The following is a 44,507-nucleotide window of genomic DNA, read 5'->3' on the forward strand; positions in this document are numbered from 1 at the left end:
CTGGTACAACTACCACCGACCCCACACCGGAATCAGCGGCCACACCCCAGCCAGCCGCGTCACCAACCTGTCCGAACAGCACAACTAGGGCCTGTCCGGCGACAGCGGTCGGCTCCGCACGCGCCGACCACGAGGGTGAGGCACGCGCAGAACGGCTTTCCGGTACTGTCGATGGCTTCCGTAGCGGCCGGAACCGTTCGCTCACCAAGGTCGCTACAGTCACCGGACTGCCCCCTTCGCCGGATCCGGCACGGAGGGCATCACCGCGGTGTAAGAAAGCGGCCGCCGCGGCGCCGGCGCCCCGGTCCTCTCCGGGGCGCCGCGCGCGACTCGCCAGTGGCGGGTTTCCTTCGTTTCCTGTGGGAGTTCGACCGGTGTTTTGTTCACTTCGTTGACACGAGTCACCGCCGGATCTAGTTTTCCGCTGCGTACCCGTGACACCTGACGGCACATCAATTCGCTTGGCGCAACGACACGTTCAAGGGTCGAACGCCAACTTGCCGGTGACACGTGTACATGCGCTCCCCAACGACGTGTCCGCGCACCCAAGGAGTGACGGCTCATGCCCGACACCGTGTCCCGGCGATCGGCCCTGCGTCTGCTGCTGAGCGCACTGGCCGCCGCCCTCCTCCTCACTGCCGCACCCACATCCGCCGCGGCGTCCCCTGCCTCGGCCGCTCAGGACCCACCCCTCGTCCGGACCGAGCAGGGCTGGGTTCGCGGTGAGACCACCGCCGAAGGGCGGCAGTTCCTCGGCATCCCCTACGCACAACAGCCCGTCGGCGACCTCCGCTGGCGCGAACCACGGTCCGTCGAGAGATGGCAGGGCGTGCGCGCCGCGCGGGACTTCGGCAACCGTTGTGTCCAGACGAAGAGTTGGGACCCGGGCTATGAAGAGCCCAGCCACACCGAGGACTGCCTCGACCTCAACGTGTACGTCCCCGAAGGCGCCGGACGGCGTCCGGTCATGGTCTGGCTGCACGGTGGCGGGCTGACCGCGGGCGCGGGCGAGGACATTGTTCCCGACACCTTCGCGCGGCAGACCGGCACGGTCGTGGTGACCGTCAACTACCGCCTCGGCGCGATGGGTTTCCTCGCCGCGGCCGGACTCGACCGGGAGACGCGCGACGGTGTGTCGGGCAACTTCGGAATGCTCGACCAGCGGGCAGCTCTCCGCTGGGTGCGTGCCAACATCGGCCGCTTCGGCGGCGATCCGGGCCGCGTCACCATCGCGGGCGAGTCCGCGGGCGGCCGTTCGGTCTGCACCCAGATGGCTTCGCCGATGTCACGGGGCCTCTACCGCGCGGGGATCGTCCAAAGCGGAGCGTATGAGGACTGTGCGGCCCGCACGCACAAGGAGGCGGTGACTCAGGGCGCGGCCTTCATGAAGAAGCTGGGATGCACGAGCGTGGCCTGTCTACGCGGCAAGTCCGCCAAGGAAGTCCTCGCCGCCCAGGCCGGCTTCCCCTGGGAACCCGTGGTCGGCGGCGACTTCCTGCCCGTGCAGCCCTTCGAGGCGTATGCGAACGGTGCGGCCGCCCGCGTCCCCGTACTCGGCGGAGCCAATCAGGACGAGGGGCGGATGTTCGCCTTCGCCCAGTTCGACGCGAACGGGACGCCGCTCACGGCCGAGCGGTATCCCGATGTGGTGCGATCCGCATTCGGCGCGGAGCAGGCCGACCGGGTACTCCAGCGGTACCCGCTGACGGACTACGCCTCGCCGACCCTCGCGTACGCCACCGCCTTCGGGGACCAGCTGATGGCCTGCCCGGCGCTCCGGCTCGACCACGTGCTCAAGGGCCGCGGCCCGGTCTACGCGTACGAGTTCGCCGACCGCACGGGGCCGCCCTTCGCCTCTTTGCGGAACCTCGGCACGGACTTCGACTTCGGAGCGACCCATGTGAACGAGGTGCAGTACCTCTTCAAGCACTTCGGTCTGGAGTCTCCGCTGAACGCCGAGCAGCGGGTGCTCTCGCGGCAGATGATCCAGTACTGGGGGTCGTTCATCCGGGACGGTGTGCCGCGTGCCGACGGGCAGCCGGCGATGCCGGACGGGCAGAAGAAGGTGCTGTCCCTGCGAACCGCCTCACAGGGCGGGAACAGCCAGAGCGCGACGGTCCGCAGTGAGCACCAGTGCGACCTCTGGGACGCTTCGTCGCCCCGGTGACCAGGGGGCCGGTCCGGCGGAGGACGACTGTTCACTGTGAGCACCAGTGCAACCTGTGGGACTGCGCTGCCGTCTCAGTGAACAGGTAGTCTGCCCCGGCGTGCGTTCTTCGAAAGAGCGCGCGCCGGGAACGCGGGTTCGTTGGATGGGGAGGAAACGGCGTTGCACGTCCAGGAATGGCTCGAGACCGTGCCTGCGGTCAGCATCTACGCGCTGGTGGGCGTGGTCATCGGTCTGGAGAGCCTGGGCATTCCGCTGCCCGGCGAGATCATCCTGGTCTCGTCTGCGCTGCTCGCCTCCCAGCACGGCGAGATCGACCCCTTCATCCTCGGCGCGTGCGCCACCGCCGGCGCGATCATCGGGGACTCCATCGGGTACGCCATCGGCCGCAAGGGCGGACGTCCGCTGCTGGCCTGGCTCGGCGGCAAATTCCCCAAGCACTTCAGCGAGGGCCATGTCGCCACCGCGGAACGGTCCTTCGAGAAGTGGGGCATGTGGGCCGTGTTCTTCGGCCGCTTCGTCGCCCTGCTGCGGATCTTCGCGGGCCCGCTCGCCGGTGTCCTGCGCATGCCGTACTGGAAGTTCCTGATCGCCAACGTCTTCGGCGGGATCCTCTGGGCGGGCGGCACCACGGCCGTCATCTACTACGTCGGCGTCGTCGCCGAGTCCTGGCTCAAGCGCTTCTCCTGGCTCGGCCTGGTGGCGGCCGTGCTCATCGGGCTGGTCTCCATGCTGGTCCTCAAGCGCAAGGCCAAGAAGGCGACGGCCCAGACGGCGACCGCCGGGACCGTGACGGAGAAGGCAGCGGCCGGGGCCGAGCCGGAGACCGTCCCGGCCGCCGACTGAGTCACCGCTCCTCGTGGGCGGCCTGGTGCGCCCTGGCCATTTCCACGTACAGCGTGCCGTTCAGCGAGATGCCCTCGCGCTCCTCGGCGGTCAGCTCTCGCTTCACCTTGGCGGGTACGCCCGCGACGAGCGAGCCCGGGGGCACGCGCATGCCCTGCGGCACCAGCGCCTGCGCGGCGACCAGTGAACCGGCGCCGATCACTGCCCCGTTGAGCACCGTGGCACCCATTCCGATCAGGCAGTCGTCCTCGACCGTGGCGCCGTGCACGACGGCGTTGTGGCCGATCGAGACGCGCTCGCCGATGGTGATCGGGAAGCCCGGGTCGACATGGAGTGAGCAATTGTCCTGGACATTGCTGTCGGCGCCTATGACGATCGGTCCGCAGTCGGCCCGCAGCACCGCGCCGTACCAGACGCTCGCGCCCGCATGCAGCGTCACCTCGCCGAGCACCACGGACGTCGGGGCGGTGAACGCCTCCTGATCCACCTTCGGATCCTTGCCGCCCACGCCCGCGATCAGCGCCTTGTGCGTCATCGCCCACTCCTTGTCTCGTCGGTACCGGCACCGTAAGCCATCGGGGGAGGCCGGGGTGGGGCGAAGATCACAGCCGTACGACCTCATGGGCACACCTCACGCTGAGTACGGTGAGCGGGTGCCCAAGCGCAAGAACACGTTCTCATCATGGCGGCGCCGGCTGTCCCAGCGCGTCGTGCAAGCGGGCTGGGCCTGGGCGCAACGTACGGGCGCCGTGACCGCCGACCATCCCGGGCGGCTGCGCTTCGGCGCGATAGGAACGGGTACCAGGCTCGCCTTCCCGCAGGGCACGGTCTTCGGCGAGCCGTGGATCCACCTCGGCTCGCACTGCATCATCGCCGAACAGGTCACCCTGACCGCCGGGTTGATGCCCGACCTCGACCTCGGGCCGGACCCCATCCTGCGCCTCGGTGACGGTGTCGTGCTGGGCCGCGGCAGCCACGTCATCGCCGACACGACGGTCACGATCGGCAGCGACTGCTACTTCGGCCCGTATGCGTACGTGACGTCCACGAACCACTCGTACGACGACCCCCACCAGCCGATCGGCAAGCAGTGGCCGCGGATGGAGGCGGTGGAGATCGGCTCGGGCTGCTGGATCGGGACGGGCGCGGTGATCCTGCCGGGGGCGCGGATCGGGCGGAACGTCGTGGTGGCGGCCGGTGCGGTGGTCCGCGGTGTGGTGCCGGACCACGCGGTGGTGGCCGGAGCCCCGGCACGCGTCGTGCGGCGCTGGTCGCCCGACGACGGCTGGCAGCCGCCGCTGCGTACGCCGCCACCGGTGCCGATCCCCGACGGAGTCACCCCGGAGCAGCTGCTGGCGCTGGCCGAACTCGACGCCGAGACCGCCGCCCGCCTCACCGCGCCGGCGCAGGAGAGCACCCCCGAGGACGTACGCGCCGAGTCCTGACGCGGCGCCTGAGTCTCACTCGGAGCCGGTGTCTCAGCCCGTGGCGAGCAGCACCGTGCCGACGAGGGCGAGGCCCGCACCCGTCGCCTGGAGCCCCCGCAGCCGCTCGCTGAGGAAGCCGCGCGCCGCCAGCGCCGTGACCACCGGGTAGAGGGAGGCGAGTACGGCGGCCACCGTGACCGGGCCGTTCTGGGCGGCCAGCGCGTAGGTGCCGTTGGCCGCGACATCGGCGAGGCCGACGAAGGCGAGGGCCGGGAGCGAGCCCCAGGCGATCTTCGGTGGAGCCTCGGTGCCGCGCCGGACGGCGACATACAGGGCCGCGCCGCCCGCCGCCACATTCGTGACGCGCTGTACGAACAGGGCGAGGAAGAGACCGGTGAGGGTGGTCGACGCCTCGGCGATCAGGGCCATCACCGCGCCGAAGCCGAACGCCGCGAGCAGCGTGAGCAGGACGGCCTGCCGCTGCACGGGGGCGCCCTTGAACTGCGGGCCGCCCGCCAGCACGACTCCCACGACGGCGACCGCGATCCCCGCGAACTGCAGCAGCCCCGGGCGCTCGCCGAGGACGAGGCCCACCGCCACCGGGACGGCGACGCCGAGGGAGCCCAGCGGCGAGACGACGCCCATCGGGCCGAGGGCGAGTGCCTTGTAGAAGGCGAGCATCGCGACGGGTCCGACGAGCCCCGCCGCCACCGCGAACCACAACTGTGGGCCCGTCTCGCTCCAGGCCCCCGTCGCCACGACGATCGCACCGAGCACGACAGTGGCGATCGACTGCGAGACGACCACCACCGTCAGCGCCGGCGTACGTCGCGTCAGCAGCCCGCCGCCGAAGTCGGCCAGTCCCCACAGGAGGCTCGTGGCCAGGGCGAAGAGTGCTGTCATGGAGGCCTCGCAGTACAGTGCGGTGAACGATCAGGTGCACCACACCATAGTGCAATGAATTAGACTCTGTCATTCAGAATATTGGACGGAATGTGTCGGACCTCGACCTGCTGACCCAGTCCCTGGCGCGCAACGTCAAGCGCTGGCGCACCGAGCGCGGCTTCACCCTGGAGGCGCTGGCCGCCCGCGCGGGGGTCAGCCGCGGCATGCTCATCCAGATCGAGCAGGCCCGGACCAACCCCAGCCTGGGCACCGTCGTCAAGATCGGCGACGCACTCGGCGTCAGCATCACCACGCTGCTGGACTACGAGCAGGGCCCGAAGGTGCGGATCATCCCGGCCGGGCAGGCCGTCCGGCTCTGGCACACCGACGCCGGCAGCTACAACCGGCTCCTCGCGGGGGCCGAGGCCCCCGGGCCGCTGGAGATGTGGGACTGGCTGCTGATGCCGGGCGAGGGCAGTCCCTCGGACCCGCACCCGGCCGGCACCGTCGAACTCCTCCACGTCACCGCGGGCGAGCTGACGCTCACGGTCGACGGCACGGAGTACCGGGTTCCGGCGGGAGCGAGTGCCTCCTTCGAGGCCAACGTCCCCCATACGTACGCCAATTCGGGCGACGTACCGCTGGAGATGGTCATGGCGGTGTCGGTCCCGGCCGTGCACTGAGACACCCGTCGAGGGGTGCCCGCAGGGCTGTTAGCGTGCGGTCATGCGCGCTCCCATCGGACACTTCGACAACGCCGCGCCGGCTCCCGACTGCCTGGACGCACTGACCCGCCCCGTCGCCGACGCGGTACGCCAGTGGCGCGGCAGCGTCCCCGCCGAGCAGATCGTGTACGTCGACACCGAGCCGGACTGGGCCGACACCGCCACGTTCGTCCAGCACTACGGCGAGGAACTCCTCGAGCAGTCCGCCAACTGTGTCGTCGTCGCGGGCAAGCGCGGCGGGGAGACCACTCTGGTCGCGTGCGTCGTACTCTCCGGCACCCGGGTCGATGTGAACGGTGTGGTCCGGCGCCACCTCGGCGCGCGCAAGGCGTCGTTCGCGGCGATGGACACGGCCACCGGCGAGACCGGCATGGAGTACGGCGGGATCACGCCGATCGGGCTGCCCGCCACGTGGCCGGTGCTGGTGGACTCGGCGGTGGTCGATCTGCCGTACGTCCTGGTCGGCAGCGGCCGCCGGCGCGGAAAGCTGCTGGTCCCGGGAAAGGCGTTCGCGGAGTTGCCGAACGCCGTGGTGCTGGAGGGGCTCGGCGTCGCCTGACCTCGTCGGGGCGGGTCAGGCCGCCGCGTGATGGGCCAGAACGAGGTGGGGGTCCGTTTCCCCGGGAGCCGGTGACGGGTCGGCGTGGACCAGGGCCGCGGTGAGCCCGGGAACGGCGTGCAGCAGGGCGTGTTCGGCCTCGACCGCGATGCGGTGGGCGTGCCGCACGCTCGCTTCGCCGTCCACGACCAGCGCGACCTCGGCACGCAGCCGGTGGCCGATCCAGCGCAGCCTCAGCTCGCCGACATCCTGCACGCCCGGCACCTCGCGCAGCGCACGCTCGGCCGTGTCCACCAGCGCCGGGTCGATCGCGTCCATCACCCGGCGGAAGACCTCGCGCGCGGCGTCACGGAGCACCAGCAGCAGAGCCGCCGTGATCGCCAGCCCCACGATCGGGTCGGCGAGCTGCCAGCCGAGTGCGGCCCCGCCCGCGCCGAGCAGGACTGCGAGCGAGGTGAACCCGTCCGTGCGCGCGTGCAGGCCGTCCGCGACGAGGGCTGCCGAGCCGATCTCGCGGCCGACGCGGATGCGGTAGCGGGCCACCCACTCGTTGCCCGCGAAGCCGATGACGGCCGCCGCGGCGACGACCGGAATGTGGTCCACCGGGCGCGGATCGAGCAGGCGGTCGATCGCCGTCCAGCCCGTGAACACGGCGGACGCGGCGATCGTCAGCACGATCACGAGGCCCGCCAGATCCTCGGCCCGCCCATAGCCGTAGGTGAACCGCCGTGTCGCCGCGCGCCGGCCCAGGACGAAGGCGATGCCAAGAGGTACGGCGGTGAGCGCGTCCGCGGCGTTGTGCACGGTGTCGCCCAGCAGTGCGACCGAACCGGAGATCACGACCACCCCTGCCTGCGCCGCGGCGGTCACACCGAGCACGGCCAGCGAGATCCACAGGGCCCGGATGCCGCGGGCGGAGGACTCCAAGGCGGCGTCGACCTTGTCGGCGGCCTCGTGGGAGTGGGGTGTGAGGAGGTGCCGCAGCCGGTGACGCAGACGCGAGAGGCGCGAGCGGTGCGCGCGCTGGTCGTGGCTGTGGTGGTGCTCGCGTCTGTCGTGGCTGTGGCTCTGGCCGGGCTCGTGCTGGTGGTGGGCGTGCCCATGGTGCTCGGTGCTCACAAGCGTCACCTTTCCGTGCGCGGCAGTGGACTCGGTAGGGTCCACAGGGCCATTATGTGCGTATGAGCGCACGCATGCACCTATCATCTGCGCACGATGCGCATCCGCGCACCCCTGGCGAGGAGCAGTTCGCTCTCGCCGCCGAACTCCTCGCCCTCCTCGGCGACCGCACCCGCCTCGTCCTGCTGCACGCCCTGGCCGATGACGAGGCCGACGTCACCACCCTCACCGAGCGGTGCGGCGCGGCCCGCCCGGCCGTCAGCCAGCACCTGGCGCGGCTGCGTCTCGCGGGGCTCGTGAACACCCGCAAGGAGGGCCGCCGGGTGATCTACTCCCTGCGCGACGGTCATCTGCGCCGGGTCGTGGACGAGGCGCTCAACCTCGCCGACCACCGGCTGAGCGACCGGCCGGCACACGACTGAGTGCCCCATCCGCCCGCGCTCCGGGGCCGCCGCCCGTGCTCCGTTCAGTCCTCCAGCGGCTCGACCTCACGCAGCTCGCGCCGCTCCAGCGGTCGTGTCGCCGGGCCCTGCAGCACCTCGCCGTCGGTACCGAAACGGGAGCCGTGGCACGGGCACTCCCAGGCGTGTTCCGCCGAGTTGAAGGCGACCAGACATCCCATGTGCGTACACCGTGCGGACACGGCATGCGCCTGGCCGTCCTCGTCGCGGTAGACGGCGCAGCGCTGTCCGGCGTGGCGGACGACGGAGCCGGTGCCGGGCGCGATGTCGGCCAACGAGTCGGCGTACGGCGACGGCAGCCGGTCGCCCACGAAGTGCCGGGCCACCTTCGCCTGGTGCTTGAGGAAGGCCGGAGCCTCCCGGAGTACGGAACGCAGGCGCCGGGGATCGTACAGTTCGGCCCACGGCGGTCGGTCGCCCGTGATGAGCCCGGCCAGCAGTCGGCCGGCCATGATGCCGCCGCTCATTCCCCATCCGCCGAACCCCGTCGCCACGTACGCGTGGCGCGAGGCCGGAGGGAGATGACCGACGAGCGGCACCGTGTCGGTGGAGTCGTTGTCCTGGGTGGCCCACCGGTGGGTGAGCATGATGTCCGGGAAGTGCTCCTCGGCCCAGTCGGCGAGGCGCGCGAACCGTTTGTCGGTGTCGCCGGTGCCGGGCGTGAAGTGCTCGCCGGTGACGATCAGCAGCCGCTCGCCGTCCCGGTACGGGGCCGTACGCACCGAGCGAGTGTCCTCCTCCGGCGTGATGTACATGCCGGAGGGATCGCGGTCGGCCGGAAGGGGCGCCGCGACGACGAGTTCGCGGCGCGGCGAGAGCCGGGTGAACAGCAGGGCCCGGTCGAAGACCGGGTAGTGCGTGGCGATCACGACATCGCCGGCGGTCACCCGCGCCCCGGTCTCGGCCGTCAGACGGCACGCGTCGACCTGTTCGAGCTGTTCGAGGCCGACGATGCGTGTGCGCTCGTGAATGTGCGCGCCCTGGGCCGACAGTTCCCCGACAAGGGCCAGCAGGTACTTGCGGGGGTGGAACTGGGCCTGCTGGGCGACACGTACCGCGCCCGCAATGGAGTAAGGGAGGTCGGTCTCGGTCACGACCTCCGCGGGCAGCCCGGCCTCGCGGGCGGCCTCCGCCTCGGCGCGGATCTCGGGGAGCCGTACAGGGTCCCGGGTGTACGTGAAGGCGCTCGTCCACTCCCAGTCGCAGTCGATGCGCAGTTCGTCGACGAGGGCCGCGGCGTGCTCGATGGCATCGGACTGCGAGCGCGCGTACAGGTGTGCCGCCTCCGCGCCCCGAGTGCGGCGCAGCCGGTCGTAGATCAGCGTGTGCTGCGCGGAGAGCTTGGCGGTCGTGTGGCCGGTGACGCCCGCGGCGACGCGATCAGCCTCCAGGAGAGCGACGCTCCGCCCGGCGCGAGCCAGTTCCCAGGCCGTGCTGATCCCGGCGATGCCCGCCCCGACCACGGCCACGTCGACGGTCAGGTCCGTGTCGAGCGCCGGGTACGGCTCGCCCGGCGCCGTGTCCATCCAGTACGAGCCCCGAATGCCAGCGTTGTCGGTCATGAGCACCGAGTCCCCGGGAACCGGCGGACGAAGCATCCGCCCTGCTCGGGGGCCGTGGAACGCGGGGGCCGTTTCGGCGGCGGCCGTCGGGTAACTCGGTACGGCAATCTGGAAAGACGTAGGAGGTGCCCCCCATGGAACCCGGCACCAGCACAGACATCGAGCCGGTCGTCGTCGAGCCGGTCATCGAGGAGCGCGGGACCGGAGACGGGGTGCTCGATGTTCCCTTCGCGCGTGGTCCCCGACGGGACGACGGTGGCGAGCAGGAGTTCACGGACCCCGAGACCAACATCATCCGGGGTACGGACTGAGCCGTAACCGAGCACGAAGGTCCTGACAATCGTCAAAGCCGTGCCGAGGGTTCAAAGATCGGGTCGGGGGTACTCAGGCGTCGCACACCACCCCGACCACGGTTGGAAGCTCTTCATGAGCGAGAAAAACCCACTGAAGGCCGGTGACCGAGGGACGGTGAGCGACGCCTGCGGAGCGCGGGACGCCGAGGCGGGGGATGCTGTAACCGAAGGAACCCACGGATCCGCGCGTGCTCCTTACGAGGTCGGCGGCCCTCCGGTTAGGGACGGCCGTCGGTGGCTGGGCGAGTGCCGAAACCGCTCTGGGACAGCTCACCCGGCTGCTGCGAGAGCACCGCGTCTGGAAGCGATGCGGCACCGGCGGCTGAGCACGTCGGTCAGCGAGACCAGGACGGTACCGTCATGAACCGCGATACAACAGTCCAAGACGACGTCATCTCGAGCCACTCGGTTTTCGGAGCCCCGTGCTGGGTCAGTCTGACGGCACGCGACCAGGAGACCGCGGAGGACTTCTACCACGCGGTACTGGGATGGAAATTCCGGCCGGCCAAGATGGGGGACCGGTTCCGGATCGCTTACGCGAACGACGTGCCGGTCGCGGGTATCGCGGCCGTGGCCTCCATGTGGCAGATGGACGTCGCCTGGACCCCCTACTTCGCCGTGTCCAGCGCGGACGAGGCCGTGTCCCGGGTGCAGGAGCGCGGGGGCACGGCAGCGGTCGGCCCGATCGCGTTCCCGCCGGGACGGGCGGCCCTCCTGGCCGACCGCGACGGTGCCGTCTTCGGCATATGGGAGGGGCAGCTCGTCGCCGGCTGGGAGACATGGCGCCGCGCGGCGCCGGCCTTCTTGCGGCTGCTCACCCGCGACGCCTTCGACGCCGCGATGTTCTACGGCGAGGTCCTGGAGTGGGCCACCTCGCGTCCCGGCTGCTGCGAGGTCCACTACGACGGGGACGACGTGGTCCTGCGCAGCGCCGGAGACGTGGTGGCCCGGATCCACTCCGGCGCCTTGGAGGCGGCGCCCGACCCCACGATCCGACCGCACTGGCAGGTCCACTTCGCGGTCACGGACGTCGAGGCCTGCGTTCGCGCCGCGGAGGCCCACGGCGGCACCGTCGTCCGGGTCGGCACATCCCCCACGGAAAAGCCCCCGACGGAGGCGGTGCTCCGTGACTCCGACGGGGCCCAGTTCACCGTGACCTCGCGCAGGGACCGCTGACGCGGCCGCCCCGCGACGCCGCCGACTCAGCCGAGCCGTGGAATCTCTATCGCCGGGCAGCGGTCCATGACCATGTCGAGACCCGCGGCGCGAGTCCGGTCGTACGCGGCCTCGTCGATGACGCCGAGCTGGAACCAGACCGCTTTGGCGCCCTTGGCCACGGCTTCATCGGCGACCGGTCCGGAGAGGTCGCTGTTCACGAAGACGTCCACCACGTCGACGTCGAACGGAATCGCGTCGAGGGACGGATAGCCCTGTTCCCCATGGACCGTCTCGGCCTTCGGGTGTACGGGCACGATCCGCTTGCCGTAGCGCTGCAGGACCCGCGCGACTCCGTGTGCGGCCCGCCGCTCGTTCGAGGAGAGGCCGACGATCGCCCAGGTGTCACCGAGCTCGGTGAGGATCTTGCGGATGGTGTCCGTGTCGCCGTACACGCTGGGCCTCCTGTGGGAGTAGTACGTCGGGAAGTAGTACGTCGGGTAGTAGGACGTTCGGAAGTGGCGGGTTCGCCTCTGTCCGGCAACCAGTGTCGACTCCGGGGGATTCCCGCCGGGGACGGTCGGTCCGCTACTCCAGGGAGAGCTCGACCACCGCCACGACCGACGTCAGCATGAGTGTCGACGAGGCCGCCCACAAGGTCAGCATGGCCGCCGTCCTCGCGGTGCCGGTCCGTTCGCGGCCCGAACCCGCCCAGCGGGCTCCCGACAGGCAGGGCCATGCCGGCGCCAGCACCGCCAGGGCCAAGGTGACCAGGAGGAGGCGGTACGCCACGCCGCCGGAGCCGTCCGGCAACACCGCAGCCAGGAGAGCCACGCCGCCGCACAGCACGAGCAGCACGCCCAGCATGCCCAGGAACGTACGGGCGAGGATCCGCGCGGAGGCCCTGCGCTCCAGCAGGTCCGCCACACCCGACGGAGAGGGTCCGGGCCGTCGGCGCGGGCGGCTCCGGTGCATGACCGTCACCGCCTCCTCGTCCTCCTGACGGCGCCGTATCGGGTGCCGCTTCGGCAGATCGCGGTACTCGAGCAGCCCGGCACGTATCGCCACGGCGTCCCGCTCGGGCGGCGCGGCCTTGTCCTCGCCCCGTAGTCCCCGCCGTCCCCGGGCTCGCAGCAGTACGGGACTGCCGCCCCCGCTGGGTGACACCACACCGCCGAACCGCGGATCCCCGGCGAACCACACCTCCGTCCCGCCGCCCGCGCCCATCGCCGCAGTGATCACGCGGGTGTCGCGCAGTCCTCGGACCGGCCTGCGCCACCCCGGCCCCGGCACCCCGTGCAGCCGACCGCTCCCGGGTTCGGACCGGTCCACGAGGCGAACGAAGGTGCCCTCCCAGTTGCCCGAGCGCGTGGCGCGCCGGTCCCGGGCGGTGTCCGGCTCGGGCCGCTCCATCAGGCAGGTACGCCACGCGTAGTGCTCGAGGATCAGCCGCGCCCGGCGCCTGTCGGACGAGGCGTGACGGCAGCAGAACCACCACGCCCGGGGCAGGAAGTAGACCAGGGGCACCATCACCAGCACGCAGGCCTCCCACCAGCCAGTGACCAGGGAGAACGACAGGATCACCAGTACGGTCAGCAGGTGCGGGCCGAAGTGCCGTCCATAGTGCAGGAGCAGGGCGTACCGCAGAGCACGATGGGTGGACGTGTGCGAGAGCGCCGGGCGCGTGCCGGGCTGCGGTGGGGCACCGTCGCCACCGCTGTCGCCGTCGGCCAGGAGCATTCGACTCGCCTGCCTCTCAGGTTCGTACGGAGGGTGCCGCGGCCCGTAGCGGCAGATCGTGTCCCCCCGCCGTGCCGTGAACCTGTCGCCCGCAATGGTCCCCGGTGGGCAGCATTCCGGGTATACGACATTCACCGGATCCCGGAGGAGTCGGGGCCGGGTCCCCGCCACGCGGGACGCGTCCCGCCGCACTCACCGACCCCGCGAGCTCACCCTCCGCGGCCCGGCCTCGCCGACAGTCCTCGGCACAGGCACTCGGTGAGGCGAGCCGCGATCGTGCCGTCGGGGTCGAGGCGTGGATTGAAGATCGTGACGTCGAGGCCGACGGCCCTCTCGTCGGCGAGGGCCGTCCGCAGCACGTTCTCCAGTTCCGGCCAGGTCAGTCCGCCGGGGAGGCGGTAGTCGACGGCCGGCATGATCGCGTCGTCCAGTACATCGGCGTCGAGGTGGACCCAGTACCCGGCGCTCCCGCCCGCGGTGAGCCGCTCGACCGCCCGGCGCGCGGCGGTGCCGGCGCCGAGGGCGCGTACGTCGTCAAGACCGAACGCGTGCAGCGCCGGCGGCAGCGGCTGCATCCCGGCCTCGGCGGACTCCTCCTCGTCGCGGAAGCCGAGGGCCACGATGTCCCCGTCCCGGAGCAGCGGCCCGCGGCCCTCCAGATCGGTCAGCTGACGAGGGCCACGGCCCGTGGCCAGGGCGAGTTCCATGGAGGCGACCTCACCGGCCGGTTCCGCCGCCGGCTGGTAGAAGTCGGTGTGGCCGTCGAGGAACAGCAGGCCGTAACGCCCTCGGCGGCGCAGGGCGAGAAGGTTGCCGAGCAGGATGCTGCAGTCACCGCCGAGCACCACGGGAAAGCCGCCGCGGTCCAGGACGTCGGCCACGGCGTCGGCCAGCCTGACGGAGTACTCGGCGATGCCCACCGGGTTGAGGACCCCCGTGCCGGCGTCCCGCCTCGGGTCGTACGCCGCCGCCTCGACCCGTCCCGCGGCCACCGCCCCCAGGCCCTCGAGCAGCCCGGCACCGAGCAGGGCGGCGGGCAGATCCTGGACGCCGGACGGCCGCAGCCCGAGCACGGACGGCGCCTCGATGACCATCGACTCCCGCATGCTCGGACCCCTTTGTCCTGCGACTTCGTCCTGCGGTTCTGTCCTGCGGTTCCGTCCTGCGACAGCCTCTGTGGCGGCGCCTTCCTGAGCAGCGCCGCCACAGGCCCGAGGTGCCGCATATCGGATGCCTCTTTCCATCGTGACCATCGTGACCATCAGCGCGAGTCCGGCGGGAGACCGGCGTAAATCTCCGACTCCGGAGATCCCCGCGTGCCCGAAATGGCGCACGCCTCTCTGCGTCCGGCCTTCCGCACGCCTACGCTCACCCCGTGCTCCAAATCACCGACGCTCGAACCGGCGAACCCACCGATGCCGCCCCCGCCCGCCGGGGCCTGACCCGTGTCGAGGCACATGTGCCGCGCCCCGACACCACCGGCCTGCGGGTCCTCCTCGTCGCCGACGTCCTCGTCCGCGCCCTGGAGCTCAACGGCACGCCCGTCTGGACGGTGCTGACCGCGGCGGAGGGGCAGGCGGAACTCCGGGAGCGGGCCACGGCGCTCGGCGTCCGGCCGTTCGAGGAGCACCGTGAGAGCGGACCGGGGCTGGGCGAGGCACAGGTACTGCATGTCCTGGGCGCCCCCGGCCCGGAGGACAAGGCACTGGAGGGCGTCCATGTCGAGGTCGCCCCGGTCCATGACGAGAGCACCGACGGCCCCGCCGACGAGGAGAGCGCCGCAGGTTCCCGGGGGAGCGGCCAGGACGACCCCTCGGCGCTGCGTCTCGCCCTGCTCGCCCGGCCGCGCCGCGATCCCGTCAGGCTCGGCGCCGCCGCCCTCGCCGACGCCGAGAAGGTCATCACCCACTGGCGCGGAGCCGTCGCCGCCTGGGCGACGCGGCCCTCCAGCCCCATCCCCGATCCCGTGCGCGAACAGTTGCGCGCCGCCTGGGAGGACGACCTGGACGTGCCCGCCGTCCTCGACGTCCTGCGGCGCGTCGCGACATCGGACACGGTTCCGGACGGCGCGCGCTTCGAGACGTACGCCTTCGCGGACCGCCTCCTCGGGCTCGAACTCACCCGTGACATCGGCCGCGGCAGTCCGTCCGACGTCGGCGGCGGGAACGCGTCCGACCTCGGTCGCGGGACCCCGTCGTGATCGCGCGCGCGGCGGCGGGCCCGTTGCGCAGACTCGTCGTGCTGCGGCACGCCAAGTCCGCCTGGCCCGAAGGCATCCCCGACCACGAACGCCCGCTCGCGCCGCGCGGCAGACGCGACGCCCCGGCCGCCGGGCACGCGCTGGCCGAGGCCGGCTGCCTGCCCGACCTCGCGCTCTGCTCCACCGCCCGGCGCGCCCGGCAGACCTGGGAACTGGCCGCCGCGCAGTGGGCCACACCCCCTCCCGTACGTCACGATCCCCAGCTGTACGCGGCCGACGTCCCCGAACTGCTGGCAGCCGTACGCGAAGTGCCCACCGAGGTCAGGACACTGCTGCTGATCGGGCACAACCCCGGACTGGAGGAGCTGGTGCTCACCCTGGCCGGGGACTGCCTCGACGACGCGCTCGACGACGTACGGACGAAGTTCCCCACCTCGGCGATCGCGGTCCTGGCCTGGCACGGCGCCACCTGGCGGTCCCTCGGCCCGGGCACGGCGCTGCTCACCTCGATGACCGTACCGAGGGGCAAGACGAAGCCGGACAGGCCGGACAAGAAGCGCTGACCGCCGTGCCGGGCGGCCGTCGAGCATCCCGGCGGGGCCCACGCGCGCGTGCAGCACATACGCTGGCCCGATGCAGGACGAGTACCGCACGGTGGCCCGCGCAGGCGTGCACGAGACCGAGGTCAACCGTTCCCGCTTCCTGTGCGCCCTCGCGCCCGCGGGCAGCGAACAGGAGGCCCAGGACTTCATCGCCCGCGTCCGCAAGGAGCACGCGGACGCCTCGCACAACTGCTACGCGTACGTCATCGGTGCCCACGCCTCCGTGCAGAAGGCCAGTGACGACGGCGAACCGGGCGGCACGGCAGGCGTCCCGATGCTGCAGATGCTGCTGCGTCGCGACATGCGGTACGTCGTCGCCGTGGTCACCCGCTACTACGGCGGGGTCAAACTCGGCGCCGGCGGACTCATCCGCGCGTACGGCGGATCGGTGGGCGAGGCGCTGGACACCCTCGGCACGATCACGCGCAGACGCTTCCGTCTCGCCACCGTCACGGTCGACCACCAGCGTGCGGGCAAGTTGCAGAACGACCTGCGGTCGACCGGACGAGAGGTACGGGATGTGCGGTACGGGGAGGCGGTCACCATCGAGATCGGGCTGCCGGACGCGCACGTGGAGGCGTTCCGGGCGTGGCTGGCCGATACGACCTCGGGGACCGCGGAGTTCGAACTCGGGGGAGAGGCGTACGGGGACGCCTGACTCGGCCGGACCCCCGCCGCTCGGTCGGGCTCCACGCGGGCGCGCCATGATCGAGCCTTCGCGAAAGGCCTCGATCAGGCGCGTTCTCCGCGGCGATGGTGGGTGGCGTCAGCTCTGCTTGGGCCCGGCTTGCTGAACCACCTCGAAGGACCACAGCGTCGCATCGGTCGCGGCGGGCTTCGGCCGGTCGCCGCCCGCGGACCCGCCACTGTGCGCCGCCTGTCCACGGCCGGACATCCAGTTCTGGAAGTCCTCTTCGCTCCGCCAGCGCGTGTAGACGAGGTAGGTGTCGGTGCCCTCCACCGGGCGAAGAAGCTCGAACCACTCGAACCCGTCCGAGCTGTCCACCGTGCCCGCGCGAGCGGCGAACCGCTTCTCCAGGGTCTCGCGCTGGTCTTCGGGAACCGTTAGTACATTGATCTTGACGATGCTCATGCGCTCCATTGTTCCCCAGGGGCACGGGCGAGCCGTGCGGGCCCGCCCGGTTGGCCGCCTCTCGCCCGCATCGCTGTGCATGAGGAGGCGGCGCTGGACCTCCTCTTGGAGGACCTCAGGTGAGGGGCGGAGGGCCGGACTGTCAAGCCGGTGCACGCAGGGCCTCGCGGTAGCGGGCCAGGGCCTGCAGGGCATAACCGTTGGCCGTGTGGTCGTGGCGGTAGAGGAGTTCCAGGAAGTAGACGCCGACCAGGCTGGGGCTCCACAGCCCGTCGGGATTCCGGTGTTCGATCAGCCAGCCGGCGCCGCGGACCAGCAGGGGATCGGTCGGATCGGTGCCGGACGCGACGAGGCCGAGCATGGCCATGGCCGTCTCCTCGACTGTTGACGGTCCGTCAGGCGGGGCCGTCTGCCCCCAACCCCCGTCCGGGTTCTGGTGCAGGCGGAGCCAGGAGACGCAGCGCCGCGCGACCTCGGTGTGCCCCAGGCCGACATCGCCGAGGGCGCGCAGCACCGACCCGGTACCGGTGACCCGTCCGACGTACCACTTGTTGTCGATCCCGCCGTCGGCGCGCTGCACCCTCTTGAACCACTGATACGCCCTGACCAGGCGCGGGTCGCCAGGCGGGCAGGCGCCGGAGAGCCCGAGGGCGGAGACCGCCTCGGCGGACATCACCGCGCAGGGCCCGTAGAGCACCTTGGGCGAGCGGGCCTTGCCGACCATCGCGAACGAGGGGTCCAGGGTCGCGATCCGGCCGACCCGGGCGAAGCAGCTCCACGAGCCGTCGTGGTTCTGCTGTTCGAGGAGCCAGTCGGCGCCGCGGCGCACCTGCGGGTCGTGTACGTCGTGCCCGGCTCCCGCGAGCGCCAGCACCGCGTCGGCCGTGTTGCCGCTGTTGGGCCAGCCCGAGGGCAGTCCCCAGCCCCAGCCGCCGGAGGGCGCTCCCGTCCAGATGAACTCCTCGTCCCGCTGGGCGCCGCGGATCCAAGTGACGGCGTTGCCCACCCTGGGGTCGTCGGTCAGGCCGGCGTGTTGCATACCTACGGTGATGAAGTTGGTCGCGTCCACCTCCAGGTCCCGGGTGACCGACCACGCTCCCTCGGGCTTGACGGTCGCGCGGAAGTACTTCAGGCAATGCCGGACAATGTCCGGCCGCCGCTTGGCCAGGGCCAGCCCGATCACCACGTTGGCGGACATCATCGGCGACTCGACGAACCCGCCGTCCGGCCCTTCGAATCCGACCAGACCGTCCAGGTACGCGATGGCCTTGGGGGCCGCGGCACGGTTGACGGCCGTCCGCGCCCGGCCGCTCTCCGTCAGTGCGGCGCACATCAGGCCCCAGGCCATGGCGGTCGGCATCGCGAAGGTCAGCTTCCGACGCAGCGGCCCGGGCAGCAGGGAGAGCTCGATCGGTACCCTGAGCAGCCCCTCCTCACTCATCAGCCCGGCGAGCACCAGGTAGAAGTGGACGAGCACGGTCAGCGAGCACTTCTCTACGTCCCGTACGGCCTCCGCGCCACCGAACTCCTCCACCCGCCGCCAGCCGCGGCGGATGTTCCCGGCCGCCCGGTCCGGCGCCACCAGTGCCAGTGCGGCAACGGTGAGCGCGGTGCCGTTCAGGGTCGACTCGGTGTCGGCGTCGTCCCCCCAGCCGCCGTCCTCCTGCTGGGTCCGCGTCAGCCAGGAGACCCCGCGGTCGATGAGGTCGCGGCATCCCTCCGGGTCGGCGAGATGCATCGCGATCAGTACGTCGGCGGTGGCCGGCGCACTCGGTGACAGCCGGCCCTCCCAACTGCCGTCCGGGCGTTGCAGGTCGAACAGGGCGCCGGTGGTCCGGTCCAGGGCTCGGTCGAGATCGGCGAGGAGGGCGTCATCGGTGGTCGCAGTAGTCATCGTCGTTGTCACTTCCGGGTACGGCTGTGTCTCGGGCGGCGTGCGATCGACGCCCGCTGGGGCTACCACGTGACGGGGAGCCCGACCGGGCCCCGCTGGATGCTGCCGACGCGCCAGACCAGCTCCTCGGGATCGACAGCCAGTCGCAGGGTGGGCAGGCGAGAAAACAGGGTGCCGATCGCCACCCGCAGCTCCATCCGGGCCAGCGCGGCACCGAGGCAGTAGTGCGGGCCGTGGCTGAAGGCGATGTGCCGGTTGGGCGTCCGGCCGATGTCCAGGGTGCCGGCCGCGTCGAAGGCGCTCTCGTCCCGGTTCGCGGAGAGCTTCGAGACGAAGACCAGCTCGCCCTTGCTCATCTTCACGTCGCGGAACTCCAGGTCCTCACCGGCTGCGAACGGCAGGCCGGCGTGGCCGAGCGGCACGAAGCGCAGCAACTCCTCGACGCAGGTGTCGATGAGCCCTGGATGGTCGAGCAACCGCGTGCGCTGCTCGTCCGACTGCAGCAGCACCAGGCAGGAATTGACCATCTGCGTCATGGTCGTCTCGTGGCCGGTCACAAAGAGCAGCATCGCGAGCCCGACCAGTTCCGAGTCGCTCAGCGAGGTGCCATCGTCCGCACCGTCCAGGATGAGGTCGCTGAGCAGGTCGTCACCGGGCTTCTCGCGCAGCCGCCCCACGTACGTGCCGAGATATCCGTAGACATGGGTGAACGCGTCGCGGATCTCGTCGCCGGACGTGCCTTCGATGTGCATGAGCAGTTCGACGCTGTGCCGGATGGCGTCGCTGTCGGTCACCGGAATGCCGAGGAGTTCGCAGATGATCTGGATGGGCAGCGGGCGGGCGAGGCTCTCCAGCAGGTCGACCGGTCCGCCTGTGGCTTCCATCCGGTCGATCAGGCCGTCGACGATCTCCTGCGCTCGCGGTCGCAGCGACTCCACCCGCCGGGCGTTGAAGTAGCGGGAGACGAGCCCCCGGGACTCGGTGAGCAGCGGCGGGTCCGCATAGATGAGCGCCATCCGTCCCGCGGGCCCGGCCACGCCCATGGCCTGCACCGTCTGCGCGTCCAGGGTGCCGCCGCGGGTGAAGCGCGGATCGGTGAGTGCGGCCCTGGCGTCCTCGTACCGGGTGATCAGCCAGGCTCGCTTCCCGTTCTGCACGGTGACGGGACAGACCGGGCGACCGGCCCGCAACTCGGCGTAGCGGGGGTCGGGTTCGACGAACACGTCCCCTTCGAAGGGGAACTTCGGTGAATCGACCTGCTCGGTGGTCATCGATCCCTGCTCCCGGTGGTGTTGACGGCGGAATGACGGTGCGCCGGGGAATTCCCGGCCGACGCGGCGAAGCGGAGCACGGTCTGCGCAGCGTCCGAGGCGGGGTCCAACTCGCCGTCCTGCGCCGCCCTCTTGATCGCTGCCAGCGTCGTGCGGGCCTGCTCGGTGTCGAGTTCCAGACCGAGCGAGTCGGCCACCGCGCGGACGGCGGACAGCCCGGAGTGCTTGCCCAGCACGATCCGCCGCGTCCGGCCGACGAGTTCGGGCCGGTACGGTTCGTACGTCCGGGGATCCTGCCTGATCCCATCCAGGTGCAGCCCGCTCTCGTGGGTGAACGCATGGGCTCCGACGACCGGTTGGTACGGCGGAACGGGGACCTTGATGAGTTCGGAGACGTACTCGGCCAGCGGGTGGAGCGACTTGAGGTCGAGTCCGGTGTCGTGGCCGAGCGAGGCACCCAGGGCCATGACGACCTGCTCGAGTGGCGCGTTGCCCGCCCGCTCGCCGATGCCGAGCACGGAGCACTGCACGCCCGAGGCCCCGGCCGCCACGCCGGCCAGCGAGTTCGCGGTGGCGAGACCGAGGTCGTTGTGGCAGTGGACCGCGATGGGCAGCGGGCATCGGGCGGCAACCGCCCGGACCATCGCCGCCATCGACATCGGATGGGCGACGCCCACGGTGTCGGCGAGGCCGAGGGAGTCGGCTCCGGCATCGGCGGCGGCGAGGCAGACCCGGACGAGCACCTCGATGTCGGTCCGTGTGGCGTCCTCGGCCGCGAACACCACCTGACGTCCCGCCCGCTTCGCGCGCCGGACGGCCAGGTCCACGGCGATCAGCACCTCGTCCAGCGTCATCGCCAGCTTGCCCGACAGATGGCTTTCGGAAGTGCCGATGAACACCGCGATGCTGTGTGCCCCGGTCTCGATCGCGGCGTCCACGTCGCGGTCCACGGGCCGGGCGATCACCTGCACCAGCGCGTCCCCGCCATCGTCGACGACAGCACGGATCGCTGCCGCCTCCTCGGCGGAGACGACCGGGAACCCTGCCTCGATCAGCGGGATCCCGAGGCCGCCCAGGCGTCGTGCGATCTCGCGTTTCTGCGCGGGAGAGAAGACCACGCCCGGCATCTGCTCACCGTCGCGCAGGGTGGTGTCGCTGATCACCACGGTGTCCGGGAAGTTGGCCTCCGCGTCCGCGCCGGTGGGCTGTGGCGCGTCCTGCCGCGGTACGCCCTGCTGTGATGCGCCGTGCCGCGGTGCGCCTTGCTTCGGTGCGCCCGAGATCCCGCCGGACGGCGGGGAGAGCCGGCGGAAGCTGTTGAAGAGCTGGTTGAGGCGCATCATGTCGGCCGCGGACGCCTCCATCGTCAGCCGCCGGGTGAGGTAGGCGCGCCGCGGATTGCTTCTGCCCAGCAAGAAGATGTCGCGGAACACCTCGCCGGTGGTGGAGACGGACACGGCACGCGCAGCTGGGGGAGAGGCGTCCGGGTCGAGCAGCGTGACCCGGCCGTTCGCCGTCGCGAGCCGGACCCGCACCTCCGGCTCGCGCAGCCGGATGTCGATCACGCGCTCCCAGCCGGCCAGACCGGACAGCGCTCCCTCATGACTGTTGAGCACGGCCAGCTGTCGCCGTACGAAGTCCCGGACCGCCTCGGGCGAGAGCGGCGCCCCGGAGTCGGCGGCCGAGCCGCCTGTGGAGCCGGCTGTGGAGGGCTGCGCCGTCCTGAACTCGTAGCGCTCCCGGAGCTGTCGCTGACTTCCCCAGGTGGCGCCCGTCGCGGCGACGACCAGTAACGGGCCCACACCGTCATCCAGCGTCCAGACCACAAAGGCCCCGGCCAGCAGGATGCGGCTGAACACCAGTACCTCGTGGGCGTGGTAGGCGGGGCGGCGTGTCTCCCCGGCAAGACGGAACAGCGGGCCGACCGCCAGCGCCGCGCTCGCGGCGGCCAGAACCAGCATGACGGCGAAGCCGGTGCGCCAGGGGCGGCCGAGGATCGCGGGAGCGGCCAGGGCCAGTGCGTAGGCACCGGTCAGGAGGAGTGAGGCCACGCGGGTGGCGGCGGAGGAGCCGTGGTTGACGGCGAAGGTGAGGTAGCCGCCCTTGCGGTCGCCTTCGATGTCCCGCACGGCTCCGACCAGGTTGGACGCGGCGTCGTGCAGCCAGAAGACCAGAGCGAGCGGCAGCAGCCGGGCCGGAGGGTAGGCGCTGACCGTCATCGCGCCGTAGAGGAAGGCCAGCGCGGTCATGCCGCCGCGCACGATGTTGCCGCTCAGACCGCGTGCCTTGAAGACGGTGCTGTAGGAGACCCCGGCGGCCAGCGCGACGAGCACCAGGAGGACGGTGCGCCAGTTGAGGACGAGTGAGAACAGTCCGCCCGCCACGGTGCAGGAGATGAAGCAACACAGTGCGGTGTTCGCGGACATCCGCCCGGAGGGGATGGGGCGCTGGGGCTTGGCCTCCGCGTCGAGGTGGCGGTCGAAGTAGTCACCGCCGTAGAGGCCACCGAGCCATCCCAGAGTCGGCGTCGCCCAGGCCGCCAACAAGCGTCCGGGCGAGGCGTGTTGATCGGCCAGGACGGCGCCCGCAAGGCCGACCAGGCCGACGTAGAACGCGGTGTACGGGCGCCAGGTCTCGAGGTGGGCGAAGAGCGCGGTCCGGACCCTGATGCGGTCTATCGGCATCTGCTCACCGCCGCCTTCGCGAAGTACTCCAGGCTCTGCCTGCTCGGGCTCTGGGGCAGCGGTACGAGCGCATCGATGGCGTCGGCGGCGTATCTTCGTGCCTCCTCGGCCGCCCGCGTGACGGCTCCGTGCCGGGTCAGCAGCGCGGCCAGCCGCAGGTGCCGGTCCTCAAGGTCGCCCTCACTGTTGATCAGATCGTCCAGTTCCGCGGCGAGTTCGGGGCCGGCTGCGGCCCGGCACAGCAGGAACGGCAGGGTGAGCCGCCGGTTGGCGAGGTCGCTGCTGTGCGGTTTGCCGGTCTCCTCGGCGGTGGAGAGGTAGGGGAGGAGGTCGTCCTGGATCTGGAACGCGATGCCGAGCCCCGTTCCGTAACGGGCGAGCGCATCGGCCTCCTCGGCGGATCCGCCGCCCAGGGTGCCACCGATGGAGCAGGCGGCGCGGAACAGGGCCGCCGTCTTGTTCTCGATCATCCGCAGGTAGGACGTGACCCGGCTGTCGTAGTTCTGCCGGATCTCCTCCTCCATCATCTGTCCCTGGCAGAGTTCCGCTCCGGCCTTCGCCGCCTTGCCCATGGCCAGGACGATGCGCTGTGCCTCGACACCGTTGGCGGCGCAGGTGGCCAGCGCCGCGAACAGGTAGAAGATCAGCGCATCCCCGCCCACGATGGCGTCGGCCTGGCTGTACTTCGCGTGGACCGCGGGCATGCCCCGTCGCAGCTCGTCGCCGTCGATGATGTCGTCGTGCATCAGGCTGGCCAGGTGGGCACCCTCGGTCCCGGCCGCCGCCGGCATCACCTGATGCAGGTCGCCGCCCACGGCCGCCGCGCTCTCCAGCAGCAGGATGGGACGGAAGTACTTGCCAGGGGCGCCCAGCGCGTAGTTGCACACCTCGGTCAGGCGGTCGCCGGCGGCCCAGTCGCCTTTGAGTCGGTGCAGCACCAGGTCGACGAGGTACGCGGAACGGTCCCGGATCGACGCCTCCTCGGCTTCGCCGTACGACAGGATGCTGTTGTGGAGGTCAGCTCGTGCCGAGAGGACTGGCACGGATGGGTTGTGCATGCCTACCTCAATTCATCAGGACCTGGGCAGGGCAGGTCACGATGCAGGTCAGTGGAATGCGAATGCGGGCGCCAATGCGCGAAGGCACGGGAAAGGAATGCGCAAGAAAAAGGGATCCCGGCATTACGCAGGGAAGCAGCGGCCGCGGTTCAGAACGGGGCCGTGAGGTATAGATGAACGAGCAAGGTGAACTTCACTTTGTGCCCCCGTTGTTCAGATCCATCACGAAAGATCCATCACGTGATGATGGATCGTAGCGACTATAACTGGACGGTGTCAAACAGTCGTCCGAACGGATCATTGCCATACCGTCGAGAAAGCCAAGAACGCCCCATCGAATATTGAAGGGAAGCTCAAAAGTTCCCGAGATCACGGGGCCTCACAGCAGGTCAGCGCCATAACGGTTTCGGGATTCCCAAGAGTTTCCCATCAATGAGAAACGACTGCCGTGCAACGGGATCGGCAAGCTAATGTTCGCAACATGGCCAGGACCATGCACAGGTACGACGTCATTGTTTGCGGCGCCGGCGCAGGTGGGCTTGCAGCCGCGGTCATGTTTGGCCGCCAGGGGAAACAAGTCCTTCTGGTGGACAAGCTCGGAGACACCGTCGAAACATTCAAAGGTGAGTTGCTGCAGCCTGGTTCACTCGCCATCCTCGACGGCTTGGGTGCACTCGACACCCTCCGCAAGGCCGGGGCGCGAACCATCGACCGTCTGGCCTGCACGACAGCAGCCGGCAAGGAAATGTGCGCCATGGATTACCGGTGGCTCCCCGGCGACTACAACCACTGCCTCACGCACACGTACAAAGGGATACTCGACAACTTCATCGCCGCTCTGCCGGCCGCGGTCGAGTTCCGCCGTCACGTGTCGGTGGAATCAGTGGTGCGGGATTCCGACGGCCGGGTGAACGGCGTACGCCTGCGCCAGGGCCGAGACCGGGAACAGATCCACGCCCCTCTGGTGGTCGCGAGCGACGGCCACGGATCGAAGCTCCGTACGCAGCTGGGCATCGGCGTCGACGCCGTCGCCTACGGGCACCAGGTCGTCGCCGTCGACCTGGTCGACGCACCCCACCTGGCCACCCAGGCGACCACCTTCGTCACGCCCGAGGGCATGCGCGTCATGTATCCGATGCCGGAAGCGGGCGGACGCCTGTACCTCCAGGTGCCCAAGGGGTTCGTCAACCGGATCGGCAAGCAGGGGCTCACCGAGTGGATCGATTCCGCTCTGGCCTCGTGTCCGGCGCTGGAACCGGTGGCCGACTCGGTCCGCAGGGGCATGGCGACCTCGCGGGTGCTCTCCGCCCGCCGGTTCATCGCGCCCGAGTTCCACCGCGACGGTGCGCCACTGGTCGGGGATGCCGCACACGCGGTGCATCCGATGGCGGGACAGGGCATGAACGCCGCCATCGCCGATGCCGCGGCCCTCTCGCGACTGCTGGAAGACGTCGACCACGCTGACCTACGCCGGCTCGACCGGGCGTTGGCCACCTATGGCGACCGGCGCCGCGCGGAGGTCCGGACGATCGCCGAGTTCAGCCATCGCTTCGCGGCGCTGTTCACCGAAACCGTCACCAAGTTCCGCTTCGCGCGCTCCGCCTACATCCTGCGGTGCCACGGGCGGAACGAGCGGCTCTGCTACAAGATCATGCACAACATCTCGGGGCTCGGACACCAGCCGTTCAGCGTCCTCGACCGCCTGCAGCAACTCGGCCTGCCCGACCGCCACGCGCAACTGCCGCCGGAGGCCCGGCTGCTGGGCACCGTGTACTGAAGCAGCGCCCGAGCGCTGAAGCACCGTCCCGAACGCCGATCGACCCGCTCGATGGCCGAGCGGGTCGATCGGGGCGACGTGTGTTCGCGAAGCCAACCGCAGCCGACTCGGTCAGCCCGGCACGGCTGCCGGGGCTGCCGGGTCGACGTTCTTCTGCGGGCGCACCAGGTCTGCCAGGTGCGCTCGATCCAGCTTGCCGTGCGCGGTGAGCCGGAACGGCTCCATGGCGATCACCCGGTCGGGGACCATGTAAGCAGGCAGCATCCGTCCGAGTTTCCCGCGAAGTGCCGGCTCGTCCACCGACGGCGCCTCCAGGAACAGGACCAGCTCGACGTCCAAGGGGCCGCCGGAGATCCGTAGCGCCGCGGTCCGGACACCGCCCAGCAACCGGGAGGCGGTCTGCTCGATCTCGCCGAGTTCCACTCGGTATCCGCGGATCTTCACCTGACCGTCGATCCGGCCCCGGTGGCGCAGCAATCCGCTCTCGTCCCGGTCGACCAGGTCACCCGTGCGGTACCAGACCCGTCGATCCTCCTGGGCGAACTTCGCCGCGTCGAAGGCCGGGTCGAGGTAACCGCCGAACACCTGAGGCCCGGAGAGCAGCAGTTCACCCGTCGCGCCGACCCGTACGTGCATGCCGGGCGCGGGAGTTCCGATCGGCACGATGCGGTCGTCGTCCGGCAGGGGCCCGTCCGGCGCGATGCGGTAGGTGGTGGCCCACACCGTCGCCTCGGTCGGCCCGTACACGTTGTCGATGATCGCGTGCGGAGCGGCCGCCTGCGCGAGCAGGGCGGTGCTCACGTGCAACGGTTCACCGCCGATCACGATATGGCGCAGGCCGGGCATCGAGTCCGCGGCAAGGTGACCGGCGGCTGCGGCGGACTCGATCAGGCTGGGCGTGCAGGCCCACACCGTGACCCCGTGCCCGACAACCGTGTCCGCCGGGTTGAGCGCCTGGATCCGGGACACGGCCAGCAGCGCCGCGCCCGTGCTCCACGCACCCCACATCTCGAACACGGAGAAGTCGAAGGTCAGCCCGTGGCACTGGGAGAACACGTCCCCCGGCCCCACCTCGAAGTTCGGGAGCGCCTGGGTCAGGAACGCATCGACATTGCGATGGGTGATGCCGACGCCCTTGGGCCGACCCGTGGATCCCGAGGTGAAGATGTAGTAGGCCACGGCGTCGGGCGAGACGTCCTGACCCTCCTGACCCGCCGGGATGTCGGCGACAGTCGGTGGCAGCACCAGGCCGTCCACCACCGCCACGTCCCCCATCGCGGCGAGCTGCGCCGCCACGAGCGGGTCTTCGCGCCGGTCGGTGAGCACGACGCACCGCACACCGGCCTGCCGGACGATGTCCGCGTTGCGCTCCGGCGGGAAGTCCAGCGACAACGGGACCACGGTGGCACCCGCGTACAGCGCCGCCAGACAGGCGCGGTACGTGGCCGCCTCCCTCTCGCCGAGCACGGCGACCACGCCACCGGTACCGATCGCCGAGGCCAGCGCGGCTGCCTGGCCTGCCATCTCGGCGTACGTGAGGGTGCCGCCGCCGTCGATGAGGCAAACCGCGTCCGGGTGCAGGCGTGCCGACTCGAGGAACCGGTCGGCCAGGCCGCGCAGCGCTCCGTCGGCCGACTGCCGGGCGGTCTGTGGGTTCGCGTCGGCGGTGCGCCCGGGACCGTTGTCGCTGACGAAGGTCCACAGCGATCGCGGGGTACGAAAGGCCCGCTCGTTGAACGAACGCAGGGCGATTCCATAGTGCTGGGACAGTTGCCTGCCGAGGTGCAGACTCCCGAGTGAGGTGAGCCCGTAGCAGGTGAGGGGTGTGTCGGGGTCCAGCTCCTCCACACCGTCGCCCGGTTCCTTCAGCACGGACAGCAGGAGGTGCTCGAAGGTGGTGTCCCACGGTTCGCGCATGATCAGATGTCCTCCACGATCTCGAGCACCGCGGCGGTGACCGTGTAGCCGGTTCCGCCACCGAGCAGCAGTACCTGATCACCCCGCTGCACCTTGCCGGTGGTGACCACGTGGTGCAGGCCGATGATCTGGTCGCCGGTGCCTACGTGGCCGGTGGCGCGGCCGATGTCCCACGTGGAGCGTTCGATCGGCAGGCCGAGCATGCGGTCCAGCTGGATCTCCGTCCGCCATTTCGTGGTGACCACCGGGATCACATGGGCCAGCTGTTCGGCGGTGACCCCGGCCTCGGCGAGCACCTGGCCGATGCAGTCGTGGAGCAGGGCTTCCATCCGTCCGTAGTGCTCGAGCATGGGCACCTCGGTGTCGTGGAATCTCTTGCGCAACTCCTCGAAGTCGATCAGCGAGAGGTCGGCACCGGAGCCGAACGCACCTCCGCGAGCCTCCGCCTCGAGCGAGTTTTCGGCCAGGGTCACCAGCGACTTCACCTTCGCGAAACCGCGCGCTCCGCTGAGCACCAGCGCGCTGCCGCCGTCGGCGAGCACCGACTGGTCGCCGTACCACCGCTTCACCCATGGGTTGTCGAACCGGTCCCCGGTGGTGACCAGCACCGCGTCGTCGGGCCCGGTGATGAACCGCCGCCCGAGTTCGATCGACCCCATCGCCCCGTTGCACTCCTGCACGACATCGAACGACGGCACCGAAGCACCCACCGTGTGCAGGGCGACGTACGGCGCGGCCTGCCAGTACCGGGCGCCCTGGTAGTCGACGTAGGAGTGGAACACCGCGCGCCACGTACCGATGCCGTCGCCGGCCATGTCCAGGGCGGCACGGCCCGCGGTGGCGGCCATCTCGGCAGGGAACAGCGTCGGCTCCACGCAGGCCGAAAGTACCTCGTCGGCGCGGGCGGACTCGGTGTCGTAGTGGCCCGCCTCGATCGCCTCGGCCGCGGTTTCGCGGGCGGGCAGGTAGACGCCGACGCCGGCGACGTACAGGTCGTTCATGTCATCAACTGCCTCTCGCTCAGGAGGATTTGGCGAAGCGGCGTCCCGGCCCCGTGGGTTTGGTGGAGGGGCGTCCCGGCCCAGTGGGTTTGGTGAGACGTCCGCGCCTGCGTTCTGTCGGCCTCAGCTCACGGAGGTCTGCGGGTTCTTGGCATCAGTGGGCTGCCATGACTGCTTCTGTGCCGTGCGGTACTTCAGCAGCAACAGGACCGTGCGGGACAGCACCTCGCACAACGCCATGAGGATCAGGGCAGTGGGCCAGGTGTTCTCCGAGTGCAGGTTGAGCTTCTCGCTGAGCCGCCCGATCGCCTCGGCGCCGCCGTTGAGCGCGATGACGCCGAAGGCGAGCCTGCTGGACATGCCGGTGATCCACAGCGCCGCGGCCGGGACTGTCGCCCGCGCGACCACCTTCTCGCCGTCGTGGTAGACCTGCGTCCACGCGCCACAGCCGAGTCCGAGTGCGAGACCCACCGCGGCCAGGCAGAGCGCGAAGATCCAGTCGGAGGTGTACGCCGGGAAGTCGCCCAGGTACTCGAACCCGGCCCACGCCACCAGAGCCACCGGCCACAGCAGGCTGGCCACAGTCAGCTTCTTTCCGCGGATCTGCCGCAGGACCAGTGCGATCAGCCCGAGCGAGACGGCCCAGTCGGTCCAGGTCATGATCCTCCTCCCGTGAAAGCATCACATGTGATGCATCTTAGGTGATGCATTGCTGATGAGTGGTGAATCATGGGGTCAACGACTCGCAAAAGCAGCGTCGGCCGCGCGTGTAGGATCCGTGAGGTGGACGTTCTCCGACTGCACCGGCTGGCCAGGCAACTCCGGGAGATCGCGCTCAAGGCCAGTCAGGACGGAGCCGAGTTGCCGATCTCGGTCGGCGATCTTGCCGTGCTGGAGAGCATCGCCCGCAGTCCGAACAGTGCCATCAGCGAGATCAGCCGGAGTGTTGGCCTGGCGCAGAGCAGGGTTTCCAAGGTCGTTCACGAACTGACCAAGGCGGGCGTACTCGAGTCCAGCAAGGACCCGAACGACCGACGGCAGACCAGGGTGCGCCTCCATCCCGCTGCGCACCGGCAGACCTTCGAGGAATACGGCAGGCGGCCGGTCGACGCCGCACTGGCCGACGCCTTCCCTCACCTCGACGCGGCGAGCGCGGCCCGAGCCGTGGAACTGCTCGGTGAGCTGTCCGACCTGCTGGACAAGGGATCGCGCCCTCACGGTCGGTGACCAAATCACCCCCACCTCGCCCGCTCTCGTGACCCACCCTCGCAAACCCCACTGCGCCATCCCGTGCCTGACCTGCTCCGCCCTCACGACCGGTCGCAAAACAACGGTGGCCGGTCACACTGGCTTCTTGAAGCCGCGAGGGCTATCGCAGAAAAGATTCGCCCTGACTGGGCGATATCTATCTGGCTGATGGCAGGATGCGGCCTGCGGATCGGGGAGGTGCCAGCCGTTCGGCAATCGGACTTCGAATCCGGAGTGCTGCGGCTCCGCGACAGTTTGTAAGAGTGAAGCGGGCCGGCGGGTACAGGGCCGAATTGGCGCCGCTGAAGGCTCGCGAGGAGGGCGAGTGGCGTGACGTCCCTATGCCTCTTCTGTTTGGTCAGCAGTCGAGCGGCATGTTGAGCGGCAGGGCGTCGGCCGTGACGGATACCTCCTCCATGCCCATCATGGCGGTGAAGTACTCGACTCCAACTATCGGACCGAATTCAAGGCTTCTGTCAGAAGGCCGGGTATGGCGATGAGCCGTGGACTGCTCACACGCTGTGCCATTTCTTTGCGAGCAGTGCCATCGCGGGCGGCGTCTCCCTCCTGGAAGTATCGCGGTGGCTTGGTCATGCAACCATCCAGATCACTGCGGACATCCATGGTCGTCTGACGCCGGATGCGGGTGGCAGACTGAGGTCCGTGATGGATCAGGTACTGGCAGGCGTTAGCGTGGTCGGTGCTGACAGCGAGGACCGTGCTGGTTCGGTGCTGGGTCCCGGGGCGGAGTAGGGGGAAACATGCGGGTCGGAGCGGCGACTTGAGAATTCTGCACACTTCCGACTGGCATCTCGGGCGGGCGTTCCACCGGGTGAACATGCTCGGAGCGCAGGCCGAGTTCATCGGCCACCTCGTCACGACCGCGCGTGAGCGCGGCGTGGACGCGGTGGTCGTGTCGGGAGACGTGTACGACCGCGCGGTGCCCCCGCTGGCCGCGGTCGAGCTCTTCGACGACGCCCTGCACCGCTTGGCCGACCTCGGTGTCCCCACAGTGATGATCTCCGGGAACCACGACTCGGCGCGCCGACTGGGCGTGGGGGCCGGCCTGATCGACCGCGCGGGCATCCATCTGAGGACCGAGCCGTCGTCGTGCGCCACCCCTGTGGTCCTGGGCGACGCCCACGGCGACGTGGCCTTCTACGGTCTGCCGTATCTCGAACCGGCGCTGGTGAAGGACGAGTTCGGGGTCGAGAAGGCCGGTCATGAGGCGGTGCTCGCGGCCGCGATGGACCGGGTCCGCGCCGACCTCGCCACGCGCGCGCGAGGCACCCGTTCCGTCGTCCTCGCGCACGCCTTCGTCACCGGCGGCGAGGCCAGCGACAGCGAGCGGGACATCACGGTGGGCGGGGTCGCCGCCGTACCGGCCGGGGTCTTCGACGGAGTCGACTACGCCGCGCTCGGCCATCTGCACGGCAGCCAGACCATCACCGAACGCGTGCGCTACTCCGGCTCGCCCCTGCCGTACTCCTTTTCGGAGGCGGACCACCACAAGAGCATGTGGCTGATCGACCTGGACGCCGACGGCACGATCGACGCCGAGCGGATCGACTGCCCCGTACCGCGCGCCCTCGCTCGCGTCCGGGGACAGCTGGAGGACCTGCTCGCCGACCCGGAGCTGGCGCGGCACGAGGAGGCGTGGGTCGAGGCCACCCTCACCGACCCGGTGCGACCGGCCGAGCCGATGGCGCGCATCACCGAACGCTTCCCGCACACGCTCAGCCTCGTCTTCGCCCCCGAGCGGGCACCCGACGACCCCGACGTCTCGTACGCCCGGCGCCTCGCGGGGCGCAGCGACCAGCAGATCGCGGAGGACTTCGTGGCCCATGTGCGCGGCGCCGGGCCCGACGCGCGGGAACAGGCCGTGCTCCAGGACGCGTTCGACGCCGTGCGCGCCGACGAGACCGTCCGCGAGGTGGCCCGATGAGGCTGCACCGGCTGCGTATCACCGCGTTCGGGCCCTTCGGCGGCGCCCAGGAGGTCGATTTCGACGACCTGTCGGCCGCCGGCCTCTTCCTGCTGCACGGTCCGACCGGCGCGGGCAAGACCTCGGTCCTGGACGCCGTCTGCTACGCGCTGTACGGGTCGGTACCGGGCGCCCGCCAGAGCGGCCAGGGCCTGGCCCTGCGCAGCGACCACGCCGCGCCCGCCACTCGTACCGAGGTCTGCCTCGAACTCACCGTCGCCGGGCGACGGCTGGAACTCACCCGGCAGCCGCCGTGGGAGCGTCCCAAGAAGCGCGGCTCGGGCACCACGACCGACAAGGCCCAAAGCCGGCTGCGCGAGTACGACGCGTCCGCCGGGTCCTGGAAGGACCTCAGCCGCTCCCACCAGGAGATAGGCGAGGAGATCACCCAGCTGCTCGGCATGAGCCGCGAGCAGTTCTGCCAGGTCGTGCTGTTGCCCCAGGGCGACTTCGCGCGCTTCTTGCGGGCCGACGCCGAGGCCCGCGGCAGGCTCCTCGGCCGCCTCTTCGACACCCACCGCTTCGCGGCCGTCGAGCAGCGCCTGGCCGAGCGCCGGCGCGCCGCCGAGGCACAAGTACGCGACCGGGACGCGGAGTTACTGGCCGACGCCCACCGCATGCAGCAGGCTGCCGGGGACATCGTGGAGCTCCCGCTGCCGGACCTGGCCCCCGGAGACCCGGGGCTGGCCGAGTCCGTGCTGTCCTGGGCCGCGATCGCCCGCAGCACGGCACGGGAGCGGCTCACCGTCGCCCACTACGCCCAGAGCGCCGCCGAGTCGGCGCAGGCCGCCGCGGATCGTGTCCTCGACGACGTACGCGAAGTGGCGCGGCTGCAGAGCCGATTCGCCGAGGCACGGGAGCGGGCCGCACGCCTGGAGGAGCGCTCCGGGGCGCACCGGGAGGCCGAGGCGCGGATGGAGCGCGCCCGCAAGGCCGAGGCCGTGGCGCCGGCGCTGGGGCTGCGTGATGCCGCCGAGGCCGACCACCGGCGCGCGGACGCCGAAGAGGCACACGCGCGTGCCCAGCTCCCGGAGACCTTCGTGGACGCCGGCGCGGCGGGCCTCGCGTCCGCCGCGCGAAAGGCCGCGGAAGAGCTGGGCGGTTTGGAGTCGGCTCGCCGAGCCGAGCGTCGGCTGGCCGAACTCGGCTCCGAGCGCGACGCGTTGGGGCGCCAGGAGCGCGCCGATGACGACGTCCTCCAGGACGCCGAGAGCTGGCTCGCCTCCTGGGAGGAGACCCGAGCCGGTCTCCAGGGCCGGATCGAATCCGCTCAGGAGTGCGCTCACCGCGCCGAACAGCTCGCCGTCCAGCGCGAGCCCGCCCAGGCACGGCTGGCCGCCGCCCGGCTGCGCGACCAGCTGGCCGGAGACACGGACGAGGCCCACGCGCGCGTGCTCGCCGCGCGGGAGCGGGCCACGGACGCGCGCGCCCACTGGCTCGACCTCAAGGAACAGCGCCTGCAGCACATCGCGGCGGAGCTGGCCGCCCATCTCGTGGACGGCCGCCCCTGTGCCGTCTGCGGCGCCACCGAACACCCCACGCCCGCCCAGAAGATCGACGGACATGTCGACCAGCAGGCGGAGGAGACCGCGCTCGCCGCGTATCAACGCGCCGAGGAGCAGCGTGCCGAGGCCGAGCGGCAGCTCGGCGTCGCGCGCGAGGCGCTGGCCGCCGCGACGGCCGAGGCGGGCGACGCCCCTACCTCGCAACTCGCCGAGCAGGCTGAGGAGTTGACGCGACGACACGCCGAGGCGCGCGATGCCGCCTCCGGGCTCCACGCGGCGACTGAGGCACTGAGACAGGCCGAGCGCGAGCACGAGCGGCGGCTCGCCGCCCACCAGGAAGCCGCGGTCCGTGCCGCGTCACGCGCCACGCGCAGGGACACGCTCGACCGTGAAGGGGCCGCGCTGGAGGAGGAGTTGGCGCAGGCCCGGGGCACGGCGGGCAGCGTGTCCGCACGGGCGGCGGAGCTGGAGCGGCTGGTCGGCCGGCTCACCGAGGCAGCCGACGCCGCACGCGGCGCGGCGGACACCGCGCAGCGGCTCAAGGACGCCGACGCGCGACTCGCCGACGCGGCCTTCCGCGCCGGGTTCGACACGCCGCAGGCCGCGGCAGCCGCCCTCCTCGACGACGCGGCCCATCGTGAGCTTCAACGGCGGCTCGACGCCTGGCAGCACGAGGCGGCGGCGGTACGGGCCGTGCTCGCCGAGGCCGACACGGCAGCCGCCGCGCAGCGGCCGCCCGTCGATCTCGCCGCGGCGGAGCAGGCCGCCTCCGACGCCGCCCGGCGGGTGCGTGAGGCCGCTTCCGCGCGTGACGCGGCCGACCGGCGCTGTACGGAACTCGACCGGCTGACCCACCGCGCGACCGCGTCGGTGCGCCGACTCGGTCCGCTGCGCGAGGAGTACGACCGTGTGGCGCGCCTCGCCACCCTCGCGGCGGGCACCTCCGCGGACAACGAGCGAAAGATGCGCCTGGAGTCCTATGTGCTCGCCGCCCGCCTGGAGCAGGTCGCGGCCGCCGCCACCGCGCGGCTCCAGCGGATGTCGTCCGGCCGCTACACCCTCGTCCACTCCGACGACCGCTCGGGCCGCGGCCGCAGCGGACTCGGCCTGCATGTCGTCGACGCCTGGACCGGTCGCGAGCGGGACACGGCGACGCTCTCCGGTGGCGAGACGTTCTTCGCGTCGCTCGCCCTCGCCCTCGGCCTCGCCGACGTGGTCACCGATGAGGCGGGGGGCGTCCGTCTGGACACGCTCTTCATCGACGAGGGATTCGGCAGCCTCGACGACCAGACGCTCGACGAGGTGCTCGACGTCCTCGACTCGCTGCGGGAGCGGGATCGCAGCGTGGGCATCGTCAGCCACGTCGCCGACCTGCGGCGGCGGATCCACGCCCAGCTGGAGGTCGTGAAGGGGCGCTCGGGGTCGGCCGTACGGCAGCGGGGTCATTGACTGATCGGACGACGCGGCAGCGGTGATGAGTACACGACGTTCGTGGTCAACGAGCCCAGCGTGCTGATCTTGCCCGACACCTCCTCCAGGTGACGCATCGAGCGTGCCGTGACCTTGAGGACGAAGCAGTCGTCTCCCGTGACGTGGTGCGCCTCCAGGATCTCGGGGGTAGCGGCGACGAGATCGTGGAACGGCTTGTAGTTGGCGTTCGGATAACGCAGCCGCACGAACGCGAGGATCGGCAGACCCAGACTCTCCGGGGCGACGACGGCCGCGTACCCCTGGATGACGCCTGCCTCCTCCAGGCGGCGCACCCGTTCGGTGACCGCGCTCGCGGACATGGAGACGGCCCGGGCCAGCTCGGCGAAGCTCGCGCGGCCCTCGCGCTGGAGGACATCGAGGATGCGCCAGTCGGTGGCATCCGGGGAATACGCGGTCATGCCCGAGAAATAGCAGGGAAAGCCCCGGCCGATCAAGGTCAAGGCCGGGGATTCCCCCTTCATGACGGCGAGTCACCGGCCGTAGATTCTTGCTCATGACCACAACCACAACCACAACCACAACCACAACCACGAACGCGAAGGCGACGGCACCGGCCCCGTCGACCGAGGCCGCGACCGGCATCACCACCGTCGTCAACCCGGTGCTGCGCGTGGCCCCGGCATCGCCCGCCGCGGCCGCCGCCCATTTCGGCGCGAGCCTCGCCTTCCACACGGACGTCTCCGATGTCGCCGCCGCGCTGGCCACCGACGGCGACCCCGGTTTCGTCGTCCTGGACTGCCGCTCCACCGAGTCCTGGGACCAGGGCCATGTGCCCGGCGCGATCCACCTGCCCACCGACCTCATCCCCGAACAGGCCGAGGGTCTTCTCGACAAGGCCGTACCGGTCGTCACCTACTGCTGGAGCCCCGGCTGCAACGGCGCGATCCGCGCCGCCCTCGCCCTCGCCGAACTGGGCTTCCAGGTCAAGGAGATGCTCGGCGGCTTCGAGTACTGGGTGCGCGAGGGCTTCGAGTTCGAGACCTGGGAGGGGCGCGAGCGGCGTGCGCCCGACCCGTCGACGGTACCGGTCGGCGCGGCGGACTGCGGCTGCTGACCTCGTAGCGCACCAGCAGGCGCCCGTGCGCCGGGCGTGTAGTTTCTCCGCATGGCGAGTTACGCGGATCATGGTTCGGTCGAGTGGGTGGAGTCGGGCGGAGGGCCCCTGATAGCGATCCCGGAAGGGGTGTTGCCGTTCTGGACCGGGGCGGACGGCGACGAGCTGGCGACCGACTATGACAGGGCCTGCGACGTGGACGGGTTCATCGGTCTGCTCCCGGTCGGCAACGCCACGGCCCTCGTCCTCGGGGACGACCCCAGCGCGACCGCCTATCTGCCCGAGCACGACACCTTCGTACGCTGGTGCGCCGCGGAGTCCGAGGTTGAAGTGCTGGCCGGGGTTCCGGCAGCCCTCGACGCCGCGGCGTGGGAGGGGGAGGTGCACTGGGAGATACCCGGAACGGTGGTCCTGTTCGACGCCGCCTGGCCCGGGAACGAGGCCGGGAGGGCAGGGCATCTGCGGATCACGCTTGATCCGGGACGGTACGCGGTCCGCGCGGCGTACGCGGAGCCGGGCCCCGAGACATGGCTCGGGCTGGTACAACTGCGGCGGCTCGCGCACTGACGACTCGCTCGTTCGGGCGGCAAGCCACGGGTGGGCCGCGGAAAATCACATGCGACACACGCGCACGCTCCACCATCATGGCCGCCATGCCCCAACTCCCCCACCCCACCGCCGAAGCACTGCGCCGCGACCCCCTGCCCCTGCGCGGCCGTACCGCCCTCGTCACCGGGGTCAGCAGACGCGGAGGCATCGGGTACGCCGTGGCCCGTCGTCTCGCCGCGTACGGAGCAAGCCTGTACCTCCACCACCATGTGCCGCACGACGCGGCCATGCCCTGGGGCGCGGACCGTCCCGAGGACGTGGCCGCCGCGGTGCGCGAGGCGTGCGCCGATCCCGAGGCGCGGGTCGTCGACGGGCCCGGGGACCTCTCCGACGCGGCTGCTCCGGCCGAGTTGATCGCCTCGGCCGCGGACGCGCTCGGCGGGCGGATCGACATCCTCGTCGCCAATCACGCGCTGAGCGGCTCCGACGGCACCCTCGACACGATCGACGCCACGATGCTCGACGCACATTGGGCCGTCGACACGCGCTCGGTGCTTCTCCTCGTGCAGGCCTACGCCCGGCTGCGGGCCGCTTTGCCACCCCGCACGCCGGGCGGGCGGGTCGTGATGATGACCTCCGGACAGGACATCGCGGGCGGGATGCCGGGCGAGATCGCGTACGCCCTCCAGAAGGGCTCTCTCGCCTCGATCACCCGGTCCCTGTCAACCACCCTGGCCGAGCACGCGATCACCGTGAACACCGTCAACCCGGGGCCCGTGGACACGGACTACATGACCGGCGACGCCTACGCGAGCATCGCGGCGATGTTCCCGGCGGGCCGCTGGGGCATGCCCGACGACCCCGCCCGTCTCATCGCGTGGCTCGCGACGGACGAGGCGGAGTGGGTCACCGGGCAGGTCATCGACTCGGAGGGCGGGTTCCGGCGCGGCTGAAGCCGGTGCCGGTGCCGGTGCGGTGCCGGTCCCGGTGTCGGACCGGGACCGGCCGGCCGCCGTACGGGCCGGCGATCAGAGCCGCGACAACTCGTCCACCAGGTCGTCCAGGCCCAGCGAACCCTGTGACAGCGCCGCCATGTGCCAGGCTTTCGCGTCGAAGGCGTCACCGTGGCGCTTCTTCGCGTTCTCGCGGCCGAGCAGCCAGGCACGTTCGCCCAGCTTGTAGCCGATGGCCTGGCCGGGGATGGAGAGGTAGCGGGTGAGTTCGCTCTCCACGTAGTCCGCCGGACGGCTGCTGTGCGCGCCGAAGAACTCCTCAGCCAGCTCGGGAGTCCACCGCTCGCCCGGGTGGAAGGGCGAGTCCGCCGGGATCTCCAGCTCCAGGTGCATGCCGATGTCGACGATGACGCGGGCCGCGCGCATCATCTGCGCGTCCAGATAACCGAGCCGCTGTTCGGCGTCCGTGAGGAAGCCGAGTTCGTCCATGAGCCGCTCCGCGTACAGTGCCCAGCCCTCGCAGTTGGCACTGACGCCGCCCACGGTGGCCTGGTAGCGAGAGAGGTTTCCGGCCACATGCGCCCACTGCGCCAGCTGGAGGTGATGGCCGGGGACGCCCTCGTGGTACCAGGTCGACACCAGGTCGTACACCGGGAAACGGGTCTGCCCCATCGTCGGCAGCCACGTGCGGCCGGGGCGCGAGAAGTCCTCCGACGGCGCCGTGTAGTACGGGGCCGCCGCGCTGCCCGGCGGGGCGATGCGGGACTCCACCTTCCGTACCCGCTCGGCGAGTTCGAAGTGGGTGCCGTCGAGCGCCTCGATCGCCTGGTCCATCAGGCCCTGCAGCCACTCGCGGACCTCGTCGACGCCCTCGATGTGCCGCCCGTGCTCGTCGAGGTGCGCGAGGGCGACCCACGGAGTCTCGGCGCTGGGCAGGATCTTCTCGGCCTCCTGCTTCATCTCGGCGAGCAGCCGGTGGTACTCGGCCCAGCCGTACGCGTACGCCTCGTCCAGATCGAGGTCCGTACCGTTGAAGTAGCGCGACCAGCGGGCGTACCGCTCGCGGCCGACCGTGTCCGGCGCGCCCTCGATCGCGGGCGCGTACACGTCGCGCATCCAGTCGCGCAGCTCGACGACCGCCGCGGTCGCCGCGCGGGCCGCGTCGTTGAGTTCGGCGCGCAGGGACTCGGGTCCGGCCGACGCGAAGTCCTCGAACCAGCCGCGGCCCGAACCGTCGGTGTCCGACCACTCGGCGAGCTGCTCGATGAACGTCGCGGTGGGGCGCGGGCCCGCGTACAGCTTGCGCTCCAGGCCGAGCGTGAGGGACTCGCGGTAGCCGGCGAGGGCCGTGGGCACCGCTCGCAGCCGCTGGGCGATCGCGCCCCAGTCCTCGTCCGTCTCCGTCGGCGTAATGGTGAACACCTCGCGGACCGCGTGCGCGGCCGTGTGCATGTTGCCGACGGCCCGCAGGCCCTCGTCGGCCTCGTGCACGGCGAGTTCGGCGGTGAGCCGCTCGCGCAGCAGACGTGCGCAGCGGCGCTCGATGTCACGGTCCGCCCCCGGCCGCCGCTCCGCCTCGTCGAGCCGCGCGAGCGTCGTCCGCGCCAACTCCGCGAGCGCCTCCTGCCCGGCGGGCGAGGTGTCGGGCAACCTGCCGGAACTCTCCTTCACGCCGAGATACGTACCGGTGACCGGGTCGAGGGCGATGAGGTCGTCGACATAGGCGTCGGCGACCTCGCGGGGCAGCGGGCTCTTCGTGTCTGACATGCGGACATCCTCATACGGGGAGACCGTGTGCGTCAGCCGGATTCAGGGGCGTTGGCGGGAAGGGGCAGCCGGATTCCGCCGCGGCCGTGCGGTCAGCCCGACTCCGTGCGTGGCGCGGGTGGCAGCAGGGGGCCGCAGTCCCACTGCTGGAAGATCAACCGTGTCTCGACGCGCGCCACTTCACGGTGCGCGGTGAACTCGTCGAGGACCAGTCGCTGGAGATCCGCCATGTCCGCGACCGCGACATGGACGAGGTAGTCGTCGGGACCGGTGAGATGGAAGACGGTACGGGACTCGGGCAGCGTCCGGATCCGTTCCACGAACGGCCCGACCAGCTCCCGCCGGTGCGGCCTTACCTGCACCGACAGCAGCGCCTCCAGGCCTCGCCCCAGCTTGGCCGGATCGAGCCGCAGCTGATGACCGAGGATGATGCCGCAGCGGCGCAGCCGGGTCACCCGGTCCAGGCAGGTCGAGGGCGCGACACCGACCTGCGCGGCGAGGTCGCGGTAAGTGGTCCGTGCGTCGTTCTGCAGCAGCCGCAGAAGATGGAGATCCACCGGATCGAGTACGACGGATTCGGCCATGGCCCGAACATAGCACGGCCTTTTGCGCTCGATCCCCGGCCGGTGTTCAGGCTGACGGACATGGACTCAGGCAACTTCGACGCCCACGAGGCGCACCATGCGTACGACGTGCACCATGCGTACGACGTGCACCATGCGTACGACGCGTCTGACGAGGTAAGGGCCCTGGCCACGGAAGCCGTGCACGCCGGGCGGGACGACCTCGCCCGGCAGGGGCTGCACGCGCCGCCGATCGACCTGTCCACGACCTACCCCTCGTACGACAGCCGCGACGAGGCCGCCCGGATCGACGCCTTCGCCGCGCACGGCGCCTCGTTGGAGGGGCCGCCGGTCTACGGCCGGCTCGGCAATCCGACCGTCGCCCGTTTCGAGACCGCGCTCGCGCGACTGGAGGGCACCGAGAGCGCGGTCGCCTTCGCGAGCGGCATGGCCGCGCTGAGCGCCGTACTGCTCGTACGGAACGCGATGGGCCTGCGCCATGTCGTGGCCGTACGGCCCCTCTACGGGTGCAGCGACCACCTGTTGACCGCCGGGCTGCTCGGCACCGAGGTGACCTGGGTCGATCCGGCGGGTATCGCGGACGCCCTGCGCCCGGACACCGGCCTGGTGATGGTCGAGTCACCGGCCAACCCGACGCTCGCCGAACTCGACCTGCGCGCGATCGCGCACGCTTGCGGGACCGTGCCGCTGCTCGCGGACAACACCTTCGCCACACCGGTGCTGCAGCGGCCCGTCGAGCAGGGCGCGCGGCTCGTCCTGCACAGCGCCACCAAGTATCTGGGCGGACACGGTGACGTGATGGCCGGAGTGGTCGCCTGCGACGAGGAGTTCGCCCGTCGGCTGCGCCAAGTCCGGTTCGCCACGGGCGGTGTGCTGCATCCGCTGGCCGGCTATCTGCTGCTGCGCGGGCTGTCGACCCTGCCCGTACGGGTCCGTGCGGCGTCCTCGAACGCCGCGGAACTGGCCCGCCGCCTCGCCGCCGACCCACGCGTCGACCGCGTCCACTATCCCCGGCTCGGCGGCGCCATGATCGCCTTCGAGGTGCATGGCGATCCCCACGAACTGATCGCCGGGGTGCGCCTCATCACCCCGGCCGTCAGCCTCGGCAGCGTCGACACGCTGATCCAGCATCCGGCCTCGATCAGCCATCGCATCGTGGACGCGGAGGACCGACGGACGTCCGGCGTGAGCGACCGACTGCTGCGGCTGTCGGTGGGGCTGGAGGACGTCGAGGATCTGTGGCGCGACCTGGACGGGGCGCTGGGGACGCGGCGGGGGAGCGGGGTTCGTACGAGGGGCAGTAATCTCCTTGACCTGAAGTGCGATTGAGTTTTTCAGCCTGTCCTCGGACAGCACCACGCGGTGCCGCCGACAGGCCGGCGGCACCGCGTGGTGTCGGATGTGCGGTTGGGCGTCACGCGCTCCTGGTGGGTGCTAGTCCCGCACGGACTGCTCGTGGTCGTACGGGAGTCGTGAGCTCACCGGAGTCACGTCCAAGCGGGCCGTGATGACCAGGGTGCCCTCCTCGATCTGGTAGTCGAGAGGGAGGTCAAGGCCGCGCATGGCGGCGACCATGCCCGTGTTGGAGGACTGCGTGACGGCGTACACGCTGTCGCAGCCGGCTTCGACGGCCATGGTCACGAGCCGGCCGAGCAGTTCCCCGCCGATGCCGCGCCGCTGCCACTCGTCCTCGATCAGCAGCGCGACCTCCGTCTCGTCGCCGTCCCACAGGAGATGGCCGAGTCCGACGATGCGCCCCTGTGCGGTCTCCACGGCGAGTGTCCGGCCGAAGCGGGGGCTGAGGAGGTGGTTCAGATAGCGGTCGGCGTCACCGACGGGGCCGTGGTAGCGGAGGTTCAGCGTCCGCGAGGAGCACCGCTCGTGCATGTCCTTCGCCGCTTCGAGGTCGCCGGTGTCGGCCCGGCGCACGGTGATGGCCTTGCCCTGAGGCAGGGTCAGCAGGTCATGGTTGCCGGGGACGCGCGGACCGAGCCGGGTGTCCAGTTCGACCAGCGCTCGGGCCCGCGCGAACTCGGCGGGCGTGAACGGCAGATACGGCCGCTCCACCGTGATCACTTCGCCCTCCGGCGCACGCAGCCGCATCACGGTGTCCTCAAGAGCCCCCTCGACGGGTACTCCCTCGTCGGCGTGACCGGCGCTCACGGACGCGGCGGGCAGCGAACGGATGGTGCACCGCCCCAGCAACTGGCGCAGCGCCAGCGGCAGTTCCGCCGCGTCCAGCGCCGTGCGGGTCGCCAGGCCCAGGATGCGGGTGGGCGCGTCCACCAGGTCGTGCGTGTCGGCCCGCTCGATCCAGGTCTGGGCGCCGCCTGCCTGCGCGACCGCCCGGGTGACCTCGGACGCCGTCACCGCCGCAGGGGCGCGCAGCAGGAACTCGTCCACGGTGCCTTCCGCCAGCGGATGCGTCTGCAGGCTCAGGATGTCGACCTGCCGCCCCGCGAGCGCCGTGCACAGCGCGGCCAGCGTGCCCGGCTCGTCGCGCACGGTGGTCCGCATCCGCCAGAGGACGGCCTCCGCGGTCACGGCCTCGGGCAGCGCAGGGGCTGTCTCGATCGGCCCGGCCTGCCGCGATTCGGCGGACGGCCGGGCGCCGGTATGGTCCGCCGGCGGGGCGTGACCGCGGCGTCGTGACCACCATGTGTGGAAGCCCGCCGTGGCGGCCATGGCGACCGCCGAGATCAGGAGCAGGGCAGGGCCGTCGGGACCGTGCCCGATCAGGTTCGCCACCACGTCCGCGACCGCCACCGCCGTGAACAGCGCGGCCAGTTCGACAAGGTCCCGGCGCCAGTGGTGGACCGGGCGTCCGTTCTTCGTACGTGTCACATCGGACATCTCAGGAGTCATGCAACCACTGTGAGGGAAAGGTGTTGCGTGATCACGAACGCTTTGTGACTGATCGGTTAAGAGTGGTTTTGCTCCCTTTGGAGCTGTTTTCGCGGCTCTTTGGCGTCGGCCGATCGGGTGCCGACAGATCTCTTCCGACCCGGGGAGTCCCGGTTGCTCGGGCCGACGCACGTGCCGCGTGTGCCCACGCACGTGCCGGCACACGTGCCGCGCGCCGTGGGATGACTCCGGCGCGCGGCATGCCGCCCGAGAGTACGCGAGCTACTGTCCCACGCGCCCAGGCTGCAACACCTTCGTGTAGAGCACGCTGCCGTCCTGCTCGCGCAGACGGACCGTCAGCTCCCCGCTGCCGCCGTCGATGTCGACCTCGCCGAAGAACTGGTAACCCCCGGCGGGCGAGACGTTGGCGGTGGTCGGCGCCTTCACGAACGTCCGCTCCGGGCCGAAGGTGTTGTCCAGCGCGTTCGCAGGGAAGGCGCCCGCGTTCAGGGGCCCGGAGACGAACTCCCAGAACGGCTCGAAGTCGGTGAAGGCGGCCCGTGACGGCTGGTAGTGCTGGGCCGAGGTGTAGTGCACGTCGGCGGTCAGCCACACCGTGCCCGTGATCTTGCTGTGCTTGATGAACCGCAGCAGCTCGGCGATCTGCAGTTCGCGCCCCAGCGGCGCGCCCGGGTCACCCTGGGCCACCGCCTCGATGTGCTTCTTCCCCTCGGTGGTGTCCGGCACGACCAGACCGAGCGGCATGTCCGACGCGATCACCTTCCACACCGCACGCGACCGCGCCAGCTCCCCCTTGAGCCACGCCAGTTGCTCCGCGCCGAGGATGCCCTGTGGATCGGTGGTCTGGGTGCCGGGGGAGTTGGCGTTGCGGTACGTCCGCATGTCGAGGACGAAGACGTCGAGCAGCGGACCGTGCCGCAGGACCCGGTACATCCGGCCGTCCCGCGCGCCGGGCCGCAGCGTGGAGACCGGGTAGTACTCGCTGAACGCGCGGAGCGCGCGGGCGCTCAGGACGTCCACGCTCTTCTCGGTGTAGCGGGTGTCCGTGTCGGCGATCACTTGCCCCGGGTACCAGTTGTTGCGCACCTCGTGGTCGTCCCACTGGACGACCGACGGGACCTGGGCGTTGAAGCGCCGGAGGTTCTCGTCCAGCAGGTTGTAGCGGAAGTTGCCCCGGAACTCGGCCAGGGTCTCGGCGACCTTGGACTTCTCCTCGGTGGTGATGTTCCGCCAGGTGCTGCCGTCGGGCAGGGGCGCGGTCGCCGCAATGGGGCCGTCGGAGTAGACGTTGTCGCCGCTGCACAGGAAGAAGTCCGGGTCGAGCGCGGCCATCGCGTCGAAGATCCGGTAGCCGCCGAGGTCCGGGTTGATGCCCCAGCCCTGGCCCGCGAGGTCGCCCGACCACAGGAAGCGCACCCCGTCGCGCCGTCGCAGGGGCGCCGTACGGAAGGTGCCGGTCACCGGCTCGCCGGTGCGGCGTGGGTCGTCCGGGTCGGCGAGCAGGACGCGGTAGTGGATCTGCTCGCCCGCGGGCAGTCCGCGCAGCCGGGTGGTGCCCGTGAAATCCGTGTCCGCGCCCAGGATCGGTCCTTGCCATCTGCGCGGGTTGCGGAACGACTCGGTCGCGGAGGTCTCCACGACCATCCGCGCCGGCCGGTCCGAGCGCACCCACACCAGACCGGAGTGCGCGGTCACGTCTCCGGTCTGTACGCCCCATCCGGCCTTCGGCCGTCCGGACAGGGAGAACGCCGGGGCCGCGCCGACCGCGGCCGGCAGGGCGAGTGCCGCCGACGCGGCGAGCGAGCCGCGCAGCACGCTGCGGCGGGCGGGGAGCGGGCTCGGCGGACGGTGTGACATGAAGCGCCTCCTGGGACGGTCCGGCCAGTGTGCAGTGCCACAACTACTGGTGCGCCGCAGCGCACACGCAAACCACAAGTGAACAACTATCCGCAGTCACACACGCGCTTTTTCGCCCCCGCCGCCCCTACCCGTCCCATCCTTCTGGGGCTCC

Annotated in this window: 39 protein-coding genes; 19 read left to right on the forward strand and 20 right to left on the reverse strand. The window is 70.9% G+C overall.

What is annotated here, in order from left to right:
* The first annotated feature begins 562 nt into the window (after window positions 1-562).
* Window positions 563-2,167: a carboxylesterase/lipase family protein gene (locus tag FGD71_RS43275; protein WP_119106083.1), complete on the forward strand. Its 1,605-nt coding sequence runs from the start codon at window positions 563-565 to the stop codon at window positions 2,165-2,167.
* 162 nt (window positions 2,168-2,329) lie between these two features.
* Complete coding sequence (locus tag FGD71_RS43280) at window positions 2,330-3,013, forward strand: DedA family protein (protein ID WP_119106084.1); 684 nt, start codon at window positions 2,330-2,332, stop codon at window positions 3,011-3,013.
* A gap of 1 nt (window position 3,014) precedes the next feature.
* Here FGD71_RS43280 and FGD71_RS43285 read toward each other — a convergent pair whose 3' ends face one another.
* Window positions 3,015-3,548: a gamma carbonic anhydrase family protein gene (locus tag FGD71_RS43285; RefSeq protein WP_119106085.1), complete on the reverse strand. Its 534-nt coding sequence runs from the start codon at window positions 3,546-3,548 to the stop codon at window positions 3,015-3,017.
* 85 nt (window positions 3,549-3,633) lie between these two features.
* Here FGD71_RS43285 and FGD71_RS43290 point away from each other — a divergent pair, with 85 nt between their 5' ends.
* Window positions 3,634-4,458, forward strand: a complete 825-nt coding sequence (locus tag FGD71_RS43290) for an acyltransferase (RefSeq protein WP_119106115.1) — start codon at window positions 3,634-3,636, stop codon at window positions 4,456-4,458.
* Between the two features lie 33 nt (window positions 4,459-4,491).
* Here FGD71_RS43290 and FGD71_RS43295 read toward each other — a convergent pair whose 3' ends face one another.
* Entirely contained in the window at window positions 4,492-5,343 is an 852-nt protein-coding gene (locus tag FGD71_RS43295) for a DMT family transporter (RefSeq protein WP_119106086.1), read from the reverse strand.
* A gap of 92 nt (window positions 5,344-5,435) precedes the next feature.
* Here FGD71_RS43295 and FGD71_RS43300 point away from each other — a divergent pair, with 92 nt between their 5' ends.
* Together FGD71_RS43300 and FGD71_RS43305 are read left to right on the forward strand one after the other, a co-directional pair.
* Window positions 5,436-6,008 carry a helix-turn-helix domain-containing protein gene (locus tag FGD71_RS43300; RefSeq protein WP_119106087.1) on the forward strand — a complete coding sequence of 191 codons (573 nt, stop codon included), beginning with the start codon at window positions 5,436-5,438 and terminating at the stop codon, window positions 6,006-6,008.
* A 43-nt stretch (window positions 6,009-6,051) separates the two neighbouring features.
* Window positions 6,052-6,609: a YbaK/EbsC family protein gene (locus tag FGD71_RS43305; protein ID WP_119106088.1), complete on the forward strand. Its 558-nt coding sequence runs from the start codon at window positions 6,052-6,054 to the stop codon at window positions 6,607-6,609.
* Window positions 6,610-6,624: 15 nt separating this feature from the next.
* On the opposite strand, the gene FGD71_RS43310 is transcribed toward FGD71_RS43305, so the two are convergent.
* Window positions 6,625-7,728 carry a cation diffusion facilitator family transporter gene (locus FGD71_RS43310; protein WP_181359394.1) on the reverse strand — a complete coding sequence of 368 codons (1,104 nt, stop codon included), beginning with the start codon at window positions 7,726-7,728 and terminating at the stop codon, window positions 6,625-6,627.
* A gap of 62 nt (window positions 7,729-7,790) precedes the next feature.
* Here FGD71_RS43310 and FGD71_RS43315 point away from each other — a divergent pair, with 62 nt between their 5' ends.
* The gene (locus FGD71_RS43315; RefSeq protein ID WP_162931388.1) at window positions 7,791-8,150 is read left to right on the forward strand and encodes an ArsR/SmtB family transcription factor; all 360 of its coding nucleotides are present in this window, start codon (window positions 7,791-7,793) and stop codon (window positions 8,148-8,150) included.
* Between the two features lie 44 nt (window positions 8,151-8,194).
* On the opposite strand, the gene FGD71_RS43320 is transcribed toward FGD71_RS43315, so the two are convergent.
* The gene (locus FGD71_RS43320) at window positions 8,195-9,751 is read right to left on the reverse strand and encodes an FAD-dependent oxidoreductase (RefSeq protein ID WP_119106090.1); all 1,557 of its coding nucleotides are present in this window, start codon (window positions 9,749-9,751) and stop codon (window positions 8,195-8,197) included.
* 134 nt (window positions 9,752-9,885) lie between these two features.
* Between FGD71_RS43320 and FGD71_RS47795 the strand changes: the two genes are divergently transcribed.
* Complete coding sequence (locus FGD71_RS47795) at window positions 9,886-10,062, forward strand: hypothetical protein (protein WP_162931389.1); 177 nt, start codon at window positions 9,886-9,888, stop codon at window positions 10,060-10,062.
* 402 nt (window positions 10,063-10,464) lie between these two features.
* Complete coding sequence (locus FGD71_RS43325) at window positions 10,465-11,280, forward strand: VOC family protein (RefSeq protein ID WP_119106091.1); 816 nt, start codon at window positions 10,465-10,467, stop codon at window positions 11,278-11,280.
* Window positions 11,281-11,306: 26 nt separating this feature from the next.
* Here the strand turns inward: FGD71_RS43325 and FGD71_RS43330 are convergent, their stop codons facing one another.
* The 3 genes from FGD71_RS43330 to FGD71_RS43340 form a co-directional block, all read right to left on the reverse strand.
* Window positions 11,307-11,714 carry a CoA-binding protein gene (locus tag FGD71_RS43330; protein ID WP_119106092.1) on the reverse strand — a complete coding sequence of 136 codons (408 nt, stop codon included), beginning with the start codon at window positions 11,712-11,714 and terminating at the stop codon, window positions 11,307-11,309.
* 133 nt (window positions 11,715-11,847) lie between these two features.
* Window positions 11,848-12,999, reverse strand: a complete 1,152-nt coding sequence (locus FGD71_RS43335; protein ID WP_119106093.1) for a hypothetical protein — start codon at window positions 12,997-12,999, stop codon at window positions 11,848-11,850.
* 209 nt (window positions 13,000-13,208) lie between these two features.
* Complete coding sequence (locus tag FGD71_RS43340) at window positions 13,209-14,105, reverse strand: arginase family protein (protein WP_119106094.1); 897 nt, start codon at window positions 14,103-14,105, stop codon at window positions 13,209-13,211.
* Between the two features lie 269 nt (window positions 14,106-14,374).
* On the opposite strand from FGD71_RS43340, the gene FGD71_RS43345 reads away from it, so the two are divergent.
* The 3 genes from FGD71_RS43345 to FGD71_RS43355 all read left to right on the forward strand — a co-directional run bounded on the left by FGD71_RS43345 (window position 14,375) and on the right by FGD71_RS43355 (window position 16,459).
* Window positions 14,375-15,199 (forward strand): hypothetical protein, encoded by an 825-nt coding sequence (locus FGD71_RS43345; RefSeq protein WP_119106095.1) that lies wholly within the window; start codon window positions 14,375-14,377, stop codon window positions 15,197-15,199.
* Window positions 15,196-15,762 carry a SixA phosphatase family protein gene (locus tag FGD71_RS43350; RefSeq protein ID WP_119106096.1) on the forward strand — a complete coding sequence of 189 codons (567 nt, stop codon included), beginning with the start codon at window positions 15,196-15,198 and terminating at the stop codon, window positions 15,760-15,762. The genes FGD71_RS43345 and FGD71_RS43350 overlap by 4 nt, the downstream gene beginning before the upstream one ends.
* Window positions 15,763-15,832: 70 nt before the next feature.
* Window positions 15,833-16,459 (forward strand): YigZ family protein, encoded by a 627-nt coding sequence (locus tag FGD71_RS43355; protein WP_119106097.1) that lies wholly within the window; start codon window positions 15,833-15,835, stop codon window positions 16,457-16,459.
* Window positions 16,460-16,567: 108 nt separating this feature from the next.
* Here the strand turns inward: FGD71_RS43355 and FGD71_RS43360 are convergent, their stop codons facing one another.
* From FGD71_RS43360 to FGD71_RS43380, 5 genes are all read right to left on the reverse strand, one after another.
* Window positions 16,568-16,894 (reverse strand): antibiotic biosynthesis monooxygenase family protein, encoded by a 327-nt coding sequence (locus FGD71_RS43360; protein WP_119106117.1) that lies wholly within the window; start codon window positions 16,892-16,894, stop codon window positions 16,568-16,570.
* 142 nt (window positions 16,895-17,036) lie between these two features.
* Entirely contained in the window at window positions 17,037-18,788 is a 1,752-nt protein-coding gene (locus tag FGD71_RS43365; protein WP_119106098.1) for a prenyltransferase/squalene oxidase repeat-containing protein, read from the reverse strand.
* Between the two features lie 62 nt (window positions 18,789-18,850).
* The gene (locus tag FGD71_RS43370; protein ID WP_119106099.1) at window positions 18,851-20,059 is read right to left on the reverse strand and encodes a cytochrome P450; all 1,209 of its coding nucleotides are present in this window, start codon (window positions 20,057-20,059) and stop codon (window positions 18,851-18,853) included.
* Complete coding sequence (locus tag FGD71_RS43375) at window positions 20,056-22,743, reverse strand: UbiA family prenyltransferase (protein ID WP_119106100.1); 2,688 nt, start codon at window positions 22,741-22,743, stop codon at window positions 20,056-20,058. The genes FGD71_RS43370 and FGD71_RS43375 overlap by 4 nt, the downstream gene beginning before the upstream one ends.
* Entirely contained in the window at window positions 22,734-23,801 is a 1,068-nt protein-coding gene (locus tag FGD71_RS43380; RefSeq protein WP_119106101.1) for a polyprenyl synthetase family protein, read from the reverse strand. Before FGD71_RS43380 ends, FGD71_RS43375 begins: the two co-directional genes overlap by 10 nt.
* Before the next feature lie 493 nt (window positions 23,802-24,294).
* Here FGD71_RS43380 and FGD71_RS43385 point away from each other — a divergent pair, with 493 nt between their 5' ends.
* On the forward strand, window positions 24,295-25,578 hold the full coding sequence (locus FGD71_RS43385; protein WP_276147191.1) for an FAD-dependent oxidoreductase: 1,284 nt from the start codon (window positions 24,295-24,297) through the stop codon (window positions 25,576-25,578).
* A 111-nt stretch (window positions 25,579-25,689) separates the two neighbouring features.
* On the opposite strand, the gene FGD71_RS43390 is transcribed toward FGD71_RS43385, so the two are convergent.
* From FGD71_RS43390 to FGD71_RS43400, 3 genes are all read right to left on the reverse strand, one after another.
* The gene (locus FGD71_RS43390) at window positions 25,690-27,495 is read right to left on the reverse strand and encodes an AMP-binding protein (RefSeq protein WP_119106103.1); all 1,806 of its coding nucleotides are present in this window, start codon (window positions 27,493-27,495) and stop codon (window positions 25,690-25,692) included.
* A 2-nt stretch (window positions 27,496-27,497) separates the two neighbouring features.
* Window positions 27,498-28,496 (reverse strand): ketoacyl-ACP synthase III family protein, encoded by a 999-nt coding sequence (locus FGD71_RS43395; protein WP_119106104.1) that lies wholly within the window; start codon window positions 28,494-28,496, stop codon window positions 27,498-27,500.
* Between the two features lie 123 nt (window positions 28,497-28,619).
* On the reverse strand, window positions 28,620-29,156 hold the full coding sequence (locus tag FGD71_RS43400) for a DUF1453 domain-containing protein (RefSeq protein ID WP_119106105.1): 537 nt from the start codon (window positions 29,154-29,156) through the stop codon (window positions 28,620-28,622).
* Window positions 29,157-29,279: 123 nt separating this feature from the next.
* On the opposite strand from FGD71_RS43400, the gene FGD71_RS43405 reads away from it, so the two are divergent.
* The 3 genes from FGD71_RS43405 (at window position 29,280) to FGD71_RS43420 (ending at window position 34,682) form a co-directional block, all read left to right on the forward strand.
* Window positions 29,280-29,723: a MarR family winged helix-turn-helix transcriptional regulator gene (locus FGD71_RS43405; protein ID WP_162931391.1), complete on the forward strand. Its 444-nt coding sequence runs from the start codon at window positions 29,280-29,282 to the stop codon at window positions 29,721-29,723.
* Window positions 29,724-30,525: 802 nt separating this feature from the next.
* Complete coding sequence (locus FGD71_RS43415; RefSeq protein WP_119106107.1) at window positions 30,526-31,689, forward strand: exonuclease SbcCD subunit D; 1,164 nt, start codon at window positions 30,526-30,528, stop codon at window positions 31,687-31,689.
* Window positions 31,686-34,682 carry an AAA family ATPase gene (locus FGD71_RS43420; RefSeq protein ID WP_119106108.1) on the forward strand — a complete coding sequence of 999 codons (2,997 nt, stop codon included), beginning with the start codon at window positions 31,686-31,688 and terminating at the stop codon, window positions 34,680-34,682. The genes FGD71_RS43415 and FGD71_RS43420 overlap by 4 nt, the downstream gene beginning before the upstream one ends.
* On the opposite strand, the gene FGD71_RS43425 is transcribed toward FGD71_RS43420, so the two are convergent.
* On the reverse strand, window positions 34,676-35,122 hold the full coding sequence (locus tag FGD71_RS43425; protein ID WP_119106119.1) for an Lrp/AsnC family transcriptional regulator: 447 nt from the start codon (window positions 35,120-35,122) through the stop codon (window positions 34,676-34,678). The genes FGD71_RS43420 and FGD71_RS43425 overlap by 7 nt on opposite strands.
* A 95-nt stretch (window positions 35,123-35,217) precedes the next feature.
* On the opposite strand from FGD71_RS43425, the gene FGD71_RS43430 reads away from it, so the two are divergent.
* The 3 genes from FGD71_RS43430 (at window position 35,218) to FGD71_RS43440 (ending at window position 37,280) form a co-directional block, all read left to right on the forward strand.
* Window positions 35,218-35,778, forward strand: coding sequence for a rhodanese-like domain-containing protein (locus tag FGD71_RS43430; RefSeq protein ID WP_119106109.1), 561 nt, complete (start codon window positions 35,218-35,220; stop codon window positions 35,776-35,778).
* 51 nt (window positions 35,779-35,829) lie between these two features.
* Window positions 35,830-36,345, forward strand: a complete 516-nt coding sequence (locus tag FGD71_RS43435) for an immunity 21 family protein (protein WP_119106110.1) — start codon at window positions 35,830-35,832, stop codon at window positions 36,343-36,345.
* A gap of 86 nt (window positions 36,346-36,431) precedes the next feature.
* Entirely contained in the window at window positions 36,432-37,280 is an 849-nt protein-coding gene (locus FGD71_RS43440) for an SDR family oxidoreductase (RefSeq protein WP_119106120.1), read from the forward strand.
* 75 nt (window positions 37,281-37,355) lie between these two features.
* On the opposite strand, the gene FGD71_RS43445 is transcribed toward FGD71_RS43440, so the two are convergent.
* Both FGD71_RS43445 and FGD71_RS43450 read right to left on the reverse strand, forming a co-directional pair.
* A complete protein-coding gene (locus tag FGD71_RS43445) occupies window positions 37,356-39,047 on the reverse strand; it encodes a DUF885 domain-containing protein (RefSeq protein WP_119106111.1) in 1,692 nt (563 codons plus the stop codon).
* Window positions 39,048-39,139: 92 nt separating this feature from the next.
* On the reverse strand, window positions 39,140-39,631 hold the full coding sequence (locus FGD71_RS43450; RefSeq protein ID WP_119106112.1) for an Lrp/AsnC family transcriptional regulator: 492 nt from the start codon (window positions 39,629-39,631) through the stop codon (window positions 39,140-39,142).
* A 60-nt stretch (window positions 39,632-39,691) separates the two neighbouring features.
* On the opposite strand from FGD71_RS43450, the gene FGD71_RS43455 reads away from it, so the two are divergent.
* Window positions 39,692-40,960 (forward strand): trans-sulfuration enzyme family protein, encoded by a 1,269-nt coding sequence (locus FGD71_RS43455; protein WP_420878401.1) that lies wholly within the window; start codon window positions 39,692-39,694, stop codon window positions 40,958-40,960.
* Between the two features lie 105 nt (window positions 40,961-41,065).
* Here FGD71_RS43455 and FGD71_RS43460 read toward each other — a convergent pair whose 3' ends face one another.
* Entirely contained in the window at window positions 41,066-42,496 is a 1,431-nt protein-coding gene (locus FGD71_RS43460; RefSeq protein ID WP_119106113.1) for a GNAT family N-acetyltransferase, read from the reverse strand.
* A 261-nt stretch (window positions 42,497-42,757) separates the two neighbouring features.
* Window positions 42,758-44,353, reverse strand: a complete 1,596-nt coding sequence (locus FGD71_RS43465; RefSeq protein WP_119106114.1) for an alkaline phosphatase D family protein — start codon at window positions 44,351-44,353, stop codon at window positions 42,758-42,760.
* Window positions 44,354-44,507 lie beyond the last annotated feature (154 nt).

The sequence above is a fragment of the Streptomyces sporangiiformans genome (genome assembly GCF_005768555.2).
Classification (GTDB): domain Bacteria; phylum Actinomycetota; class Actinomycetes; order Streptomycetales; family Streptomycetaceae; genus Streptomyces; species Streptomyces sporangiiformans.

Coding starts and splice junctions, on each gene's coding strand:
- FGD71_RS43365 (WP_119106098.1), bottom strand. CDS start 18,788: ATGACTACTGCGACCACCGATGACGCCCTCCTCGCCGATCTCGACCGA.
- FGD71_RS43445 (WP_119106111.1), bottom strand. CDS start 39,047: ATGTCAGACACGAAGAGCCCGCTGCCCCGCGAGGTCGCCGACGCCTAT.
- FGD71_RS43290 (WP_119106115.1), top strand. CDS start 3,634: ATGGGCACACCTCACGCTGAGTACGGTGAGCGGGTGCCCAAGCGCAAG.
- FGD71_RS47795 (WP_162931389.1), top strand. CDS start 9,886: ATGGAACCCGGCACCAGCACAGACATCGAGCCGGTCGTCGTCGAGCCG.
- FGD71_RS43370 (WP_119106099.1), bottom strand. CDS start 20,059: ATGACCACCGAGCAGGTCGATTCACCGAAGTTCCCCTTCGAAGGGGAC.
- FGD71_RS43425 (WP_119106119.1), bottom strand. CDS start 35,122: ATGACCGCGTATTCCCCGGATGCCACCGACTGGCGCATCCTCGATGTC.
- FGD71_RS43305 (WP_119106088.1), top strand. CDS start 6,052: ATGCGCGCTCCCATCGGACACTTCGACAACGCCGCGCCGGCTCCCGAC.
- FGD71_RS43390 (WP_119106103.1), bottom strand. CDS start 27,495: ATGCGCGAACCGTGGGACACCACCTTCGAGCACCTCCTGCTGTCCGTG.
- FGD71_RS43450 (WP_119106112.1), bottom strand. CDS start 39,631: ATGGCCGAATCCGTCGTACTCGATCCGGTGGATCTCCATCTTCTGCGG.
- FGD71_RS43465 (WP_119106114.1), bottom strand. CDS start 44,353: ATGTCACACCGTCCGCCGAGCCCGCTCCCCGCCCGCCGCAGCGTGCTG.
- FGD71_RS43430 (WP_119106109.1), top strand. CDS start 35,218: ATGACCACAACCACAACCACAACCACAACCACAACCACGAACGCGAAG.
- FGD71_RS43335 (WP_119106093.1), bottom strand. CDS start 12,999: ATGCTCCTGGCCGACGGCGACAGCGGTGGCGACGGTGCCCCACCGCAG.
- FGD71_RS43375 (WP_119106100.1), bottom strand. CDS start 22,743: ATGCCGATAGACCGCATCAGGGTCCGGACCGCGCTCTTCGCCCACCTC.
- FGD71_RS43325 (WP_119106091.1), top strand. CDS start 10,465: ATGAACCGCGATACAACAGTCCAAGACGACGTCATCTCGAGCCACTCG.
- FGD71_RS43385 (WP_276147191.1), top strand. CDS start 24,295: ATGCACAGGTACGACGTCATTGTTTGCGGCGCCGGCGCAGGTGGGCTT.
- FGD71_RS43295 (WP_119106086.1), bottom strand. CDS start 5,343: ATGACAGCACTCTTCGCCCTGGCCACGAGCCTCCTGTGGGGACTGGCC.
- FGD71_RS43360 (WP_119106117.1), bottom strand. CDS start 16,894: ATGAGCATCGTCAAGATCAATGTACTAACGGTTCCCGAAGACCAGCGC.
- FGD71_RS43460 (WP_119106113.1), bottom strand. CDS start 42,496: ATGACTCCTGAGATGTCCGATGTGACACGTACGAAGAACGGACGCCCG.
- FGD71_RS43400 (WP_119106105.1), bottom strand. CDS start 29,156: ATGACCTGGACCGACTGGGCCGTCTCGCTCGGGCTGATCGCACTGGTC.
- FGD71_RS43315 (WP_162931388.1), top strand. CDS start 7,791: ATGAGCGCACGCATGCACCTATCATCTGCGCACGATGCGCATCCGCGC.
- FGD71_RS43420 (WP_119106108.1), top strand. CDS start 31,686: ATGAGGCTGCACCGGCTGCGTATCACCGCGTTCGGGCCCTTCGGCGGC.
- FGD71_RS43340 (WP_119106094.1), bottom strand. CDS start 14,105: ATGCGGGAGTCGATGGTCATCGAGGCGCCGTCCGTGCTCGGGCTGCGG.
- FGD71_RS43395 (WP_119106104.1), bottom strand. CDS start 28,496: ATGAACGACCTGTACGTCGCCGGCGTCGGCGTCTACCTGCCCGCCCGC.
- FGD71_RS43440 (WP_119106120.1), top strand. CDS start 36,432: ATGCCCCAACTCCCCCACCCCACCGCCGAAGCACTGCGCCGCGACCCC.
- FGD71_RS43275 (WP_119106083.1), top strand. CDS start 563: ATGCCCGACACCGTGTCCCGGCGATCGGCCCTGCGTCTGCTGCTGAGC.
- FGD71_RS43455 (WP_420878401.1), top strand. CDS start 39,692: ATGGACTCAGGCAACTTCGACGCCCACGAGGCGCACCATGCGTACGAC.
- FGD71_RS43320 (WP_119106090.1), bottom strand. CDS start 9,751: ATGACCGACAACGCTGGCATTCGGGGCTCGTACTGGATGGACACGGCG.
- FGD71_RS43380 (WP_119106101.1), bottom strand. CDS start 23,801: ATGCACAACCCATCCGTGCCAGTCCTCTCGGCACGAGCTGACCTCCAC.
- FGD71_RS43355 (WP_119106097.1), top strand. CDS start 15,833: ATGCAGGACGAGTACCGCACGGTGGCCCGCGCAGGCGTGCACGAGACC.
- FGD71_RS43435 (WP_119106110.1), top strand. CDS start 35,830: ATGGCGAGTTACGCGGATCATGGTTCGGTCGAGTGGGTGGAGTCGGGC.
- FGD71_RS43285 (WP_119106085.1), bottom strand. CDS start 3,548: ATGACGCACAAGGCGCTGATCGCGGGCGTGGGCGGCAAGGATCCGAAG.